This is a genomic window from Streptomyces sp. NPDC046349 (genome assembly GCF_055587885.1).
Genome location: NZ_JBVJFK010000014.1, coordinates 109,729 through 166,394, shown reverse-complemented (window position 1 = coordinate 166,394; position 56,666 = coordinate 109,729). Strand labels below are relative to the sequence as shown.

Below are 56,666 nucleotides of genomic sequence, written 5' to 3'. Positions count from 1 at the left end.
GGGTAGAGGGCCCCCGCGACGAACCCCTGGGCCAGGAAAGCGGAGAGGGCCTCCCGGTGGGCGAGCGGCACCAGCGCCTCCACGTAGCCGGCGCCCGCGCGGGCCAGGGCCCGGGTGACGGGTTCGAGGTGGGCGGCCGCGGCCGCCGGGTCGGGGTGGGCGGTCAGCAGGGAGCAGTACCCGCCGGTGCGGTTGAGGTAGGCGTACACCTCGAACCGGCCGTCCTCGGGCGTGAGCAGCACGTTCGGGGTGTGCAGCGGGTAGAACCAGCCCTCCCCGCCCGGGAACCGCTCGCGGAAGCGGCGGCGTACGAACGCCGGCGCCTCGATCACCTCCAGCCGTTCGACGGCCCCGCCCGGCGCGGGCGTCGGGAGCGCACCCGAGGCGGCGCGCACCTCCGGGTAGTCGATGCCGAGGGCCTCCCCGGTCGTGCGCAGCAACGGCAGCAGCACGGCGGGCACTTCGGTGACGGGCACCCGGCGGTCGAGCACTCCGGGGGAATGACGCGCGTAGAGCGCGAGGCTCTCGCGGCTGCGGAGATCCACCGCGTTGGGCAGGATGCCCAGCGGGCGGAAGCCGTTGCGGGCGACGACCCGCTGCGGACCGGAGCCGACGGTGCGAACGGTCGCGTACACCGAGTCCAGCCGGCCCGTGTCCAGCATCTCGCAGCAGAGCGCCTCGGTCAGGGTGGCGGCCAGACCGGCCGAGCGGTGCTCGGGGTGCACGGCGATGCCCTCCAGCCTGGCGATGCGGCTGCCGGCCTCGCCGTGGATGGCGGCGGACGCGGTCAGGGTTCCGGTGGCGGCGCAGCGGGCGACGAGCCACAGTGAGTGCGGGTCCGCCATGAGCCGGGCCATTTCGGCCGGGTCGGTGCCGAGCGCCACGGGGTAGTGCGGGCCGTAGACCGCGTAGTAGAGCTGGCGCAGCTCGGCGATGTCCGCGCCGGTGGCCGGGGCGATGACGGGGTTCACCGGGTGCCTCCGAGGGCTTCCTGCTCCACCGGGCGCGCGGGGTCGGGCGTACGAGACCCCAGCAGGGCCAGCGCGCCGGCAGCGGGCAGCAGGCCGACGCCCTGAACCAGGCACAGAGTCTGCGGGGAGAACAGATCGCCCGCGGAGCCGAACACCAGGGACGCCACCGGCAGGGAGGCACCCAGGACGGCCTGCATCACGGCGAAGAAGCCGGGCTTGTCGGCGGCGGGTACCAGGCGCTGGAAGAGGGCCACGAAGCGGACGCTGACGGCCCCGGCACACCAGCCGGCCACGGCCAGACAGCCCGCGATGACGAGATGGTGGGCGAACAGCCCGGGCAGCGCCAGGGCGAGGGCCATCAGGCCCAGGCACCAGGCGCCGGCGACCGTGGGCCGGCCCGGCACACGGGTGCCGGTGAAGGCTCCCACGAGGGCGCCCGCGCCGAGCGAGGCCTCCAGCAGGGCGACCGTGCCGCCACCGCCGTGCAGGACCGAACGGGTGTAGAGGGGGATGACCACGAACACGGCTGCGGTGAAGAGGTTCGCGGCGGTGAAGCAGACCAGGATCCGGCGCACATAGGGCAGTTCGCCGAGAATGCGGCGCAGCGGGCGTCGCGCCGGCGGCGCGTCCGAGCCGGCCGCGGACGACGACGGGCTGCGGAAGCGGGCGCTCGCGACGAGGAGGGCGGCGCCGGCGTAGGCGGCCGCGCAGCCCGCGGCGAGTCCGGCCACCCCGGCCGCGTCGACCGCCAGGGCGCCGAGCAGCGCCCCTGCGAGACCCGCGAGGGACTGGGTGGACAGCTCGAAGCCGGTCGCCGTCTCGATGTCTGCGTCGTCGACGAGTTCGGGCACCGAGGTGGTCAGACAGGGGTCGAAGAACGCCTGGCAGGTGGCCAGGGAGAGAGCGGCGGCGTAGACCCCGGCGAGCGGCGGCCCGCCGCCCTGTGCCCACACCGCGAGGCCGCCCGCGACGGCCGCGGCCAGGCCGGCGGCGGTCCGCAGCACCGAACGGTGGGCGAACCCGGCCACCGTCCGGGCCACCGCGGGCGCCAGCACCACGGCGGGCAGCGTGCACAGTGCCATGAACAGGCCGGAGGCCAGACCGCGGGCGCTCTGCACGGCGTAGGCGACGATCCACCAGGACACGCCGACCTGGAACATGCGCACGGCGGCCTGGGTGAGGACCTGGCCCAGCCACACGGCGGCGAAGGCGCGGTTGCGCAGGATCAGCGGCGTGCGGGGGCCCGGGGGAGCGGCCGCGGAGGTGCAGGGGGCGGCGGTCATGCCGTCGGCCTCTCGTCGAGGACCCGGACGAGCTTGCCCGAGCGCGGGTTGACGGCGAGGTCGCGGTGGCGCGCCCATTCCACGGACAGCGGGTGCACGAACCCGGCGCGCACGCTGTCCGGATACAGCGGCCGTACGGTCTCCAGCTCCGCGACGACGGCCCGCGCGAGAACCTCCCGGCGGCCGGTGTCCCGGTCGTCGCCGGGGGCGGTCGCCAGCCGCAGGACGAGCCCGTCGCGGCCCTCCCATCGGCGGACGACGAGCTGCATGCCCACGACCTGTCCTGCGGTGTCGGCCGCTGCCACGGCGTCCTGGGCGTCCTGCGTGTAGAGGGATACGGGCCCGACGCGTACGCCTTCCTCGGCGCGGCCGAGGATCCGGAAGTGCCCCGGTCCAGTGCCGGTCCATTCGGCCCGGTCGCCGGCGGGGTAGCGGATGATCGGCATCAGGCGGCGGAACAGACTCGTGACGACGACCCGGCCGGGCCGGCCCGGTTCGGTGACGGGCTCGTCCGTGGAGTCGTCGAGGATCTCCACGACGGAGTACGGGCTGAAGGCCCGGTGCACCCGCGCGTCAGGGCCGGGCACGGGGCGGCCGAGCAGGCCGGCGTCGACGCTGGCGTAGCCGACGGAGCGGGCTTCGGCGCGGGGGAACGCCGTGGCCAGCAGCCGCCGCTGGTCGTCGAAGAGCGCCTCGCCGCCGAAGAGGAGCAGCTCGACGGAGTCGAGCCGCACGCCTGACGCGACGACCTGTTCGGCGAGGCGGCACAGGGTGGTGGGCGTGCCGGCGAGCACCTGCGCGGCGAGATCGCGCAGCGTGGGGATCGTCGACTCCAGCGGAGCGCCGCCGCCGATGGGCAGGCGGACGTTGTCCACGGGGGCGTGGGCGAGCGAGTCGAGGACGAACAGGAAGCTGGCGTACAGCTCCCCGGCGTAGAAGAGGTCGGCGACGCGGTGTCCCGGGCGCAGCCCCGTGTCCACGAGGCCCTGTCCGAAGGAGGTGACGAAGGTGCGCCACTCGTCCCGGGTGTAGACGGAGAACTTGGGGGATCCGGTGGTACCGCCGGTCTTGTAGACCGTGGCCTCGCTGAGCGGGCCGGTCAGTACCCGGCTGTCGTGCAGGGTGTTGGCCGCCCAGAACGCCCCCTGGTCGACCACCGGAAGGTCGGTGAGCCGGTCTGCGTGCGGCGGGAGGGACCCGTAGAGGTCCCGGTAGAAGGGCGAGTTGTGACGGGCGAAACGTATGAGGTCCGAGAGTTGCTGGGCGGACATGGGCCTTTGCCTAGGTGACGGAAGTGGGACGGGAGCCACGGTGGGGCACGGCGAGAGCAAGACCCGCCTGCCGCATCTACCGGTACGAACGGGGGAGCCCCCCGGCGCCCCCGCCTCCTCGACGCACGCCGAAAGCTGACGTGCAGTCATGATGATGAAACATCAGTGCGCAAGTCACCAAATTGAGCGAAGATTCCAGGCCAATGCGGCAACATTCAACAATTCTTTTGGCGTGGCCTTTTCTCCGGCCACTCGTCCAGCAGCCGCCCGGCGGTGGGGGCGGGGTCGGCCCGTCGGCCACGGTCGGAGCCGACGACCGGCTTTACGAGGGCGGGACCGGTGATGGTGGTGCGGACCGGGCCGGGCCGTTCGACGACCCGCCGCCCGGCGATGGCCGGCCGGTCCGGCAACACCTCGCCGAGTGGGCGGCGCGCCGGAGCGCTCCAACCGGGCCCAGCTCCTCCTTGCCGAGGGTGACGGGTGCGGCGCTGGACGCCCTCGTCGGCGGGCCGGACGTGACGACACGGCGCGGGCGGCGAACGGGCGGCGAGTCCTGCACCGGGGGCCACCCGTCCGTGGCGCTGCCGAGCGGGACGCGGGGCGCGCGGGAAGAGGCGCGGCGCCTCCCGGGCTGTCGCCGCCGCACGCGGCCGGGCCCGTGGCAGACTCGGTCCCCTCCGGCCCGGCCGCCGCGCAGCGGGCCCGGGCCGTACCCCCCGATGAGCTTCTCTCCGACAGCCCCAGCCCCAGCCCCACAGCCCGACACCCCAGCCCCGAGGACCAGCCGCGCCCGCCTTCGGTCGCGCGCGATCCCGGGCCCCGTCCCGCGGGAGGCCCCGTGCTCCGCCGCCTCGCCCACCGCCACCGCCGCGCGAGGACTGTCGCCCTTGCTCTGGCCGGCCTTGCCCTCGTCCTCACGGCGGGCACCACCGGCGCCGCGGCTCCCGCCGCCCGACACGCGGGGACGGCACCCCGCACGGTGGCCGCGGAGACCGCCGTGCCCGCCGCGCCCGGCAGCGCCACCCCGCTCTCCGGCTACGCCGTCCAGTCCACCGCGAAGGTCGCCGACACACCGGAGGCCGTATCCAGCCCCGGTTATCCGACCACCGGCTGGTATCCCACAGGACCCCGTTCCACCGTGCTCGCCGCGCTGCTGGCGGCCGGCGTGTATCCGGACCCCTTCCATTCCACCCAGCAGGAACTGATCCCCGCCGCGGACTTCGCCGTTCCGTGGTGGTACCGGTCCGACTTCACCGTCGCCGACACCACGGCCCGTACCCATCTCGACTTCAGCGGCGTGATCTCCGCCGCCGACGTCTTCGTCAACGGCCGCCGCATCGCCACCACGAGCACCGTCGCCGGCGCGTACACCCGTCACGAGTTCGACATCACGGCCCTCGTCAGGCCGGGCACCAATACGGTCGCCTTCCGGATCCAGCCCAACAATCCGCGCAAGCACCTCACCATGGGCTGGCTGGACTGGCTGCAACCGCCACCGGACGAGAACATGGGCATCGTCCGCGACGTCACCGTCCGCCGCGCTGGCCCCGTCGCCCTGCGTGACGCGCACGTCGTGACCGCACTGGCCATGCCGTCCATGGCCACGGCCGACCTCACCGTCAAGGCCCGGGTGCGCAACGACTCCGACACCACCGTCACCACGACCCTGTCCGGCACCGCGGGCGGGGCGGCCGTCGGCACCAGCGTCACACTCGGCCCCCGCGAGACCAGGGCCGTCGTCCTCACCCCCGCAGAACACCCGGCGCTGCGCCTGCAAGCGCCCCGCGTATGGTGGCCGGCCCACATGGGCAAGCAGCCGATGTACGCCCTCCGCCTCACCGCGACCGTGAACGGATCGCCCTCCGACACCGCCCACCAGGCTTTCGGCATCCGCGACGTACGGGCACCCCTCAACGCGGACGGCGCCCGCCAGTACGAGGTCAACGGCCGCCCCCTCCTCGTCAAGGGCGGCGGCTGGTCCCCCGACGCGTTCCTGCGCTGGGATCCCACCTACGCCGAGGACCGCCTCGAGTACGCCCTCGACCTGGGCCTGAACACCCTCCGCCTGGAAGGCCACATCGAGCCCGACGAGTTCTTCGATCTCGCCGACCGCCACGGGATCCTCACGCTCCCCGGCTGGGAGTGCTGCACCAAATGGGAGGGCGAGTTCAACCGCGCCGGTTCCGGGGAGCGGTGGACCACCGCCGACCACTCCGTCGCCAGGGCCTCGATGGCCGCCGAAGCCGCCCGCCTGCGCCACCACCCCAGCGTGATCTCCTTCCTGATCGGCAGCGACGCCGCCCCGAACGAGCAGATCGAGCGCGGATATCTCGACGCGCTGAAGGCCGCCGACTGGACCGCTCCCGTGATCCCCGCGGCCGCCGACACCGCGTCCCCGATCACCGGCCACTCCGGCATGAAGATGACCGGACCGTACGACTGGGTCCCGCCGGGCTACTGGTACGACAAACGCGAGGGCGGAGCGAGCGGCTTCAACGCGGAGACCAGCGCCGGCCCGGACATTCCCACCCTCGACACGCTCCGCCGCATGATGACCCCGGCCGAACTCGAAACCCTGTGGAAGGAACCGGCCGCCCGCCAGTACCACCGCTCCCCGTCCGCCACCTTCGACACGCTGGAGCTCTACGACGCCGCCCTCAGCGCCCGCTACGGGCCCCCGGCGAGCCTGGAGGACTACGTACGCAAGGCGCAGCTCGCCCAGTACGAGAACGTCCGCGCGCAGTTCGAGGCGTACTCCCGCAATGCCAAGGACCCCGACGATCCGTCGACCGGCGTCATCTACTGGATGTTCAACAGCGGCTGGACCTCGCTCCACTGGCAGCTCGTGGACCGCTACCTCGACCAGGGCGGTGCCTACTTCGGCGCGAAGAAGGCGAACGAGCCCCTGCACGTCCAGTACGGATACGACGACCACGCGGTCACCGTCGTCAACAACCGGACCGCACCCGCCTCCGGGCTGACGGCCCGGGTGACGCTCTTCGCCCCCGACGGCACGCGGAAGTACGACCGCTCGGTGACCGGCCTGAACGTCGCCGGCGGCGGCGCGAGCAGCACCGCGCTGACGCTCCCCGAGTCGGTGCCCGGCCTGCCCGCCACCTACCTCGCCAGGCTGCTCCTCACCGACGCAGCCGGACGCGAGGTCAGCCGCAACGTCTACTGGCTCTCCACGCAGGCCGACGTCCTCGACTACGAGCGCAGCGACTGGTACTACACGCCCACCACCTCCTACGCCGATCTCCGCGGGCTGAACTCCATGGCGCCGACGGCGGTCGCCGCCACGGCCGCGACGACGGCAGACTCCTCGGGCACCTCCACGACGACCGTGACCCTGCGCCACGCGGGACCCGGCGGCACCCCGGCACTGCTCACGGACGTCCACCTCGTGGGGGCGCAGGGATCACCGGTGCTGCCCGTACGGTGGACCGACAACCAGGTCAGCCTCTGGCCGGGGGAGTCGGTCACGCTGACCGCCGTGTACCGGACCGCGGACCTGCGCGGCGCCGCGCCGCGGCTGCGGATCTCCGGCTGGAACACACCGACGGCCACGATCCCGGCGGCCTGACGGCGTTCACACCACCAGCGCCGCAGCCTCCTGCCGGGCTTGGCGCAACCAGGCCGGGCGCGCCTCGTCGGTGGAGCCGGTGACGTTAGGAAGACGGTCCGCCGCACGTCGACGACTCCGCGTACGGCAGGACCACCTCGCCCAGATCCTCTGGAGGGGGTCGCCGAACCGCTCTGCTCACGCTCGGCCGGGGTGTCGGAGGTGTTCAGCACGAGGGCCCGTCCCGTGGATGAGCGAGGTACACCCCGACACGCACGTTCCGTTCCCCCCGGCCCACTTGAGTCGTCGGACACTGTCCACGACCGCCGGCGACCGCCCCTCACATTCCGTCGGCGGCGACGAAGACCGGCGTGAGGCCGTCGCCGATCGATGCACGACCCGCCCTGGCCGGCGGCAGCGGGCAGATCCCCGTGCGTCGTAGGATCAACGCTCTCCCGGGGGGTGCGATGCGAACATCAGGGTGGTGTGGCGACGGGCAGAAGTACGCGCTGACCTCGGACGAGGACGACAGCGACTTCTGGGGCTTCGCTCACGAGGCGGAGGGGTTGTTCACTCCGCTGCCGGATAGGGAGGGCGCACGCCGAGTGCACCTTGCAGGTTGCCTCCCGCGGGGTCGTCTACCGAGGTGCGCCGATCATGTCGGCAGTCGTCGCGCCGTGGCAGGAAACGCCTGGTTCGAGCTCCTTGATCGTGACGGCGTCACGATGGGGTCCTACTTCGTCAACGAGGTCACCGTCCTCGACGTCAAGCCCTCCGCCCGCGGCGCCGGCCTCGTCGACCTCACGGTGACGCTCTGGTGCGAGAACGCCCTGCCCGGCGCGGAACGACTGTGGGAGCTGGTCCGCACCGGTCGCCTGAACCACACCGGAATGTGGCACGGACCTGCACCTGCGGACCGATACGCATGGCTGTCGGTGGCCCTGTTGTCCCAGGAGTACCAACGACAGGGGAAGCCCGATGCGCCTGCAGGTCAGGTGTTCACCTTGGACGGTCGGCACGTCGTGGACAGGGACGCCTTCTACTGTGCGATCGGTGAGGCCATCAACGGGCCCGGGGGATACTTCGGCTGGAACTTGGACGCTCTGGACGATTGCCTGCGAGGCGGCTGGGGCGCCACCACTCCGTTCACCTTGCACTGGCACTTCTCGGAGGAGGCTCGAACGCGGTTGGCAGAGCGGGTGCCCGCCGGCGATGGCGAGCCTGTGCTGTTCGACCTGCTCCTGGAGATCTTCGAGGCACGGGGTGTGAGCGTCATCCTTCGGTGACAGCTCGTATTTCGAGGCCTCGGTTCGGGGAATGTCCTTCGGACTCGTTCGGTCGGCGGCGGGCCGGGATGCCGAGGTGGACAGCTGGTCGTCGGTCCCGGCGTTGAGATTCCCGCAGTCGGTGGGGGCGGTGAGGGGAGGCCGATGCCTTCGATCTCGCCGATTCAGCCTTGGTCCGGGTACCCGGCCGCGCTCGTCGGGTGAGCAGGTCCTCTTCCACCTCGATCAGGCGGGGCAGCATCCTGGGGCAGAGGTGGCGCATCGGGCAGCGGACGCAGGCTTCTCTGAGCCGGCGATCGCCAGTCGGGCTCTGGGTGGACCGCCGGCATCCGGCGCCGGCGGGTGCCGAGGTCGTGAAGCTCTGGAGGCGGCACGGGCCGGAGGCGCCCACACCGTCTTCCTGAGCTCGTACGGGGGGCGACCGTCCTCCGTGAGCAGCTGCAGTCGTGCGGGGAAGACCACACCACCCACCCTCGCATGGACGCTCGCGTATGTGGGTGAGCGTTTCGGCTATGTCGCGTCTCGGTCCGCTCGATTTGACTGAGGTCATGACGAAGACGACGAAGAACGACGCACAGACCACCGAAGAGGCCCTCACCCTCGTCATCGGAGGGAACGGCAAGACCGGCCGCAAGGTCGCCGAGAAGCTCACCGTCCAGGGCCGGCCCGTTCGGGTCGGTTCCCGCAGCGGGCAGCCGGCCTTCGACTGGAACGAGCCCGGCACCTGGCTCCCGGCACTGGAGGGCGTCGACCGGGTGTACGTGACCTATTACCCCGACCTCGCCTTCCCGGGCGCAGTGGAGCAGGTGGGCGCCTTCGTCGAGGTGGCGGTCGGCGCGGGGGCGCGTCGTCTCGTGCTGCTGTCCGGACGGGGCGAAGAGGCCGCGCAGCGCAGCGAGGAGAAGCTGAAGGCCTCCGGGGCCGATTGGACAGTCGTACGGGCGAGTTGGTTCAACCAGAACTTCGACGAGGGCCTCTTCCTGGAGCCGGTGCTGGCCGGTGTGATCGCCCTGCCGACCTCGGACGCGGTCGAGGCGTTCGTCGACACCGAGGACATCGCCGACGTGGTGGTGGCCGCCCTGACCGACGACCGGCACATCGGCAGGACCTACGAGCTGTCGGGACCACGGCTCATGAGCTTCGCGGACGTGGCCGCCGAGCTGTCGAAGGTCACCGGCCGTGAAATCGCCTATGTGCCGGTCCCGGACGAGGCCTACCGTGCGCAGCTCCGGGAGCACGGCGCCCCGGAGGACGTCGCGGAGTTGTTCACGCTGATCCGGGACGGGCGCAACGCGCACCTGGTCCACGGAGTCGAAGAGGTCCTGGGCCGGGCGCCCAGGGACTTCGCGGACTTCGCCCGCGAGGCGGCGGCCACCGGTGCCTGGGACGCCCCGGCCAACTGACCGGCCCGACCGCACGTCACCCCGGGCCGGCACCGGCCCGGGGGCCGCGGGAGCGGAGAAGATGTACGCATGGACATGTTGACCGGTCTGCTGGAGGGCCCCCAGGCCCGGGGTGCCTTCCTCCTCAAGTCCGTCCTGAACCCGCCGTGGGCGATGCGGATCGAGGACCGAGCTCCGCTGTCGGTGGCGACGATGGTGCGCGGTTGCGCATGGATGCTGCCCGACGGGGGCGAGCCCGTGATGATCGCCCCGGGCGACGTGGCGGTGGTGCGCGGGCCGGATCCGTACACGGTGGCCGACGCCCCGGACACGCCGGTGACGGTGACGGTGGGGCCGGATCAGCGGTGCAGCACTCCGGAGGGGGAGGACGTCACTGAGTCCATGGCGCTGGGCGTGCGGACGTGGGGAACGGCCCACCAGCACGCGGGTTCGGCGGTGATGCTCAGCGGCACCTATCAGGCGCCGAGCGAGATCGGCCGCCGACTGCTGGGGGCACTGCCGACGATTCTGGTCAGACCGGCGAGAACGGCGGACGCGACCCTGATCGACCTGCTCGCCTCCGAGATCTCGAGCGAGGAGCCGGGCCAGGAGGTCGTACTTGACCGGCTGTTGGACCTGCTGCTGATCGGGGTTCTGCGGGCGTGGCCTTCAGCGGCGGATTCGAGCGCGCCGGCCTGGTTCCGCGCCCAGAGCGATCCGGTGGTCGGCCCGGCGCTGCGGCTGCTGCACGAGAGCCCGGCCCACGGGTGGACCGTGGAGGAGCTGGCCGTACGGGTAGGTGTGTCACGGGCGTCGTTGGCACGCCGGTTCAGGGAGGTGATGGGGGAGCCGCCGGTCGGGTATCTGACGGGCTGGCGTCTCGCGTTGGCGGCGGACATGCTGCGAGAGCCGGATGCCACGGTCGAAAGGGTGGCCCGCCGGGTCGGGTACGGCAGCGCCTTCGCCCTGTCCGCGGCCTTCAAACGGGTGCGGGGAATGAGCCCGCAGGCGTTCCGCACGGGCACGGCCGGGCCCGGCGCCGGGCTGGCGCCGGGCCCCGGGGGCACGGTGGTCCTCAGCCCGCCGGAGGCGCGGCGGCCGGGTCGAGAGTGAGCGCACCGACGCGTTCGTCACCGATGAGTTCGCCGGTGGGGATGAAACCGAGGCCGAGGTAGAAGGGTTCGGGGCTGCCCGAGCCGGCGTGCCAGCTGACGTGTGCCGTCCGGTGGGTGCCGCGCCGGCGGATCTCCTCGATGACGGCGTGAACGGCGAAACGGCCGTAGCCCTTGCCCTGGTGGCCCGCGTCGATGTTCAGGCGCCATATGCCGCTGCGCCGGTCGGTCGGATCGCCCGCCGGGTCCCAGAGGATGTCGTGGAAGGCCATCACGAAGCCGACGACGTCGTCGCCGTCGACGACGGCACGCGGCCAGGCGCTGGCAGGGTGGATGTACGCCTCGGCGAGGGACTTGACCACGGGGGAGACCAGGTGCGCCTGGTCGGGGCGTACTTGTACGGCGCACACCGCGTCGAAGTTGTCGGCGGTGACGGGTTCCAGTCGCAGGGTCCGCTGCGGCGGGACGATCATGGCGGGCATGACCTCACCCTAACGTCATGTCGAATCCCCCGTCCGGGGGAGACGGTCCCCCCTGTCGGGGGAGGCCGTGGACCTGGACGAGCTGAGACCTTGAAGGCAGTGGGCGAGTATCCGACTCGCCACTCACCATGGAGGTCTGACCATGCGTAAGTTCCCCACCCCGGTCGCACTCGGCACGGCGACGGGCGCCCTCGCGGCCGGAGCAGGCACCGCAAGCGCAGCATCGGCAGCCCCGCCGGGATCCGTGCCGGCATCCGTGCCGGGATTCGTGCTGGGGTCGGCACTGGCATTGGGGCCGGGATCGGTGCCGGGATCCGGGTGGGTGGAGCGCCTCACGCTGCGCAGCCGGAGCCTGCTCCACGCGCACGGGCCGGGCCCCAGCCCAGGCGAGCGGCTCACCGCCCGGGTCGGGCCCCGGACCGTCGCCGGTCGCACCCGTGGCCGAGCCGTCGTCCAGCACGTGTTCCTCGGGCAGGGCGCCGAGTGGGACGACCTCGACGCGGCCTGCATGACCGACGGCGCCGACGGCGCCGTCACCGGGCGGGTCGCCGCGGCCACCGCCACCCCGGCCGGCGGCCTGCCCCCGACCACCGGGCCTGCCGGCCGACACCCCGGACGGGGCTCACCTTCCACCCGGCCGACGAGCACGGCGAGCGCGGGGTCGGTCGGGCCGGCGCCGACCTGCTGGACCCGGACAAGCCCGCCCGGACCGCGCGATGCACTACGGTCCCGGCCGGCCTCTGGGCCATCGGGGGTCGGACCGTCGTCCACGCATGACGTCGGCAGCCCCTCCCGAGCGCTGCCTCCGCTGCTGCTGTCAAGCCACGAACTTCCGAGACATGACCTTTGGCCCTCCGGTGATGTCTGGTGGAACCCGGTGCCGCCACACGGCGACACGGGAGAGGTGAGAGGCGATGACTCCTCAGGACAAGGGGTGTGCGTCCCCCCTGCGGGCGGTAGGGCGCTGGGTGGCCGCGGACCGGATCCCGGTGGAATCCGACGGCCTGGCCCTCGCCCGGTCCGTCAACGACCACGTGCGGCGCACGGGGAAGCACTTCCTGCCGAGGCGCATGCTGCTCCGCCTGAGCGAAATCCGCCACAGGGATGCGGCAGGCCTCCCTTTTCTCCACGCCTTTCTCGACTGTCTGCTGGACAAACACGAAGGACGTTTCTGGAATCGCACCTATCTTTCACTTCCGGTCCTGGAGCTCCTCCTGGACGAGCGGAATTCCGCGGTGAGCGCGGACCGGATGTCCACCCTGCTCATGGCCGATGTCGTCCGGTTCGAGGCGGGGGCGGCGGGCGGTTCGCGGGAGGGGCCCGGCCGGGGCCGGCCGGATGCCGAGACGGTAAGCACGCGGCTGCGGCACGCCCTGAGGTTCGTCGCCCAGGATGTCGGCGGATCCGCGGCCGGCGGCCTGCCGTCACGCCTGGACGACACCTCCGGGGCGCGCCTCGAGGCACTCGCCGAGCGTCTGCCCCGGCCGCCTGCGACGGACGCCTGGGCGTGGTTCGACGTGACCGTCCAGCCGGTCTACGTATTGCACGACGAATACTTCTTCATCCGCATTCTCCAGGCCCATGAAATGCTCTTCACCGCGATGGTCGAACATGTGACATCGGCCGTTATGGCATTGCGTGAAGGGAATCCAGAGAAATGCGCCGAGCGAATAGAAGACGCGGTCGCGATGTTCGAACGAGCCGCTGGGCTGTTCCGTACGGTCGCCACCATGCGGGCGGAACACTTCTCCACGTTCCGCCACTACACCCAGGGCGCCAGCGCCATCCAGTCCGAACAGTACAAACGCTTCGAGAGCCTCTGCGGCGTGCCGCCCGCTCCGCGCCTGCACTCACCCGCCTTCACGAGTGTCCCCGCCGTACGGGCCGAGGCGCAGGACCCCGACCGCGACACCGTCGCCCGCGCCTACCTCGACCTCCGCCGCGAGGGAGGCCCCGGCGGGGCGGCGTGGAGCCGCCTCGACGCCGCCCTCGGCCGGCTGGAGAGGAGGCACCAGCGGTGGAAGTCGGCCCATCGCGGCCTCGCCGCCCGCATGCTCGGCGACGCCCACGGGTCGGGGCACACCGACGGCGTGCCCTACCTGACCGGGGCCCTGGACAACCGGCTGTTCTGGCAACTGCCCTTGACCCGATGAACGGTGCGGGCTCACGCAAGGGATGCGGAGGGCCGTCGAGGACCCGATCGTGCAGCGTTTGCGGGGCCTTCTCCTTCGCTTCGGGGAGGCGGTCCTCACCCACTCCCCGGCGGGAACCGACCGATCGGTGCGTGCCGGGGTGACGTCGTCGGGGCGTCGGGCGTTGGTATGGGCATGGATGACGTACTCGACTTGTTGGACGCACTGCTCGACGGGGTCACGGAGCCCAGGCTGAAGCTGATCGGCGAGGACGAGGCGCGTGCGCTGATCGTGCTGCTCGGCCTGCTCGAGGACGAGGGGCAGCCCGAGGAGATCCGCCGAGCCGCCGGCGACATGCGATACCGCATCAGCAGCCGCCTGGCCTGAGGTCACCGGCGTGTCTGCCGTGTCCCGGTGCCGCAGGGCGGTAGGGGTGGACGGACGGACCTCGCGGGGGCGGCGGGGCCGATCCGGGGAGACGGGCGAGAGCGGGAGCGTGGCTTGTGGCGATGGTCGGACTGTTCTGGGTGACCGCGGACGCCGTGTACCTGGGGTCGCCGCCGACCGCCGTCGGCGGCTGCGTCCGGCTGACCTCCGACGGGCTGGAGGCCGTCGACCCCGATGGCTCCCGGGTGTGGACGTGGGCGGAACTGCGTTCCGCCGTGGTGGAGGACGTGCCCACCGCAGGTACGCCCGGACGCGTCTCGAGGCTTCTCGGCTCGATGGTATCGGCCGCGGCCGGGGCGTTCCTGGGGGAGGGCCCGCCCGAGATGAGGCTGCGGCTGGAGACGGAGGCCGGGTCGCAGGAGGTGACCGTGTACGCGGCGGCGGCCGGCGGATACCAGGCCCATGAGGCCGCACTCTCCCAGGATCTCCTCGCCCGCTTCGTCGCCGGGACAGCGGACCCGTGCGCCCCCGGGGCGTGGGGCCGCGAGCACGCCTCGGACGGCACACCCAAGCCCGCCGTCCGGGAAGCCCTGCTGGAGGCGTGGGCGCGGCCGCGGACCTGACCACGACATCCGCCGTGGCCGGCGAGGACGCGCGTCGGGCAGACTGCCAAGGTGATCGTTCTGCAGCCGGTCCTGGAGATCCAGGCGACGCGTGAAGGCTTCGACCTCTGGCCGCTGGCCGAGGCGGAGCCGTACTCGTTCCTGCCGCTCAGCGGTGCGCTGTCCCCGGCGGAGGTCGGTACGGCGGTCATGTCGATCGCCGTGTGCAACGACTGCGAGCCCGCCGCCGGCCGCCCGCCGCGCCCCGCTGACCCGCCAGGGGCCTTCCTGCACGGCCTGTTCACCATGGACGACCTGTTCGCGTCCGGCGGGCTCCGGATCACCGACACGGTTCGCGGCGTGACGCTGGTGCCGGGCTGCTGCAACGGGATCGAGGAACGGTCCGGCTGGGCCGAGGTCCTCGACGGCTCCGGCTGGGCCTCCTTCGGCCACAACCCGTCACCGTGCGCCGAACGCCTCGGCGAAGGCGTCCGGTTGACCGTGGACGCCGAGAACGACGACAGCCCGGTGATCGAGCTGCGGGTGTCCGAACTGCGCGGCCTGCTCTCCCGCGCGGAACGCGACCTGGCGGCCTTCATGCACCTGGTCGGGCCGTGGGCGGCCCGTTACGTACCCGGTCACGCCGAGGCCACCACCGCGGCCGTGGCACAGGCGCTGGCCGTACCGGCGTCCGGACCATGAGAGCGAGTATCCGAACTCCGACCACGGCGACCGCGGATCCGCTGCCGACCCTGCTTGCGGAGGCGGCGCACGCGGAGGCGGCGCACGCGGAGGCATGTTTGCGGCGGCGGGCCCTTCTCCGGTCAGCGGACGCTCGGCCTCAACGCCCGTACGGTTTCCCCTGCCCGTCGGCCTGGGGGCCGCAGTGGCCGCGGAGTGAGTCGGCCCGGGTGGCCGTACGCCGACGAGTACGGCCAGCGCGGTGAGCCGGGGCGTTGATCGTGCCACGTCGCCCGCCAGGGGCGTGCAGGACCGACCGCCCCTCGACGTCGAGTCACCGCACCGCGGCCACGGGCGTGCCGACACGCCCGGGCCGGACAGACGTCATTGCGCTCGGATGCCCGCCGTGAATGACTTGATCGACACACCGGACCCCGACGGGGAGGCGAGCGCCATGGGTCTCAAGAGGGCGGCATACGAGCAGGAGCTGCTGCGGCTGCAGACTGAGCTGGTCAAGCTCCAGGAATGGGTGCGCACGGAGGGCGCCCGTCTCGTCGTGGTCTTCGAGGGACGCGACGCGGCGGGCAAAGGAGGAACGATCAAGCGGGTCGCCGAGCACCTCAACCCGCGCGTGGCCCGCATCGCGGCCCTCCCGAAGCCGACGGAGCGCGAACGCGGCCAGTGGTACTTCCAGCGCTATGTGGAGCACCTGCCGGCTGCCGGCGAGATCGTGCTCTTCGACCGCAGCTGGTACAACCGCGCCGGCGTGGAGCACGTGATGGGCTTCTGCACCCCCGCGGAGCACCAGCGCTTCCTGCGCCAGTGCCCGGTGTTCGAGCGCATGCTGGTGGAGGACGGGATCCTGCTCCGCAAGTACTGGTTCTCCGTCAGCGACGACGTCCAGGAAGAACGCTTCCGCCGCCGCACGCAGGACCCGCTGCGGCGCTGGAAGCTCTCCCCGATGGACCTGGAGTCCCTCACCCGCTGGGAGGCGTACTCCCGGGCCAAGGACGAGATGCTCGTCCACACGGACACGGAGGACTGCCCCTGGTTCGTGGTCGAGAGCGACGACAAGCGCAGTGCGAGACTCAACATGATCGCCCACCTGCTGTCCTCGGTCCCGTACGAGGACGTGGCCCTGCCGTCGCTCACCCTCCCGCCGCGGCCCCGCCCGACCGGCTACGTGCGCCCGCCCAAGGAACTCCAGAACGCCGTTCCCGACCACGCGGCCACCCTCGCCGGCTAGTGCGGGCGTCCCACCACCACTGGTGGCCCGGGATACGCAGCGGGCGGGCGGCCCGCCGGCACGGGCGGTCGGCGAAGCACCGCATCACGTGGTCGTCACCGGCCGACGGCCGCGGCCACCGCATCGAATCAGGCCCCATCGCGGCGCAGGAGGGTGACGACGTCCGGCGGCGGTCCGCGCGTGCTCTCCTTGCGGTACGACAGCGGGGCGTTGGCCCAGCCGAGGAGGAACGCGACCGTCCCCTCCAGGACCGCCAGCCGGGGGTCGTGCCGTTCGGCCGGGGCGAGGGCGGTGCCATGGGGATGTTCGAGGAACGGCAGGAAGGTGCCCGCATCCCGGCCCCACCGGCCCGCATGCCCCCGCCCACCCCCCTGCACTGCCACCCCGAGTCGGCTTCGACGTACGGCAGATGTACCCTTCCCGGTCGGCCCTTTCGACCATGACACCCGTCGGCGGTTTCCCCAAGACCTCGACGGCGCCGCTCCGGCAGAGTGCCTGCCCCTGATCCGCGGTGCGCTCCTGCGGTGCGCCGACGCTGCCGACCACTCGGCGCGCCGGACACCGATCGCGCCGTGTCCGCGGCGGCCCTGGTCGCCGGCCGGCATCCGGTCGACGCGCCGGCTGTTCGGTGTACGGCCCTTCCGGAGCGGTACCGGGGCTTCCGGCATGGGAACCCCGGCTGCTCGCCGCCGAGGCGCTCGACCGGGTGGTCACCCATGCTTCCGAGCCGGTCGAGCTGAGGGGGACGCCCCGAGCGGACCGCGGTGGCGGCAGGGCGCCGCCCGACTCCGTGGCGCCCTCGACCCGGCGGTCCCGCCGCAGAGGATGTCCTCTTCGCCGTCCGAAACCGTGGCTTGACGCGGGAGCGGTGGGGCGACAGCCTTGCCCGGGTTACCCGTAGGTAGGGGCGAAGGGGCGGGCATGGACAGGGACGACGCGGATCTGATGTTCCAGGGAGTCGAGCGGCAGGCCGAGCTGGTGCGCACCGGAAAGGTCACCTCTCGGGCCCTCGTCGAAGCCGCGCTGCGACGCATCGACCGGTTCGACCCCGCCCTCGGAGCCTTCCGCGTCGTCCTCGCCGAGCAGGCCCTCGCCGAGGCCGACGCCCGGGACGCGGACGCGGAGCAGGCGCGGGGCCCGCTCCACGGCGTGCCCATCGCCGTCAAGGACGAGCTCGACGTCGCCGGGCAGGTCACCACCTTCGGCGGCGCCGCCAACCACACCCCCGCCGCCGCCGATTCGGAGGCCGTACGCCGCCTGCGCGCCGCGGGAGCCGTCGTCATCGGCAAGACGGCGATGCCCGAATTCGGCCAGTGGCCCTTCACCGAGTCCGACACCCACGGAACCACCCACAACCCCTGGGACACCACCCGGACGCCCGGCGGCTCCAGCGGCGGCAGCGCCGCGGCCGTCGCGGCCGGACTCGTCGGGGCGGCGCTCGGCGGCGACGGCGGCGGATCCATCCGCATTCCGGCCGCGTGCTGCGGGCTGTTCGGCCTCAAACCGCAGCGCGGCCGGGTCTCCACCGCCCCGAACGCCCACCTGTGGTACGCCCTCGGCACTGTGGGACCGCTGACCCGCACCGTCCGAGACGCGGCCCTCCTCTACGACGTCCTCGCCGGCACCACGCCCGCCGACCGCTGGAGCGCCCGCCCCGTCGGCACCGGCTGGCTGCGGGCCCTGGAGACCCCGCCCGGCCGACTGCGCATCGGCTACTCCGCCAAGTCCGCCGTGGCCGGGGTGCGCCCGCATCCCGAGCACGTCGGAGCACTCCTGCAGACCGTACGGGCGCTGCGCGAACTGGGTCACGACGTACGGGAGGTCAACCCCCGCTATCCGGACGCGACGGTCCCGTTCGCGGCGCAGTTCTGCGGTGGGGTGCGTGCGGAAGCCGCCGCCGTCGAACGGCCCGAACTGCTCGAGCCGCGTACCCGGAGCACACTCGCGCTCGCCCGTCTGATCCCCGAATCCGCCGTGGAACGTGGGATCCGGGCGGGGGAGCGGCTGGCGCAGCGCGCCGAGCGGATGTTCTCCTCCATGGACCTGCTGCTGACCCCGGTCCTCGCCGCCCGGCCGCGTCCGGTGGGCGCGCTGGACGGCGCCGGGCTGCTGACCGCGCTGGCGCGTTCGCGCCCGATGGTCGCCTACACCGCGCTGTGGAACGTCACCGGACACCCGGCGGCCTCCGTACCCGCGGGCCACGGCGCGGACGGCCTGCCGCTCGCCGTGCAACTGGTGGGCCGCCGCGACGACGAGGTGTCCGTGCTGCGGGTGGCGGCGCAGCTCGAGGAGGCCCGGCCGTGGGCCGGGCGCCGCCCGACTCCTGAGGCCGGGCTCAGCCAGGGCGTGGACGGCGAGCAGACACGCTCCACTCCGCGCCGGTGATCGGCGGGCTTCCACTCGGGCCGGTTCATGGAGCCGGCCTGGGGGCACGCGGACGCCTCCGCATGAGCGTGGACACCCATGCGGAGGCTTGCGTACGGACTCGTCCGGTCGGCTACTTCACCGAGCCGGCCATCACGCCCTGGACGAAGTGCCGCTGGAAGGCGAAGAAGACGACCAGCGGGACCACCAGCGACAGGAACGCCCCCGGCGCGAGGACGCCGATGTTGCTGCCGAACTGCCGCATCTGGGACTGCAGCGCGACCGTGAGCGGCTGCGACCCGGTGTCCGCGAAGAGCAGTGCCACGAGCATGTCGTTCCAGACCCAGAGGAACTGGAAGATGGCCAGGCTCGCGATGGCAGGGCGGCCGAGCGGCAGCACGAGCCGGGAGAAGATCCGCCACTCGCTGCCGCCGTCCATCCGGGCGGCCTCCAGCATCTCGCGCGGGATCTCGGCGAAGTAGTTGCGCAGGAGGAAGATCGCGAACGGCAGTCCGTAGGCGACGTGGAACAGGACGACGCCCGCGATCGTCCCGAACAGGCCCACCGCGCCGAAGAGTTTCGCCACGGGCAGCAGCCCGATCTGCACCGGGACCACGAGGAGTCCGACGACCACGAGGAAGACGCCGTCCCGGCCGGGGAATTCCAGCCAGGCGAAGGCGTATCCGGCGAGTGCCGCGATGACGACGACCAGGACGGTGGTCGGCACCGAGATCAGGACGGTGTTCCAGAAGGCCGCCCCGATGCCGGAATCCCCCAGCAGGGCGGTGTAGTTGTCGAGGGACAGCTGGGAGGGATCGGCGAGCGCGGTCCACCAGCCGTCCGTGGCGTTGTCCTGTTCGGAGCGCAGCGAGGACAGGAGCAGGCCCGCCAGCGGTGTGATCCAGACGAGGGCGACCAGGATCAGGACGCCCTGGACGGCGGAGCTGCCCAGGAGGCGTGAGACCCGGCCTCCGCGGCGCCGTCCGGGTGCGGAGGCGGGCGCGGAGGCCGAAGCGGACGGGGGCGGGGGTGAGGACGTGGCGACGGGCCGGACCGTCGGCGTCCGCCGGGACGGGCCGTGCCGTTCGGCGGTGCTGTGGCCGCTCATGCTCCACTCCTTCGGAAGCGCCGGACGTTGAAGATCATCGCCGGGACGACGAGCAGCAGGAGCACCATGCTGAGCGCGCTGCCGAGGCCCTGGTCGTTGCCGCCCCCGAAGGAGACCATCCACATGCGGGTGGCCAGCACGTTCGCCTCTTCCTGGACGGGTCCGGGCGCGATGATCCACACGAGGTCGAAGACCTTCATCACGTTGATCACGAGGGTCACGAAGACCACGGTGAGCACCGGCGCGAGCAGCGGAACGGTGATCTTGCGGAAGATCTGGCCCTCGGTGGCGCCGTCCATGCGTGCGGCCTCCAGTGCGTCGCGCGGGATGGCGGCGAGGCCGGCGCCGATCAGGACCATCGAGAAGCCGGTCCAGACCCACAGGTAGGCACCGATGATGGCGGGCGTCACCAGCGCCGGACCGAGCCAGTTCACGCCCTGGTACGGGGCTTCGAAGTTGGCCGCGGGCAGGCGGACGGTGTAGTCGCCGTCGGCCAGCCCGGCGAACCGGAAGGAGCCGTCCTCGGCAGTGGTCGCGGTCGCGGCCACCCGGCCGTCCCGTACGGCCTCGACCGTCATGCCGGGCAGACCCCTCTCGCCCGGGTCGACCCTGCCCGGTGTCCCCGCCCCGCCGGGGGCGAAGTCGAGGTAGACGACACCCCCGATCGTGTCCGCGCCGGGTGCGGCGCCCGCCGGGGAGGCAGGATCGGACGCGGTCCGCGCGCCGGCCGGCATCGCTTCGGGTGCGACCCCGATGAATCCGAGGCCGATCGAGCCCCCGGGCCGTACGGTCGCCGCGGAGCTGTACGGGCCGCCTGCCCCGCCCGTCAGGCCTTGGCCCTCCCGGGGCCGGGCCGTGGGATAGGCGGCGGCGTCGTCGAAGCCGTCGTGGACGGCGACGGCGGCGGCGTTGAGCACGCCCCGGTCCGGGTCCTGTTCGTAGGCGAGCCGGAAGATGATGCCCGCGGCGAGGAACGACACGGCCATCGGCAGGAAGAGCACCAGCTTGAACGCGGTCGCCCAGCGCACCTTCTCGGTGAGCACGGCGAGCAGCAGCCCGAGTCCGGTGAGCAGGGTGGGGGCGACCACGACCCAGACGGCGCTGTTGCGGATGGCCTTGAGGGTGGCCGGGTCCTGCACGATCGCCGCGTAGTTGGCGGCCCCGACGAACCGGTCGCCGTCGGCGTCGAAGAGGCTGCGCCCGAAGGAGAAGAGGACGGGGTAGACGACGAGCGCGCCGAGCAGCAGCAGGGCCGGCAGGACGAAGACGACCGCGAGGCGGCGCTTCCTGCGCCGGGCCTGGCGCCGTCCGTCGACCGCGGGGCGACCGGTCGAGGGCCCGCCGGTGGCGGGGTGGTCGGCGGCGGGGCGGTCGGTCATGGTGTCAGCCATGGCTGTGGCCTCAGTTCCCGTAGGCCTTGGCGGCCTCGGCCTCGAGCTTCGCGGCCGTGCCCTGGGGGTCCGAGGGGTCGCGCAGGAAGTCCTGGAGGAGCTTCCACTCACCCGCGCCCTTCGTACCGCCGAACGCGGCCGGGGCCTGGTCCGACATGTCGAAGCGGATCGAGTTGCCCGCCGCGATGAGCGAGTTGGCGGTGCTGCGCGTGGTGTCGTCGCTGTACTTGGCGAAGTCGACCTCGTTGTTCGGGGACAGGAAGCCGCCCGCGCCGGCCCAGACCTCGGCGGCCTCGGAGCTCGCCAGGAACTCGACCAGCTTCATGCCCGCCTCGCCGTTCCTGCCGTCCTTCAGGACGACCGCCGCGTCACCGCCGCTGACCACCGGCGCGCGGCCGCCGTCGACCGAGGGGAAGGGGAAGAACTTCGCGTCCTGCCCGAGCTTCTTGCCGAACTGCCCCTTGGCGACACCGCCGACGAAGTCGCCCTCGTAGACCATGCCCGCCTTGGGCTCCGGGCCGAAGACCTGCGCGACCGACGAGGGGAAGTCGGTCCCCAGCGCCGCCTGGGCGCCGCCGGCGACGAGCTGCTTGTCCTTGAACAGCTCCCCGAGGGTGGTCAGGGCCCGCACGACGCTCTCGTCGGTCCACTTCAGCTTGTGCTGGGCGAGCTGGTCGTACTTCTCCGGTCCGGCCTGGGAGAGATAGATGTTCTCGAACCAGTCGGTGAGGGTCCAGCCGTCCTCGCCGGCTATGGCGAAGGCCGGGCGGCCGGAGTCCGCGAGGGTGCGGCCGGCCTTCAGCATGTCGCTGTAGCTCTTGGGCTCGGTGACGCCGGCCTGGGCGAAGGCCTCGGGCGCGTACCAGACGGTCGACTTGTGGGCGGCCTTGAAGTAGAGCCCGTAATACGTGCCGTCGACCGTGCCGTAGTTCTTCCACACCGGCGCGAGGGTGGACCCGGCCGTCCGGGAGGTCTGCTCGGACAGCGGCCGGAGCCAGCCCTCCTTCGCGAACTGCTGGAGCACGCCCACCTGGGGGACCATGACCACGTCGGGCGCGTTGCCGCCTTCGATCTTGCTACCGACGAAGGTGGACACGTTGTCGCCGGAGGGCACGAAGACCGTCTTGGCGCCGGTCTTCTGGGTGAAGGCGTCGAGGACCTTCTTGAAGCTTTCCTGTTCAGCGCCGGTCCAGACGCCCGCCACGGTGACGGTCTGGCCGCTGAGCCCGCCGCCGCTCGCGGGTCCGGTGGCGCCGCCGCAGGCGGTGGCGCCGAGGGCGAGGGCGAGGGCCGCGGTGGTGGCGGCGGCACTGCGTCGGGTGGTCTTGCCGGGTCGTCGCATGACGGGTCCTTTCGGGAAGGTCCTGGGCTGGGGAGGGGCTGCTGGGGGACTGCGGGGTGACAGCGCCGAGGGGGCGTGGCTGCCGGGTAGGGCTGGGGGGCTTGCAGCGGGCGCTTACGGCTGCGCGGCCGCCGGGCCGGGAGCCGGGAGTTCGCCCGCCCACCAGGCCGCGGTCGCGGCGGGGAGCACCCCGTCGGGACAGGGCCCGCTGGCGAGCAGCGGCGTACCGGCGACCGGTGCGGGCACCGGCTCCGTGCCGAAGTTGACCGCGCAGATCAGGCCCTCGCCGCGGGCCATGGCCAGCACCTGCGCGGGCGCATCGAGCCAGCGCAGGGGTCCCTCGCCGAGCTGCGGCAGGGTGCGCCGCAGCTGGAGGCCGTCGCGGTACAGGTGCCAGAAGGAGCGGGTGTCGGCCAGGGCGCGGTCGGTGGCGTGTTCGGCGAACCACTCGGGCTGCGGCAGCCACGGCTTGACACCGGCGGCCTCCTGGCTGAAGCCGAAGGGAGAGGCGTGCCCGGACCAGGGCAGGGGTACGCGGCAGCCGTCCCGTACGTGCTTGCGGCTGCCCGTACGGCGGAAGATCGGGTCGGTGAGGACCTCGTCGGGCAGGTCGAGGACCTCCGGGAGGCCCAGTTCCTCGCCCTGGTACACGTAGGCGGCGCCGGGCAGGGCGAGCATCAGGAGGGCGGCGGCGCGGGCGCGGGCCGCTCCCAGTCCGCTGCCCTCGACCCCGGGCTCGCCCGCGTAGCGGGTGACCGTGCGGACCTGGTCGTGGTTGTTGAGGACCCAGGTCACGGTGGAGCCGGTGCCGGCGATGTCGCGTATCGCCTCGGTGATCGTCGTACGGAAGGCGTCGGCGTCCCAGGGCGCGCTGAGCAGGTCGAAGAAGAACGCCTGGTGCAGTTCGTCGGGGCGGACGTACTCGGCGTGCTCGCGTGCGGTGGGTACGGAGACCTCGCCGACCAGCAGCCGCTCGTGACCGTCCCGGGCGGTGTACTCCTCGCAGACCGAGCGCCAGCGTCGCCACACGCCGTGCACCTCGGGCTGGTTCCAGGCCAGCTGGTTGACGGCGTCGCGGGCCCGCTCGTCCGCCCCGGGGTCGTCGGAGTCAGGCAGCTCGGGGTGCTTGAAGAGTCCGGCGGCGACGTCGATACGGAATCCGTCGACGCCCCGGTCCAGCCAGAAGCGGAGCACGCGCTCGAAGTCGTCGCCCACGACCGGGTCGCGCCAGTTCAGGTCCGGCTGCTCGGGCGTGAACAGGTGCAGGTACCACTCCCCGGGAGTGCCGTCGGCCGCGGTGGTCCGGCTCCAGGCCGGGCCGCCGAACATGGCACGCCAGTTGTTGGGCGGCTCCTCGCCCTCCGGGCCGCGGCCCGGAGCGAAGTGGAAGCGGGAGCGGGCCGCGCTGCCCGGCGCCGCGTCGAGCGCTTCGCGGAACCACGGGTGCTCGCTGGAGCAGTGGTTGGGGACGATGTCCAGCAGCAGCCTGAGCCCGAGCCGGTGGGCGTCGGCCACCAGCCGGTCGAACTCGGCGAGGTCGCCGTAGACCGGGTCGACGCCGCAGTAGTCGGCCACGTCGTAGCCGTGGTCGTGCTGCGGCGACGGGTAGAAGGGGCTGAGCCAGATGCCGTCGACACCGAGCTTCCTGAGGTAGGGAAGCCCGGCGCGTACGCCGGCGAGGTCGCCCACGCCGTCCCCGGTGCTGTCGAGGAAGCTGCGGACGTAGACCTGGTAGATCACCGCGTCGCGCCACCACGGGGCGGAAGGGGCGGCGCTGCGGGAGGGGTGACCGGTACCGGCCGGAAGGGTGCTGAGCATCTCGCGTCGACCTGTCTCTGAATGCGAGAGCGCCCTGGATCAGGTGCGCTGTTATGCATGCATGTTAAGTAGCGGCGACTGGAAGGTGTCAACGATGTGTCCAGAAACAGGCAAAAGCTGGGGTGGTTTGTCCGTGAATGAACTGATGCACGCAAGAGGGCTCCTACTTAACATGTAAGTAGGAGCCCTCGGGGAGGTGCGGAAGTGCAGTCAGCCCGTACGGGAAAGGGCGCCGAGCTCGCGCGCCAGCCGCGCCACCGCCTCGTCGGGTGTGTGGCGCAACGCCATGACGTCCTGCCCCACGGCCTGAACGGCGAGGCTCACCTGGTCGTAGCGCGGGCTCTTGGGGCGCGGCACCGCCGACAGCACGCTCTCGCGCAGGGTCGGCAGGTACGGATAGGCGCGCACCAGCTCGGGATCCTGGTACAGCGCGGCGCGCACCGGCGGCAGCGAGCCCTCGGTGAGGACCCGCCGCTGCACCCGTTCACTGGTGAGGTAGGAGATCAGGTCGGCCGCAGATGCAGGATGCCGCGCGTGGCTGCTGACGGCGAGGTTGGAGCCGCCCAGCACGCTGCTGCCGGGCCCGTCGGCGCCCGGCAGCGGCACGGCACCGAACCGGCCCGCCACCTTCGACCCCGCCGCGCTCGCGTCCGCATACACGTAGGGCCAGTTCCGCAGGAAGAGCAGCCGGCCGTCCTGGAACGCCTTCCGGGACTCCTCCTCCTTGTAGCCGAGCGCCTCGCGGGAGATCCAGCCCTCCCGCACCCCGTCCGCGAGGAAACGCAGCCCGGCCCGCGCCCCGTCGGAGTCCACGGTGACACGGGCGCCGTCGTCGCGCAGGATCGAACCGCCCGCCGAGTGCACGGCCTCGGTGACGTTGACGGTGAGCCCCTCGTAGGGGAGGAACTGCCCGGCGTAGCCGTCCAGCCCGTGCTGCGGGGCGATGGTGCGCGCCTGACGGGCCAGTTCGGACCAGGTCCGCGGCGGCTGCTCGCCCGCCAGGTCCAGGATGTCCTTGCGGTAGTACAGCAGGCCCGCGTTCGTGACGTACGGCACCGCGTACAACCGTCCGTCGAAGGTCGCGGTGTCCACGACCGGCCGCAGGAAGGCGTCCAGCGGGAACCGGCCCCGGTCGAGTGGCGAGATCCATCCGGCCGCCGCGAACTCGGACGTCCAGGCGACGTCGATGTTCAAGACGTCGAACCGGTCGCGGCCCGATCGCAGTTCGCTGATCATCTGGGCCCGGGTCTCGTCGGCCGAGTCGGGCAGCTCGACGAGGGTCACCCGCTCGTCGGGACGGCTCGCGTTCCAGTCGTCGAGGAGGGGCCCGAGGTAGTCGGTCAGGTCGCCCGCGGTGACGAGCGTCAGGGGGCCGCGGGCGTCCGAAGCCGCGCCCGCGTCGGGACGCACGCCGAGACCTGCGTACCCCGCCAGCACGACCGCCACCACCAGGAGAGCTCTACCCGCGGCACGCATCCACCGCATAGATTCCTCCCAGAACACGATCCGGCTGCACTGCCGACCATCGTGGCCTATATATACCCGTTAGGCATGAGCGATACTAGACGTCCAGGCAGACAGGACGGACGTCGGCGGCATCCGGCCGGGCGCCAGTGAACGGTTGACTACGCAGGGGGAAGGAGGGGGCAAGTGCGGCTGGCGCTCCTTGCGCTCCTCACCCGTAGCCCTGCGCACGGTTACGAGCTCAAGCAGGACCTTGAGAAGCTCCTGGGCGCCGCGTACCCTCAGCCGAACGTCGGCCAGATCTACGTCACCCTCGGCCGGCTCGAGAAGAGCGGCCTGATCGAGGGCGAGGACGTCGAACAGTCGGGCCGCCCCAACAAACGCACGTACAAGCTGACGGACGCCGGGCGCGAAGCCGTACTGGCGTGGTTCGAGGAAACCGCCGAGGAACCCCGGGTACGGGACGAGTTCTTCATGAAACTGGCGCTCGCACCGCAATCGGGTCTGGCCGACCCGATCGCCCTGATCAACAAACAGCGGCGCCAGTACCTCAACACCATGCGGGACCTGTCGAAGCTGGCCGCCGCCGAGGACCGCGACAACAAGATCTCCCAACTGCTGATCGAGGGCGCCATGCTGCACCTGCAGGCGGACCTCGACTGGCTGGAACGCTGTCAGGAGGAGCTGGAATGAGCGACGACACCACCGCCGCTCCAGCCGTGCTGCCCGCCGTCCGACCGGCCGTGCCCATCGTCCGCGCCGAGGGGCTGACCAAGACGCATCACGGCGAAGGCGCGCCGGTGCCCGCCGTCCGGGGTGTGGACCTGTCCGTCCAGCCCGGCGAGTTCGTCGCCGTCACCGGCCCGTCCGGAGCCGGCAAGTCCACGCTGCTGCACCTGATCGGCGGCCTCCAGCGGCCCGACGGCGGCAAGCTGTGGCTCGACGGGGAGCGGGTCGACGCATACCGCGAGGCCCGCTGGGCCGTGCTGCGGCGCCGCAGCATCGGCGTCGTCTTCCAGTTCTTCAACCTCGTCTCCAACCTCACCGTCGCCGACAACGTCGAACTGCCCGCCCTCCTCGCCGGCGTCTCCCCGAAGGCGGCCCGCGACTCCCGCGCCGAACTGCTCGCCGAACTCGGACTCGAAGGCCGCGAGCGGTCCATGCCCGGAGAACTGTCCGGCGGCGAACAGCAGAGGGTCGCGCTCGCCCGCGCCCTGGTCAACCACCCCCGGCTGCTGCTCGCCGACGAACCGGCCGGCAGCCTCGACAGCAAGGGCACCCGCGAGGTGCTGCGGCTGCTCACCCGGTTCCACCAGCGCGGCCAGACGATCATGATGGTCACGCACGACGCCCGGATGGCCAGCGCCGCCGACCGCGTCATCAGCTTCTTCGACGGCCGAATAGCCGACGACGCACAGCTCGGCGGCGGGCGTCCCGGGCCCGCCGGCGGCGTCTCCGGCGTGCTCGAACTGAAGGAGTGACCGTGCGGGCCACCCTGCGCTGGGCGCAGGCAGACTTCCGAGCACACCGCGGCGAAGCCCTTTTCGTGGTCCTGGCCAGCGCCGGGGTCATCGCCTCGCTCCTGCTGGCCGGTGCACTGTTCGGCTACGCGGCGAACCCCTGGCAGCGGGTCTTCAACCAGTCCCACGGCGCCCACATCTGGCTGCACACCCGCGCCGGTGCGGACACGGACGCCCTGTCCCGGGTGGACGGGGTGGCAGCACTGTCGGGTCCCCACCGCACGGCGGCGACCACGGTCGAGTCCCGCGGCGCCCGAGCCGCGGTGACGCTCCGCGCGGCCCCGGTGGAGCCCCCGCAGACCGGACGGCCGCTCGTCGGCGCGGGCAGCTGGCTCGAGGCGCCGGACGAAGGCCACGCCCCGGGCACGGACTCGGGCACGGAATCGGGTACTGGTTCGGGCTCGGGCACGGGCTCGAGCAGTGCTTCGGGCTCGGGTGAGGGCGTCGGCTCCGTCGTACTGGAGACGTCGGTCGCGCGGGCCCTCTGGGCGGAGCCCGGCGACACCGTACGCGTCACCGGCCCGGACGGCACCCCGCACCTGCTGCGGGTGAGCGGGACCGCCGACGTCGCCGAACCCCGCTACCAGCCGGGCGGCGCCGCGGGCATCGGCTGGGTACTCCCCGCCACGCTCGAGGAGATCGCCCGCGCGGACACCGGGCAGAGCGTGGGGCTGCGCCTGGAGGACCCGGACGACACGGACTTCATCGTCCAGCGCGCGGTCACCGTACTGGGCGCCGACCGGGTTGCCGAGGTCACCAAGTGGCAGCAGGCCCGCGCCGACGCGGGCGGCGACGACCGCCTCCTCGGCGCGATGTTCGCCGTCTTCGGCCTCGGCGCCCTGCTCGCGGCCGCCCTGGCCGCGTCCGGGGCGATCGGCGCCCGCGTCCGCGGCCAGCTCCGGGACATCGCCGTCCTCAAGGCGATCGGCTTCACCCCGGGCCAGGTCGCGCGCGGCTTCCTGGTCCAGCATCTGGCCTTCGCGCTCCTCGGTGTGGCCCTCGGTACCACGGCGATCGCCCTGCTCGGCGCCCGGATACCCGGGCGGATCGGGGAGGCAGCCGCCGTGTGGCAGGACCTGCCCGGCCACACCGCCCTGATGATCGGCATCCCCGTCGGCGCGGTGCTGCTGATCGCGGCCTCCACCGGACTCTCGGCCTGGCGGGCCGGACGCGTCCCCCCGGTGCCGGTGGCCCGGGCCGCGCTGCCGTCCGCCGCGCCGATGACCGCGCTCGGGAAGCGGGCACTCGGCGTACGGGTACCGCCCGCCCTCGTCCTCGGATGGCGCGCGGCGTTCCCCCGCCGCGGCCGGACCCTGGTACCGGTGGCCCGACTCGCGCTGCCCCTGGTGCTCATCACGGTCGCCCTCGTCGCCTGGTCGACCCTGGACCAGTTCCGCAGCCGCCCCGCGCGGATGGGGCTGGCCGCGGCACTGACCGTACGGGCCGAGCAGCCCGCCGGGCCGTCGGACGCGGAGCTGGAGAAGACCCTCGCGGCCGCCCCGGACATCGAGGCCGTCCACCCGGGCGCGGAGATGGCGGCGCTCGTCCCCGGCCAGACCGGCACCATCACGCTGCGCGGACTCGGCACGGCCCGGCAGCCCTACCCCTCCGCGGTGGTGGAAGGGCGCGCGGTCGCCGGACCCGACGAGGCGGTGGCAGGCCAGGGGCTGCTGGACCTCCTCGGCGTACGGGTCGGCGACTGGGTACGGATGACGGTCGGCGGACGGCCGCAGATCCTGCACCTCGTCGGCCGCACCATCGAGCCCGAATCCGGCGGCCGGGTGATCACCACGACCCTCGACGCGCTGCGCGAGCGCGACCCGCAGCTGCGTCCCGCCTACCACGCCCTGGAACTGCGCGACGGAGCCGACCCCCGGGCCGTGAGCGGCGCACTCGCCGCGGCCGCCGGCGGAACCCTCGAGATACGCGAGACACCCAACCCCGCCGACCGGCTGGAACCGGCACGCGGCGTGATCGGCGCCCTGATCGCCGTACTGACCCTCATCGGACTGATCGAACTGCTGACCCTGATCGGCACGGGCGTACGCGACCGGGGCCGCGATCTGCTCGCACTGAAGGCGATCGGGCTCACGCCCCGGCAGATCGGCGCGATGATCGTCACGGCCGCAGGCCTGACCGCGCTCGTGGCCGCGGTGGCGGGCACGGCCCTGGGCGTCCTGTTCGGCACCTGGCTGGTGGACACCCAGGGCGCATCGAGTGGCATCGGCGCCGGGATCGCGCAACTGCCTCCGGTCCCGGTGCTGTTGACGGTGATCGCCGCAGCGGTGCTGGGCGCGGTGGCGGCGGCGGCACTGCCGGCGACCCGGACGGCCCGGCGCCGCCTGGCGGACTCGCTCAGCGAAACCCTCTGACGGGCGAGCTTCGGGGCACGGCGCCCGTGTGTCCGGTGCCTAGAGCCGTCCTCCAGTCGTCCAAAGGCGTGACATCGCATCGGCCAGGGCCGGGTACCGGGCGGCCTCGCAGAGCATTTCCGAAAGCACGAGCATTCCGTAAGCAGTGCTCCGCGGATCGTCGTTGCGGTGCAGCCGGATGACGGCGAGGCTCAGGTGCCGGCGCCCCAGCATGATCCCGGCGCGCCGGACCGCGGCGGCCGTCTCGAGGTCGGCGCGGTTCCCACCGAACGGCAGGGTTTCCGTCCGGTCGACGCCGTGCGGCGCCACCGCGTCCCGCACGCGGTGCAAGGAAGCCTCCGGAGGAGTCCGGCCGTTCTCGACGAGGCTCCGGAACCCTGCGATACGCAGGCTCGTGTTGCGCGGACGGAGCTCGATGAAGAGCTCGATGAACAGACCCCGGAGTTTGATGTGGAGGGGAAGGTGTGGCATCTCCCCCTCTCTGCGCCCGGCTCCGCCGAAGAATCCCTGGGCGTCTTCCGCTTTCGCGCGAATGGTTGACGTCAGGGAGCGGTACTCGTGGGCAGAGGCCTGCGCCGGGGAGAACAGGATGGGCATCAGCATGGCCGGCCTGCCAGGGGAGAGGTCCAGGAACCGGACTTGTCGCAAGTGGTCCGACCGCAATCGCTTGGGCTGGACTCACGCATACGCTCACCACCTTCGCCATCATTCCGACCACCGACGGGCTCCTTACCCTCATCGGAGGTCGGATTCGGTCCGATGCGATCCTTTGTAGTCCGCCGGACAGGAGCCGGGAGAATTGTTGGCTGCTAGTGCTAAGAAATTACGAATACCGGTGATAGGCCTTGTTGGCGATGCGCCATCCGTCGTCGACGAGTACCAGCAAGAAGATGTCGGTGAACGTGTCCACGCCGTGAGAAAGCGTCATCGTCGCGGTCGCGACGGTGCCGTGGACATCGACGGCGTCGATCCGGCGGGACCGCGTCGGCTCGTCGAGAGCCGGCCGGCCCCGGAAGAGAGCGCAGTACTCGTCCAGGGACCACGAGGAGAATGCGCCGTCCCGGACTCCCTCGATGTGGGCAGTGGGCAGGAACGCGTCCCGGAAACGAGCGGGGTCGCCCGTGGCGTGACCGAGGACATAGGAGCGCAGCGGTTCGAGCACGGAATCGGGCACGGAATCGGGTACGGCGGAGGTGTCGGCCATACCGGCTGAGCCGTGCACGAGGGTCCGGCCCGTGTCCTGAGGGTGCGTTGAGGTCATGCCCGACACATTGGTGCCCGGCGGGGGCTGCGACAAGCGCAGATGTCGCAGGTCAGCTCTGCGTGATGCGCATACCGGCTGGTCGCGACCGCATTCGCGGCGCAACCCGTCGAGGATTCGGCAGGACGTGCCCGAGGGGACGGTCGGGTCAGTCTCGACTGCTCTTCAGGCGGCGGAGAAACTCGTCGCCCAAACGGCGCTGGAGATCAGACAGCTGCTCATCCGTCAGGTCCTTGAGATCGCCCGGCGCACCCCCGGATCCTCCCGCCCCCTTCGCGGCTTCGTCCTGCTGCTTCTGCTCCTCCCTGCGTTTGAGCTCCTGGTCCTCGGGCGAGCCGGGCGCCGCGTACTCGCACCGGATGAGGGCTCCGTCGGCGGCCTTGAGGCAGGTGGCTTCACGTCCTTCGATCGGTCCCCTGCCCTCCACGCGGTAGCGGATGTTCTGCTCGCTGCCTATGGTGGCCGTCCACGTGCTGCCCCCCGTGGGGACGACCTCGAACACCCGGTCGTCGTTGTAGCAGCAGACGTCCCGGTACTCGGCCTTGATGAGCGCTACGAGCGCCTTCGGCGACGACCAGGCCGGATCGAGGCGGTGGACGGTCATCGGCGCGAGCGTGCCGCCCTGGTGGCGGGTGGGCACCCGGGAGACGGCCACCACCGAGCCGGCCTCGCCCTGGGGGGTGAGGGGGGTGACGTACGCACTGCCCGCGGCGCCCGCGGCAGCGCCGCCGTACCGCAGCGTGAACTCGGACTCGTTGCCCTCGTTGGCTCCGTCTTCGGACGCGTCCCAGCCGCTGCGCTCGAACCACCAATCGCTGAAGCTGCCCACCGCCGCTGTGCCTTCCCGCTGGCGGGCGGCAAGACTCAACGGGTAGGAAGGGCCGGGGACCGCGGACGTGTCGGTGGTGACCGTCAGCTTCCCGCTCCTGCCGTCGTAGAGGGCCACGCCGGCGGGGCGTTCGGTCACGACGAGCAGGCCGGTCTGGCGCTTGAGGGGGACCACCACGACGGGCGTGCCGCTCGAGCAGGTCACGTAGGCGTCGTCGGCCTCGAAGCGGACCCACCGCTGCACAGCAGAGATCTTCCGGCCGAGGTTGTGGCTGAACCAGCCGCTGATGCGGGCGTCGGCCTTCTCCACGTCGAAGGGACAGCGCTCCTGGCTCCGGCCGCTGCCGCCCAGCGGAACCTCCTGCATCAGGCCCACCTCGTACCCGGCGAGCCAGCCGCGCCGCTCGACGAGAGTGCCGAAGCGGTCGGAGTCGGGCAGGTAGGTGATATCGGCGATCTCGCCGGTGACATCGCCGAGGTGGGGGGCGGCCTGTGCCTTGCCGACCAGGTACGGGGAGCGGGCGGAGAGGGTGGGGACCGGGTCGGCCACGATCTGCGCGGTGGCCATGTACGCGCGGTCCTGGAGGTAGGCCCCGTAGACCAGCCAGCCGACGGCGAGCGCCAGTCCGAGGACGCCGCCGAGCCACGCCAGCACAGCGGTCGTGTTCGCCCCGCCGAGGGACCGCCCCGTGCGCCGCCGGATCTGCCGCACCATCAGCCCGGTCGCGACGCACCCCGCCACGGCCAGCAGGGGCAGGGCGAACCACGCGAGGAGCTTGCGCAGCTCCCAGACCACGACCGTCGTGTAGTAGGAGGCGTACCACAGCAGGAATCCTGCCACCAGCAGGGTCACTCCCCAACGCCATGCCCGGCCCACCGCTGCACCCCCGCCCCCGGACCGGGCCCCGCCCGGTGCCGCATGCTCGATTCTGCACCCGCGGGCGCTGCGTGTCACCGGTCGGCGTGACCGGCGTGCAGAAGTCGACGAGGTCGCCGTAGGCGAGCAGAGGCGGCCACGACCGACGGTTCCCGACGGCCGGGCCGACGGTGACGTGAGGGACCCAGGCGGTCAGTGGCTGTCCGGGCTCAGCAGCGAGGCGGCCGCGGCGATGAGGAAGACGGATGCCTGGTGATCGCCGCCCGGGTGTCGTGGGACCGCGTCTCGACCTCCGGCCGGTGCTCGTGCTCGGTGCCTGGTCCCGGTCATGGCCAGGCGCTCCCGGTGGAACATCGCCGAGCGGTGCGCGTCCAGGGCGGCCGAACTCGGTGACGGCGCCGAGCCGGTCAGGCCCGAGCAATGCCCGCCGTCCCGCGCGGCAGCTTCACGTCCATGACAGGAGGCCCCCTCTCGCGGGCCTCCTGTGCTCCGGTGGCGCCGTCGCGGCGCGACGGGTTGGGGGCGGGTTCAGCGCGCCAGGGTGTACTTGGCCGGTTCGGACTTGTAGGGCGCGAAGCCGGCGTTCTCCTTGCAGCCGAGCTGTTCCCAGGTCTTTTCGTTGGTGACGGGGTCGGTGCCGGTCAGCCGGTACTTGCACGCGCCCTTGATGAAGTTGCCCTCGATGCCGCCGGGGAAGTCGATTTCCTTGTTCCACAGGTACGGCGACTGGTAGTTGTTCACCCGCGCCGTCGCGTTCACGTCGATGCCGCCGGGCGCGTGGATCTCGTACACCCAGCCGGTCTGCTCCGCCCCGTACGTGGCGAACCTCTTCGCCACCGATACGTCGCAGCTGGTGCTGAGGTGGGCGCTGAGCTGACCCCCTCCCTTGACGATGTACTCCGCCAACGGGGTGAGCTGGTCGCCGCGGGGGGTGAAGCCGGTCCGGAAGATGTCCTCGACGGTCTCCCGGGTGTCGCCGCGCCACAGGGTGTTGACGTCGTTGCGCCACTGCCAGCGCTCGCTGGATGCCGTGGCCGCGACCCCGCGGGCGATCTGCGGAATCGTGGTGGTGCGCCACCAGTCGATGGCACGGTATTCGACGACCGGTCCACAGGGGGCGGTGGTCTCGTCCTCCGCCGCGGGTGCGGCTGCGGCGGACGGGGTGAGGGCGGCGGAGAGCAGGAACGAGGCGGCGAGGACTCGCAGAGCGACCTTCAGCATGGTATGACGACCCATCAGTCAAACGGTGGAGCAAGCGACATTCCCTGTATATAGAGGGGGCGCGGGCTGCCTGGCACGGGCGGGCGGATGATCCACTCGCATGGGTGGATCAGTCATATCGGGAGGCGCCAACGTCACGGGCAGGCCGAACGTGACGTTCGAGGGCTCCACCACCCGCTGCGCGGCGGACGGCCGGGCGCGAATCGGCATCGGTCGCCGCATCGGTCGCCGTCGGCCGGTACGGAGCCCGTCCACTCTCTCGGCCGACACCGACGTGGGGCGGAGGCCCAAAGCCGGGTAGGCGCCTTCCATGAACACGAAAACCCTCGACCCCGCGAAGGTCGCCCCCGCCCTGCACGCCGCTTCCGGATGGTGGCTGACCGCCCTGCGCCGTATCGAACGGACCACAGCGGCCGACCCTGCGATCCGAGTCCTTCAGCAGGGGATCCGCTCGCTCCCGTTGGGGGGCGTGCGGGACCTGCTGAAGGGGAGGCCGCTGGGCCATCCCCTCCACCCCGTCCTCGTCCAGGTGCCCATCGGATGCTGGCTCTCCGCCGCCGTGCTGGACGCCGTGCCGGGCGAGCGCCGTGCGGCCACGACCCTGACGGCGGTCGGCCTGGCGGGTGTGGCCCCCGCCGCAATCGCCGGCTGGGCGGACTGGGCCGATCAGCCGCCCGCGCAGGCCCGGGTCGGCCTCGCCCACGCCGCCTCCAACGCTGTGGCCGTCAGCTGCTACGCCGTCTCCCTCGCGGCACGCCTGGGCGGACGCCCGATGAAGGGCAGGATGTGGGCATGGGCGGGGCTGGCAGCGGTGGCCGTCACCGGCGCACTGGGCGGCCACATCGCCTACCGTCAGGACACTGACTAGAGGCCGCTCAGCAGCCCCAGCGCAGGGCCGGGGTCTGCACCGGAGCGTCCCACAGACGCAGGAGTTCCTTGTCGGCCCGGCACAGGGTCACCGAGCACCCCGCCATGTCCAGTGACGTGACGTAGTTCCCGACAAGGGCCCGCGCCACCGGCACGCCGCGGTCCGCGAGCACCCGCGCCACCTCCGCGTGGAACCCGTACAGCTCCAGCAGCGGCGTCGCGCCCATCCCGTTCACCAGGGCCAGGACCGGACCGTCCGCCGGGGCCGCGTCCGCCAGGTCGCCCAGTACGGCGCCGACCGCGAACTCCGCGATCTCGCGGGCGGACATCATCGGGCGCCGCTCGCGGCCGGGCTCGCCGTGGATCCCGATGCCGAGCTCGAGTTCGCCGTCCGGCAGGTCGAAGGTGGGGCTGCCCTTTGCGGGCGTGGTGCAGGCGCTGAGGGCCACACCGAAGCTGCGGGAGGCATCGTTGACCCGCTTGGCCACCGCCGCGACGTGCTCCAGCGGGGCGCCCTCCTCGGCGGCGGCCCCGGCGATCTTCTCGACGAAGAGGGTGGCTCCGGTGCCGCGCCGGCCGGCGGTGTAGAGGCTGTCGGTGACGGCCACGTCGTCGTCGACGAGCACCCGTTCCACCCGGATGCCGTCCTCCTCGGCGAGTTCGGCGGCCATGTCGAAGTTCAGTACGTCGCCGGTGTAGTTCTTGACGATGAACAGCACCCCCCGGCCGGAGTCCACGGCCTTGGCCGCCCGCACGACCTGGTCGGGCACGGGCGAGGTGAACACCTCGCCGGGACAGGCGGCGGACAGCATCCCGGGACCGACGAAGCCGGCGTGCAGGGGCTCGTGACCGGATCCGCCGCCGGACACCAGGCCGACCCGCCCGCCCTCGCGCGCGCCCTTCCGCACGACGACCCGGGCCTCCGGATCCACGTCCAGGTCCGGGTGGGCGGCCGCCAGCCCGCGCAGGGCATCGGCGACCACGGTCTGGGGACTGTTGATCAGCATTCTCACGCGTATCTCCCGGTGGGTTGACAGGTGGTTCCCTGCGCAGCGTTTCTTCAGGTCAGAAGAGCCCGGCTTGGCTGTCGATCCTTGCTGTTCCCGTTTCCCCCATGCGGCCGCCGGCGGTACCGATGCCCCCGTCCTGCCCGCTCCTTGCCATGCCGACTGCCTGTCGGAGGCGGTGACGACTCGTCAGCCGAGGCGCGCCGAACGTGTGCCGCGCACTCCGACGTTAGGGGAGTCCACCCTGCAGTTGCAGGCGGACGAGGGTCCGGGCGTGGCACGGAGGTGTCTGCAACCATCCGCGCCGTCCAGGTGACGCCGCCGGCGGCCTTCATGTCGTGGCTCGCGGCGACGGGCACCGGAAGCCGCGAACACCGGCGGCCGACGGCCGTCCTTTCGGCGCGCAAGGAGTGGCCCCGCCGGCGGACTCCCCGGCCATGGACTCCGGCGGTGCACCCGAGGCCGCGTCACCCCCTCGCCGTGATACTTCCGCCGAGGCCGGACCGAACGACGTCCGCAGCAGCAGACGGATCCCCGGGCGTTCGGGATCATCGAGCAGACGATCACTCGAGGCCATGGCATGGACGACACCGAGCGCGGCCGACGGGCCGGGCAGGGCGGCGGTTCAGCTCCGCTCGGCGCCGCCGCGGACGGCGGTGACCAGCCAGGAACTGCTGCGCAGCCACACCCCGCCATCCGCCTCGTGGCGCTGCAGGGCGGCCTTCAGCGCCTGACGCGCCGCGTCCTGCTCGGGCAGGGGCACCTGGTCGAGCAGATGACGTCCGGGGCCCGAGTCCAGCAGGAAAGCCGCGGCGTCCGCCGCGTCGGCGCCCCACTTTCCCGACGCCTCGACTCGCTGCACGTCCACTTCGTGGAACCCGCCCGCGGTGAGCAGGTCGCGGATGCGGCCGGGATCGGTCAGGGAGAACATTCCGGGGCCGCCGGCCTTTCCGAAGCCGCCGAGCGGCAGGATGTCCTCGAGCGAGGCCAGCGCGGCGAGCCACTCGTTGGCCTCTGCCTCGGCCGCGCAGATGAAGGCCAGTCGGCCGCCGGGGCGCAGCGCACGGTGGAGGTTGGCGAACGCGGCGACCGGGTCGGTGAAGAAGGTCATGCCGTACCGACTGATGACCGCATCGAACGCCTCGGCATCCAGGGGGTGGACCTGGGCGTCGCCCTGCACGAAGGCCACGTTCGGGACCCCTTCGCGTACGGCGCTCTCCCGGGCCCTGCCCAGCATCGGCCCGGACAGGTCCAGGCCGAGCGCCCGGCCGCGTGGGGCGCGCCGCGCCGCGAGGCGGGTGGTGCGGCCGGCTCCGCAGCCGACGTCCAGGACGGTACCGGACTCGAGGATGGCCGCGGCGTCCAGCAGGGGCCGGTTGAAGCCGTCGTTGACGGCGTCCCAGCGCTCCTGGCTGCGGGCCCACTGCGCGCCCTCGTATCCGTTCCATACCTCGGCCTGCGCGGTGTTGGCGAAGTGCCCCATGGGTGAACTCCCTCCGCCGGGGCGCGGAGAGGCGCCCCGGCCCCTAGAATGGGCAAGTGCCCAAACAGTATGGGCGAACGCCCATACTTGCAATCGGCCGAGGGGAAGGGGCTGTTGTGTCACCTCGTGGAGTGGCGATTCCGGACTTGCGCGAGCGATTGTTCGCGGCCGCGGAACGGGTGGTGGCCCGCGACGGCGCCGCGGCCCTGACCAGCCGCGCGGTCACCGCGGAGGCGGACTGCGCGAAGGGCGTCCTGCACACGCACTTCGCCGGTCTGGACGAGTTCGTCGCCGAGCTGGTGCTGGACCGCTTCGCGCGCAGCGCCCGCCGGGCCGAGGCCCTGCAGGCCGAAGTGGGGCAGGCCGCGGTCGCGGGGAACCTCCAGGAGGTCGTCCTGGCCCTGTTGGACTCGCTGCCGCCTGCGGTGGTGGGGCTGGCGATGACCCGCCCCGCGGCCGCGTCGCGCACCCGCGAGGGCTTCCGGTCCGGGGCGCCGGCGTTCGATGCGATCCAGCAGGCCGTCACCGCCTACCTCCAGGCGGAACAGCAGGCCGGCCGGATTCCGGCGGGCAGCGATGCAGAAGCCATCGCGCTCGCGCTCGTCGGCACGACCCACCACCTGCTGATGACGCGCAGCCCCGGCCAGGGCCGCGCCGAGGCCGAGGCGACAACGCGGCGGCTGCTGGCCGTCCTCCTCGGCGGCTGAGCCCGGGACCGGCTCGCGGCTGCGGGTGCGGCGGTACTCGGTCCAGTCCCGGCGGCCCCGGCCGGTCCATCCGCTGCAGGGGTCATCGGGACGTGCGGGCTGCGGGCTGCGGGTCTGGGTCCGGTGTTCGTGCGGCCCGGCCGGCGTGTGGGGGTCCGGGTGCGGAGCCGGTCGGGGCCGACCGGCTCCGGCGCGGCGCTCTCGCCCCCGGGGGGCGCTGTTCGCTCCAGGAGCCGCCCCAACACGGGCAAAGACCTTGCCGTCCACGGCCGGGGCGAACAGCCGGCCGCCCGCTGCCGTCGGCGCCGCTCGGTGTCTGGCGCACCCCGGGCCTCGGCTCTCCATCCGGCGACGGCCCCTGTCGGGGGCGGCCCGGATCTGCGGTACCTCCTCGCCCCCTGCCTCCGGCAGCCCGACTGCAGATCCTCCGCCGCCGGTGCGGCCCTCCCGCAGAAAAGGGCCCCTTGCAGATACCCCTGGGGGGTATACAGTGGAGGTGTGAGCCCGCGGGGGCGGGGTCACACTGACGGTATTGGAGATGACGGTCATGGATCACAGCGCACACCACACAGCCACCGCACACGACCACGCCGCGCACCAGGCGCACGCGGGTCACGCAGGGCGCCGGACGGGCGGCGTGACCTGGGGGGCCGCGGCGAAGGCGACGCTGCACTGCCTGACCGGATGCGCCATCGGCGAGATCCTCGGCATGGTCATCGGCACCGCCCTGCTGTGGGGCAACGTCCAGACGATGGTCCTTGCGATCACGCTGGCGTTCGTCTTCGGCTACTCCTTCACCCTGTTCGCGGTCCGCAGGGCCGGCCTGGACTGGAAGAGTGCGATCAAGGTGGCCCTGGCCGCCGACACCGTCTCGATCGCCGTCATGGAGCTCGTCGACAACGGCATCATCGCCCTCACCCCGGGCGCCATGGACGCCCACCTCTCGGACGGCCTGTTCTGGGGAGCGCTGCTCGGCGGCTTCGCCGTCGCCTTCCTGGTCACGACTCCGGTGAACAAGTGGATGATCGGCCGCGGCAAGGGCCACGCCGTCGTCCACGCCTACCACTGAGCCCCCGTACCGCACCGCGCCCGGCCGCACGGTCGGGCGCGGCCGGTGCGCTGGACCCGGGTGCAGGAACCGCCTCCCCCGCCGCGGCTCCTCCGAATGGCCGAGGCACCGGCATCTCGGGGCCGGGGCAGCCCCGCTTCCACCGCATCGCTCCACGGCAATCGGTGACCTTCGGGTGGGACGCGCGGGGGGCCCACTTCTCGGGGCGCCGCCGGTTCGGCACCGCAGGCGAGCCGCCCCGTCAGCTGTCGGCGGCGGTGGCCGTGAAGAGGGGCGCTTCCTCGGGGCTCATGTCCAGGCGCAGCCGTTTGAACCGCACCGGGTGGCGGTGGACGCCGCCTCGGTCGATCGCGGTGTCGGCGCTGATCTCGGCGACGAGGTCGGGGTGGACCAGGGTCACCTCCAGCGTTTCGCGGCTGCCCCACGCCGAGGCGAAGCGCATCCCCGTCCAGGGGTGCGTCTGGTCCGCGGCGGTGAGGTTCTCCGCGACCAGGCGGGCGGCTTCGGGGCGAAGCGGGGCGGTGCGGCCGGTGGGGAGGAGGATGCCGTGGGGGTCGCGGCGGCCCAGCAGGAGCAGCTGGGGCCGGACCAGGGTGCCGGTGATCGCGCCGATGATCGCTTCGGTGGTGTCCCGGCGGCGCAGTTTGTACCAGCCCCTGTGCCCGGGACGGTAGGGCTGGTTCACGGGTTTGACCACGAGGCCTTCCAAACCGGGGATCTGCGTCCGGGATTCCAGCCACTGCTCGGCCTTGAGCAGGTCCGTGGTCATGGGGACCAGCGTCCAGGGAGCGGTGAGCCGGAGCGTCGTGAAGAGGGCTTCCAGCCGAAGGCGGCGCTGCCGGTAGGGGTGGTGCAGCAGTTCGATCTCGTCCTGCTGCAGGACGTCGAAGACGACGAAGTAGGCGGGCAGGGCCGCTGCGAGGCGGCGCGCGGCGGCGCCGCGGGCGGCGGTTCGGCGCTGCAGGCCCTCGAAGGACAGCCGGCCCGTGGCCGCGTCCAACGTGAGGAGTTCGCCGTCGAGGACCAGGCCGTCCGGCAGCTGCTCGGCGGCGGAGACGAGGTCGGGGAACCGGTCCTGGACCTGGCGCCCGCGCCGGGTCTGCAGCACCAGGCCCTCTCCCGCCGCAGTGGGTGTGAAGAGCAGCGCACGGTAGCCGTCGAACTTCTGCTCGAAGGCCAGCTCGCCCAGCACGCCGGGTCCGGGCACTGCCTCCACGGCCTGGGCGAGCATCGGCGCCACCGGCGCCCGCAGGGTCATCCCGGGGACCTGCCCTTCGCGTTCATGCCGAAGACAACGCCTCCACCAGGTCGTCGCGGGTCATGTGCGAACGCCCCGAGACGTTGGCGGCGGCGGCCTTCTTGTAGAGGTCGGCCTTCGACAGACTGCTGAGGTCTTCCTTGGGCTTCGAGCGGACACGCTTCTTCGCCGGGGCCTTCTTCGCGGTGGCCTTGCCGGAGGCGGTGGCCTTGCCGCCGGTGGACTTCGGGCTGCGGGCGCGCTCCACGCTGGCGCGCAGGGCCTCCATGAGGTCGACGGCGCCGGTGGGCTCGGAGGCCGGCTCGGCCTTCTCGACCGTCTCGCCCGCCTTCTTTGCCTCGATGAGGGCGGCAACCTTCTCCTGGAAGGTGTCATGGAACTGCTCGGGGTCCCACTTCATGGACAGGGCCTCGATCAGCTGCTCGGCCATCTGCACTTCCTTGGCGGTGCCCCGGGTCTTCCCCGGCAGGCCGTCGACCTCGTCCTTGGGGTTTCGGATCTCGTCGGCCCAATGGAGGGTGTGCAGGGTCAGCAGGCCGTCTTCGGCCTTCACCGCGACCAGGTACTCGTGCTGGCGCATCACGAACGTCGCGATGCCCGCCTTGCCGGTCCTGGCGAGAGCCTGTTCCAGGAGGCTGTAGACCTTCTCGTACTCCTTGCCGCGCGGGCCGAGGTAGTAGGTCTTGTCGAAGAAGATCGGCTCGACCTCGTCCAGGTCGACGAAGCCGGCCATCTCCAGGGTCTGCGAACGGCCCGGGGCGATCTCGTCGAGTTCCTTCGGCTCCACCAGGACGTACTCGCCTCCGACGTCGTAGCCCTTGACGATGTCGGAGAGCCCGACCTCCTCACCGGTGCGCTCGTTCACCCTCCGGTTGCGGATCCGGTCGGAGGTCCCGCGCTGCAGCTGGTGGAAGCGGATCGTGTGGCTGTCGGTGGCCGTGTAGAGGCCCACCGGCAGGCTGACCAACCCGAACGACAGATTCCCGGCCCATACAGGACGAGCCACGGCGGCTCACCTCCTCCAGTCCGCCCCTCCCTTCCAGTCGACTGCTTCTACCCTCCACTTCACGCTGTAGTCGGGGTACGCGCGCCGACCACGGCGCCCATCCCGCCGCGCGCCCTGCGGCCGTCTGACGTCACACGGGTGTGAGCCGTGCCGGCTTGGGCAGACGACACGATCCGAGACGGACGCAGCGGCAGCCCCCCGCCGTCCGTCCGACCCTGCGCATCCGAGTCCTTCGACCACGGGAGGGCGATTTGCCATGGCATCCCATGACCGACACCGGCACTACCGCAGCGGACGCGCCGCCGATCGGCAGGCGCGCGCGGCCGCCGTGCGCTGGCGGCACGACGGCAGCGAACCGCTATGGGCCCGCAGCGATCTCAAGCTCCGCCGCCTGCTCTCTCTGCTCTTCGCGCCGATCTTCGTGCTGACCGGCGTCCTCATGCTGCTCCTCGGAGGCGAAGCGACCGCCGCCACCGGCCCGCCGCCGACCATCTACACGGCCCTCGCCGTCTGCTGCTTCCTGCTTGCCCTCGTGGCCCTGGTCGACTTGTACGTGATCAGGCGGAGGAGGCGTGAACAACAACGCTGGCACCGCCCCTCCTCCTGACGGGACTGATTTCAACCGCCGTGTCGAACGAGCTGCACGTCGCCGGCAGTGGTCGGTCCTGTGCCGGCGCAGGTGACCGGCACACCCCCCGTCGCACCCCTCGGGTTCGTACCACCCGAAAGGGGGCCGGCCGGGGACTTGCGGTGTGGCTGAGGGGTCAGTCGTCCGTGATCGAGAACAGTGCGTCGGCGCCGGTGATCTTCAGCAGGCGCAGGAACTGCTGCCGGGGGGCGCGCAGGGCGAGGCGCTTGCAGTGCTCCGCCGCGGTGCGGCGAGCCTGGATGAGGGCGTTGAGGCCGGCGGAGTCGCAGAAGGACAGGTCGGCGAGATCGACGACCACGTCGCGAGGGCCGTCGGGCCGGGTGATCGCCGCATGCAGCGCGTCCGCCAGCATCGGGGCCCGGTCGATGTCCATCTCACCGCCGATGTGCAGGACGAGCCGCTCATCGCCGCTGCTCACCCAGGGGCTCGGCTTGTCGCCTTCGTGATCTCCCATGGCACTCACCACGGGGCCGGCCCGATCGGCCGGACGTCAACGACGCTGCCGGCGCTCTCCAGGGCGGGCCGAGTGGGGTCGCCCTGGTCGTCTGGCTCGGTCAAGGCGGTACCTCCTGCGGTGCGGACTGTACGGTCGGTCGGCGGGGCTCAGGGGTTGCGTTGGTCGTTGCTGTCCCGCCGGAGCTGGTCGGTGTGGCGGGTCATGACGTCGATGCGGTCGGCGAGTTCGCTGTCGTCCGGCCCCAGATGGGGCCGGGTGCCGGCCAGCGGGCCGACCAGGCGGGCGGCGTCGTTGTCGGCGAGAGCCAGGTTGAGCTCTCCGACGGCTGCGGCGGCGTCGGCGGGCAGGCCGGTGAGTGAGGTGACCTGTCCTGCGAGGCGCCGCAGGTCGGCCGCGTTGTCGCGGGCCCAGGCGGTGACGGTGCGGTCGGCGGCCCGTGCGTCGCGGGTGGCCTGCACGCGCTGTTCGCCGGTGCTTCCCGCAGCGCCGGGGCGCAGCCTGAGGTAGCGGCGTTCGGCGGCCTGGCGGCTGGCGACACCGAGCGGCCCGGCGAGCTCGGCCCAGCTGGCGCCGTGGCGGCGGGCCGTCTCGATCAGGACGCTTTCCCAGCCGGTGAGCTGCTCGCGGACCTCCCGCAGCATCAGCAGTGCGGCCAGGGCCTGCTGCGGGCCGGCAGGCCCGGTCGAGGGTACGTCGGCGGGGGGCCGGTGCGCCTCCTGGACGGCCCGGCGGATGGCCTCCAGTGCGGCGGCGGCCTCGGCGGCGCGGACCGGTGGCGTGGGGGGAGAGATATCGTTCACGCGGCGCCTCCGGGCACTGTCATCCATTGGGCGACATTTCGCTTGTCGTCGTTTTGACGACATAGTACAACGAGGGTGCGTTGCCGCGTGGGCAGTACCCGCCCGAACCGACAGGAGGTGTTTTCCCGTGATGTTGATGCGCGCCGACCCGTACCGCGCGAGATGAACCGGATTTTCCGGCAGCTCCCGGCCGTCTCCCGGGACCGGCCCGAGGCCGTCCGTCAGGCCCATGGCCGCCGACCCGCGACGGCGGCACCTACGTGATCGCCTTCGAGCTGACCGGGTTGGCGCCGTGGCGATCGACATCGGCGTCGGGCGGAAGGCGCTGACCGTCAAGGCCGAGGGGCGGCCCGCGGGCAAGTCCGACGCCGTAGAGGGAATCCTCCGAGCGGCCCTTCGGTGTCTTCCACCCGCCGGGTCATGGCGGCCGACACTCTGGACAGCGAGCGCATCGGGGCAGACCACGACGCCGGTGTCCTGACCCTGCGGATCCGATCGCCGAGCGCGCCGAGCCGCGGAAGGCCGCTGTCGGCGGCGAGTCCGGCCGCAAGCAGATCTCCGGCTGATCGGACCGGCCGAAATCATTGCCCGCGTCGTCGTGGCCCGCCGGGCGCACCTGGTCGCCACCGTGCGGGCCGGCTCGCCGCCGCCTGCCCGAGACGACACCCTGATCCTCCTCAACCCTCCAGCCCGCCGAACCGCTCCCCCCGGCCGGGTTCGTGCGTGCGGCCGCAGCCTGCACCGGCCATGACGGCCCGCCGAAGGGCCTTGTGGCGCGGAATGCCCGGTGCGGCGGGGAAGCGATCCCGTCCGCCCTTCGGCCCGGCTGTCAGAGGTCCGTGAGGTCCCGGCGTTCCAGCGGACTCAGCGCCGGCCCCTGGAGGACTTCGCCGTCGATGCCGAAGCGAGAGCCGTGGCAGGGGCACTCCCAGGTCCGTTCGGCGTTGTTGAAGGCGACCAGGCACCCCAGATGCGTGCAGACGGCGGATACGGCGTGCAGTTCGCCCTGCTCGTCACGGTGCACGGCGCAGGGCTTGCCGTCGGCGCGGACCACCGTGCCCCCACCGGGCCGCAGGCTCTCGGCGGGGCCGTTGGTCCCGTCGCCGAGGGTGTCCAGGCGGTCCTTGACGAAGTGCTTCCCGACGTCCCACTGGGCTTTCAGGTACGTCGGGGCCGACCGTACGGGTGAGCCCACGCGGCCGGGGTCGTAGAGCCCGTCCCACGGATCCTCGTCGCCGCCGACGAGGGAGGCGATGATCGTGCCGGCCAGGACCCCGCCCGTCATGCCCCAGCCGGCGAAGCCGGTGGCCACGTAGACGTTGTCGCCCTTCGCGGGCAGGCGGCCGATGAGGGGCAGCGTGTCCGTGGAGCTGTTGTCCTGTGCCGCCCACCGGTGGGCGACGGAGAATTCGGGGAAGTGCTGCTCGGCCCAGGCCTGGAGTCGGCCGTACCGGGCCTCGGTGTCCTCGCCGGTGCCGGGCGTGAACGCTTCCCCGGTCACGATGAGGAGCCGGTCGCCGTCCGCCAGGGGCGAGGTGCGGACGGACCGTTTGCCGTTCTCCTCGGTGATGTACATGCCGCCGGGGTCTTGGCCGGCGGGCACCGGACCCGCGATCACCAGGTCACGGTGCTGCGTGAGCCTGGTGGAGAGCAGAGCGTCGTCGAACACGGGGTGGTGCGTGGCGACGACCACGTGCCCGGCGGTCACGGTGGCGCCGGATTCGGTGGTGAGCCGGCAGGGGTCGCCGTCGTCGAGCTGCGTGACGCGGGTGCCCTCGTGGAGCCGGCCGCCGCGCGCGACGATGTCCTCGACCAGCCCGGTCAAGTACTTGAGCGGGTGGAACTGGGCCTGGTCCTCGACCCTCACGGCGCCGGCCACCCGGAAGGGCAGACCGGTCCCGGTGACGAGTGAGGCGTTCAGGCCCGCCGCCCGCGCCGCCTCCGCCTCCGCGCGCAGGGCGTCGAGGCCCTCGGCCTCCTCGCAATAGGTGAAGGCCGGGCGCGTCTCCAGCTCACAGTCGAGGCCGAGTTCTGCGGAGGCCTCCCTGACGTGCCGCAGGGCCGCGCTCTGGGACGCGGCGTACGCCCGCGCGGCCTCGTCCCCGTGCTTGCTCCGCAGCGTGTCGTACACGGCGGTGTGCAGGGCGGTGAGTTTCCCCGTCGTGTGGCCGGTGACTCCGCCCGCCAGGCGGTCCGCCTCCAGCACGACGACCCTCAGCCCCGCGCGGGCGAGTTCCCACGCCGTGCTGAGGCCGACGATGCCGCTGCCGATGACCGCCACGTCCGCTTCGGCGGTTCCCGACAGCGGGGCGAAGGACGGCAGGGCCGCCGTTCGCATCCAGTAGGACTCTCCGGTGTCCGCAAGTCGGTTCATATCGGGCGGCTGCCCAGGAAACCCCTCCTGATGCACCGCACCACGCCCTCCCGCGCCGCATACCGCCTCGCCCGCCTCGCCCTCGTCCGCCGTGGTGGGACCGCCGACAGGACCCCCGCCTCGAGGGTTTCGCGATGCACCGCCGCCTGCTGTTCGGAAGGCGCCCCAGGCGACCCGGGGAACAGCTGATCAGGCGGACACGGCCTCCGGGAAGTCGCCCACCTGCGGATGGGGAAGGGCTCGGGCCGCGTCCGCCGGATCGTCCGCCCGAGGGCTCAGGCGGGGGCGCTGCGGGTGCCTGTGCGAACCGTTCCTGCCTGATGGCCCGGAGCTCGGTGGTGCTCGTTGCGGATGTGGCGGACCGCGTGCGGGCCGGGATCGCGTACTTCCCCGACCCGCCCCCGGCGGAAGAGGCGTCTCCCCGCGATTCGCCCCCCACCGGTCATGAGCGGCCGTGGGACCAGGCCGCCTCCCCCCAGGTCTCGCACTCGTGTGGCTGGGCCCGGATGACACAGACTGGAAGAGACCGCGCGGAGAACGAGGACGAGAGGCGGCGGCTCTCATGCCCCCCACGGCGCTCATCGTGATCGACATGCTCAACACCTACGAGCACAAGGACGCCGAAGCCCTGGTCGCATCCGTCCGTGAGGTGCTGCCCGGGATCACGACCTTGCTGGAGCACGCCCGCGCCAGCGATTCGCCCGTCGTCTACGTGAACGACAATTTCGGCGAATGGCGCTCGCACCACGGTGAAATCGTCGGCGCCGCCCTCGCCGGCCGCCACAGGAGCCTTGTGGAGCCGATCGCCCCCGACAAGAACTCGCTCTTCGTGGTCAAGGCGCGGCACTCGATCTTCTTCGAAACCCCGCTGGCCTACCTGCTCGGCCAGCTCGAGGCGGAGCGCCTGGTCCTGTGCGGGCAGGTGACCGAGCAGTGCGTGCTGTACTCGGCGCTGGACGCGCACATCCGGCATTTCGACGTCGTCGTGCCCGAGGACGCCGTAGCCCACATCGACGCCGATCTGGCCGACGCGGCCCTTCGGATGATGAGCCGCAACATGTCCGCCGACATCTGCGCCGTGAAGGACATCGAATTCGACGGTTGAACGGCCGCGACGATCACGGGGCGCGGTGACATGAGTGGCGCCGTCCTGGACAGCCGCAGGGCATGAAGCACATGGCGAAGACACATCGAGGCGGCGAGCCCGACCGGGCTGACGAAGACCGGCAGGCCGTTGCCGGCCCTGACGAGAAGGTCGAGGAGCGGGAGCCGGACGAGCTGTCCGCCCTGCCCCGGCAGTCCTGGAAGAAGGTGGTGCGCGGCACCCTGAGGGAGTTCAAGGACGACGAGCTGGCCGATCGTGCGGCGGCGCTGACCTACTACGGCGTACTGGCGCTCTTCCCGGCCCTGCTGGTGCTGGTGTCCATGCTGGGCATCGCGGGTGAGGCGACGACGCAGCGGGTCCTGGACAATCTGCGCAGTCTCGCACCGGGGTCCGCACGCGAGGTGATCACAAGCGCGGTGCAGCAGCTGCAGGGCAACGCGGGTGTCGGCTCCCTCATGGCGATCGTGGGCCTGGTCGTCGCGGTGTGGTCGGCCTCCGGCTACATCGCCGCGTTCATCCGTACCTCCAACGCCGTCTACGACATGCCCGAAGGCCGACCCGTCTGGAAGGTGCTCCCGCTGCGCCTGGCGCTCACCGTCACGTTGATGGTCCTTGCCTGCGCCAGCGCCCTCATCGTCGTCTTCACCGGCGGCCTGGCACAGCGGACCGGGGCAGCTCTGGGAATGGGCGACAGTGCTCTGACGGTGTGGTCCATCGCGAAGTGGCCGGTCCTCGTCCTTCTCGTCACGGTCATGATCGCGCTGCTGTACTGGGCGGCGCCGAACACCAAGGGCCGTGGAATCAAGTGGGTGACGCCCGGCAGCTTCCTGGCTCTGCTGATCTGGATGATCGCCTCGGCCGGCTTCGCGTTCTACGTGGCGAACTTCGGCTCCTACAACAAGACCTACGGCACACTCGCCGGGGTTGTCGTCTTCCTGATCTGGCTCTGGATCACCAACCTGGCGATCCTCCTGGGCCTGGAGTTCGACGCTGAACTGGGTCGCCAGCGGGCGATCGCCGGGGGCCTGCCCGAGGACCGGGAACCCTACGTCCGGCCCCGGGACACCCGGGCATGGGACGACGCCGACCGGCGCCGCATGGAGCGATAGGGGCGCGTGGCACGGCGTCACCGGGAGACCACACCGGCGCCGGCCGCACGGCAGGGGCATGCCGGCCGCCCTGCACCGACAGGACGGCCGACTCGCTCAGCCTTCGACCCCGGTCGAGGTATGGGCCGCGCCGACCGGTTTGGATTCCGGTGAGCCGCGCTGGCGCAGGTACACGGAGAGGATGACCATGGCCGCCACGGCCAGGAGTTCCGACTGCCAGTTCTGCAGGGTCCTGTTCCAGAAGTCGGGCGAGGCCAGGTAGCCGCCCCATCCGACCGGGTTCTGGAGCTGCCGGAGTTGCTGTTCGTCGTAGGCGGCCATGCCCGTGATCGACTGGGCGGTCCAGGACAGCACGAACAGACCGCCCATGACCAGTCCCAGGGAGCGTGAGTACAGACGCTGGCGCCAGTCCTTGGTGGCGGCCCAGCGCGGCGAGTCCGCCGTGGCGTGGTCGCCCATGCGCTGCTCGCGGTCGGATTCCGTGCCGACCTTGTGCAGTTCCTTGGATTCGGGTGACCCGCGTTGGACGAGCCAGACGGTCCCGAAAATGTAGAGGGAGAACTGCAGGAACTCCGATTGCCAGTTCTCGGTGACGTCCACGGCGAAGTCCGACGACGTCACGTACTGGCCCATGGTGATCTGCTGGAGGCCGTCGACGGTGAGCTGCTCGTTGAACTCGGCGTGCCCGGCCAGTGCCTGTCCGAGCAGGACGACGAGGAACGCGGTTCCGAAGGCCAGGGTGAGGCTGTTGTCCCTCCAGAAGCTCCTGTGCGACGGCCCGCTCCGTCCCTGTCGGTTCATCGGTGCATCGCCCCGATCGCGATGAAGTAGCCGAGCCCGCCCAGGATCACGATCAGGCAGGCGGCGAACAGGCCCCGCATCTCAGCCGCCCTTCAACGCACACCGGTAGGGCTTGTCCCCCTGGGGGGTGCAGCCGGCCGCGACCACCCGCCATCCGCCCGTGAACTGCGACAGGAACAGCGCGTCGTCCCGCTCGGCGCGGACCAGGGCCATCCGCCCGTAGACCTCCGTCGTCCCGACCGCCGTGGACACCGGCAGCTCCTGACTCTCCAGCGCCCGCGCGCACGTCTGCTTCTCGTCGTGCTCCAACTGGGTACGGGTCTCGGGGGCCAGCAGCCGACACGCCGCAGCGAACTCGCGCGAGGCCAGTGCCCGCTCGAAGACGCGGGCCGCGTCGCGTGCGCCGTCCACCCGCACGGCCGACGCCCCGCACCCCGTGAGGAGCGAGGCGGCCACCACGGCCGGCACGCCGGCCCCGAGCACCCTACGAGCGGCCCGGAGAACGCCTGATCGGGGCCCGATGCCCGTCGATGTCACCGACCGGCGGCGCTGGGGACGGCCAGCGGATCCCGCGGAGCCTTCGGCTTCTCCGCTTCGAGCCGCTGGCCGAGCTCGGTGAGCCGGTTGCGGCCCATGGCCTTGCGGACGTCGGGGAACCAGTCCTTCTCCTCTTCCTCCACGTGGTGGCGGACGTTCTCCATCAGAACGCTCATCTTCGCCTTGAAACGCTCGTCGGAGGCGTCCATGGTCTTGAGCTCCGACAGCATCCACACGACCGCGTGGTGCTCCTCGATGCTCTCCAGGATGTGCTCCGTGGTGTCCGGCGCGGCCTCCCGGGCGGCGGGGTAGAAGAACTGCTCCTCGATCCAGGCGTGGACGGTGAGTTCCTCGATCACCCGGTCCGCGATCCGGCGTCGTTCGTCCGTGTCGTCGTCCTCGGTCTTCTCGAACTGCTTGAACAGCTTCTCGACCGTCTTGTGGTCGTCGCGCAGCAGCACGATCGCGTCCATGTACGTCCTCCGGGCCCAGTGGGTGCCTGCCGCCAGGTCGGGGTGCGGCCGGCCTGCCGCCCATCTTTCCGGGGCCGCGCCGCGGCGCGGGGGTACGGCGCCGTGGCCCCGGCCGAAGCCACCCGAGTGGCCGGGCCACTGAAGAGCGCCGACGCCGTTCGCCGACGCCCGGTTCGCCGCCGGAGATCCCGGCGCGGCCTCGAGGCAACCGTCGGATCACCCCGGGAACCGGCCTGTGGAGCGCAGATGCCAGCGGCGCTCGGCGTAGGCCAGGTCGTCCCGCCACAGCCGGCCCGCCGCAGTGCGCATCATCGGACGCAGGATCGGGGCGGCCCAGCGGGCGAACGCGAAGCCCGGCCGATCAGAAGCGGCCACCACGGCCTCGGTCACCGCCGTGCGCGGACGACCTCGCCCGTCCGGGCCGAGGGGCGTCGCGTGCGTCTCCACCACCGAGCCCGCGCCTTCCCCCTCCGTGATGCGCATGATGACGGTACGTGGTTCAGGAGCGGTGAAGACCGCCTGCACCGGGACGACGAGGCGTCCGGCGACCTTGAAGGAGACGTTGACGGTAAAGCGGTCCTCGGTGTCGTGTTCGCCGGGCCGGCCGACGACCGTGAGGTCGACGAAGGAATACGGGTGGAACCAGGCCCCGTGCCACGGGTCCAGGCGATTGGCCACGACGTCCTCGGGCTCGCAGAATCCGGTGCCCTCGTACACCGCGCTCACCCCGCGCGTCAGAGCCGGCCGGGCCGGTACGACGGGGGAGTCCAAGGGCTCCTCCCCTCCGGCCTCGTCGAGCCGCACCCACAGCAGTATCCCGTCGTCGAAGGCCGGCAGCGGCTCCCAACCCGCGAACGATGAGCCGTCGAGGGCGAGCCCGTGCCAATGGCACACCAGGGTTCCGCATCGAACCGGGCTGTCCGCGAGAGGCGCTCCGAGGTGGGGGCACACACCGGGTCCGGCCCGAAGGCGCCCGTCTGCGCCGCGCCAGAGCACGACCTCGTGGCCGGCTACGGTGCGGGCCACGGGACGGTCACCGCCCAGCGCGGAGGACGCCCCCACGACGTACCAGTTCCCCGACGGCCGGGCCTGCGCCCGCTTCAGCGCTTCGGCGATCAGGCCGGGCCTGGCGTCGCGCCAGGTCGGCTGCTGCCGGTCCCACGAAACGGGCCGACGGCGCAGTGAAAGGGGCAGACGGCCACGCCGTGCCGACCGTTCGGGATTCACACGACCTCCTCGGGGACCGGCCGGGTCGGGTCGGCGGGCGGCCTCGAAACCGACGGGGTGGGCGCGGGGCGGCGCCGACAGTGGCGCAGCCTGATCGCCGCCACCCGGACCAGTGCATCCGCCGCGACCGTGGCACGCCTGCGGCGCGACACCACCGCGCGCCGGTGCAACACGGCGTAGCCGTCGCGCGCAACGGCGTCCAGGATGTTCCCGTAGAGGACGTACGCCGTGCGGATACAGGGCCGGGACACCGGATCGAGCATGGCGAGACCGGGCCGCGCCTCACGGTAGACGCCGCGGGTGAGCGCCTCGAATTCCCGCAGGGCGGCCAGCACGCGGCGGTCCTGGCGGCCCGTGCTCCGGCACCAGTGCAGCAGCTCCCGCTCGACGCCGTACCCGGCCAGCAGGTCTTCCGGCAGATACACGCGGCCGCGGTCGAGGTCCTCGCCGACGTCCCGCAGGAAGTTCGTGAGCTGGAAGGCGACCCCGAGGGCTGCCGCGTGCGGTTCGGCCTCCTCCTGCGGCACCACAGTGCCCAGCACCGGCAGCATCTGCAGGCCGATCACGGCAGCCGAGCCGTGCATGTAGCCGCGCAGGTCGGCATAGGTGGGGTAGGCCGTCACCACCAGGTCCGACCGCATGGCAGTCATGAAGTCCTGGAAGAGGCGGTGATCGATGGCATAGCGGCGCGCCGTATCGGCCAGGGCCGCCACCACCGGTTCGCCGCCCTCCCCCTGGTGCAGCCCTTCGTCCAGCCGCCGCTGCAGCGCTGCCAGCCGTGCACCGCGCAGGCCTTCGTCCGTGCCGGGAGCGGTCGAGTCGACGATGTCGTCGGCCCACCTCGCGAACCCGTACAACGCGTGCACGGCGGGCCTGCGGTCGACGGGGAGCAGCCGAGTGGCCAGGAAGTACGTCTTTCCGTGCGCCGCATTCAGTTCGCGGCAGCGGCGGTACGCCGCCCGCAGTACCGGGTCGGTGACGCCTGCCGCGTCGAGCTCGCGCCGCGTCATCGGACTGCCCCTGCGGAGCGCGCGGAGGCGCGCCGGGTGCCGCCCGTGATCCGGGCCGCCGCCAGCTTCCCCGACACCAAGGCGGTGGGCACGCCCACGCCCGGGGTGGTGCCGCAGCCGGCCAGGACGGCGTTCGCCGTACCGCGGATCAGGTTGCGCGGCCGGAACGGGCCGGTCTGCAGGAAGGTGTGGGCGGCCGAGAAGGGGGTGCCGGCCGCATGACCCTGGCCGGCCCAGTCGGCCGGGGTGACGAGGCATTCGTCCTCGATGGCGTCCTCGATGCCGTCGAGGCCGCGCCGTTCCAGCTCGCGCAACAGCTCGTCCCGGTAGCGGAGGCCGAGCTCACCCCAGGCACTCCCGGCGGGGCCGATCTCGGTGTTGGGGCAGGGGGCGAGGATGTAGTGCAGATGCCGTCCCGGCGGGGCGAGAGACGGGTCGGTGGCCGTCGGCCTGGTGATGAGGAGGGACGGATCGCTCATCAGCCTTCCCTGCCGGGTGAGTTCGTCGAACGTGCTCCGCCAGGCGGTACCGAAGGAGATTGTGTGGTGGGCCAACTGCGGCCACGTGCGGTCCGTGCCCGCGTGCAGCACGACGGCGGAGGGGGAGTGCCGCAGCCTCACCGGCCTGCGCGGCCGACGGCCGAGGAGTCCGTAGGCGACGGGCAGGTCCGGTGTGAGGACGACCGCGTCGCAGGGGATGCGGTCCTTCGCGGTGACGACGGCGGTGATCCGCCCGCCGGAGCGTTCCAGCCCGGTCACCGGCTCACCGAACCGCAGCGCGGCGCCCGCGTCGGCCGCGGCGTCCGCCATGGCCTGCGGCAGAGCGTGCATGCCGCCGCGCGGGAAGTACACGCCGGCCACCGTGTCCATGTAGGCGATGACCGCGTAGGCGGCGAGGGCCCGGGCCGGCGGCACGCCCGCGTACAGGGCCTGGAAGGAGAAGACCCGCTGGAGCCGCTCGTCCTTCAGGAAACCGGCGATGCGCCGGTCCAGCCGGCCGAAACCGCCGAGCGCCGCCAGCCGGGCCAGGTCACCGGTCAGCAGGTCCAGCGGCGAGTCGAAGTTCGCGTCGATGAAGCGACGCATCTGTACCCGGTAGAGCTGCTCCAGCCATGCGCGCAGCCGCCGGTAGCCCGCCGCCTCACCCGCTCCGGCGAACCGTTCCACCGCCGCGGCCATCGCATCGCCTTCGGTGTGCACGTCCAGGGTGCTGCCGTCCGCGAACGAGGCCCGGTAGGCCGGGTGCAGCGGGATCAGCTCCACCCGCCGGTCCAGGCTGTCGCCGACCGCCGCGAAGGCTTCGTCGGCCAGATCGGGCATGGTCAGCACGGTCGGGCCGGTGTCGATCCGGTAGCCCCCGCGCAGCAACCGACCCGCCCGCCCGCCGGGCAGCAAGTCCCGTTCGACCACGGTGACCCGGCGCCCCGCGCCCAGCAGGTGCAGAGCCGCCGACAGCCCGGCCAGCCCCGCCCCCACGATCACCACATGGTCCGTGCGGCCACTCACGGTACGGGTCATCGGCCGCCCTCCGGTGCGTCGCAGGCCGGGGCGGCGGCGGACGCGGGACGCGCGCCGACGGGCGGGTCGTCCGCGGTGCGGGAAGCGGCCTGCGCTGTCAGCAGCCCGCGTAGGGGGGCCGCGGCGTCCGCATCGAGGAGGGCGCCGTCGAAGTGACGCATCCCCTGGGCCGACAGACGCTCGATCTTCGCCTCGACCGCCGCCCGGGCACCCGTACGTACCAGCGCCTCCCGCACCTCGTCGAGACCGTCGGGCGAAAGGTCCTCGTTCCCGAGGGCCCTTTCCAGCACCTCCAGGGCCGACCGGTCGGCCGAGGCCTCGGCGCGCGCGACCGCCAGCGCGGCCAGATACGTCGGCTTGCCTTCGCGGATGTCTCCTCCGCAGCTCTTGCCGGTGTGCCGCGGGTCGCCGAAGACGTCATCGAGGTCGTCGCGCAACTGGAAGGCCATGCCCACGCAGCGTCCGGCCGAGCACAGCGCCCGCATGGTCCTGCCGTCAGCCCCCGCCACCGCCGCCCCCAGCGCCAAGGGCCGCTCGACCGAGTACAGGGCGCTCTTGAGGCGGGCGGCCCGCAGCGCCTGCGACGGGGAGCGCGACCCTGTCAGCTGGCCCTGGAGGTCGAGGAACTGCCCCGCCACCATCTCGGTGCGCATGTCGCTCCAGACCTCGCGCACGGCGGTCGCCGTCCACGGGTCGAGGGCTGTGTCCGCCACGATGTCGTCAGCCCAGACCAGGGCCAAGTCCCCGGCCAGAACCGCGACCGCCTCGCCGAAACGGGCGGCGCGGGCCGGCGAAGCGGCACTGCTGCAGCTGTCCCGCACGTCGGCGTGGAGCGCCGGACGGCCGCGCCGGAGAGCCGATCCGTCCATCACGTCGTCGTGGACCAGGGCACAGGTCTGGAGCAGTTCGAGCGCCGCGCCGATCCGCAGGGCGGCCGCGGTCGTGGGCTCATCACCCCCGCCGCAGGCGCGCATCGACCACCAGACGAACTGCGAGCGGGTGCGCTTGCCGCCCTCCCGGGTGAAGCGCGCGACGCGCTGGGCCAGTTCCCCGGCGAAGTCGGCGTCCAGCACACCCGCCCGGGTGAGCCGGTCGGCGAGCACCCCCTCCAGCGCGTCCCCGATCGCGGACGGCACGTCCGCGTCCACGGCCGCCGGTTCCACCATCCATGTGTCACCGTCCCGGGTACGCGCGGCGTCGGCGGCCGCCCGACCGGCCCGACGGCGCCCCGGAGCGGACCCCGAGAGGGCCACCAGGCGGGGGACGGGCGGAGGCGCGGCCGCGGGCTGGTCCTTGGCCTGGGTGCGGCGCATCCCGGTTCCTCTCGTCGTGGTCTTTCGACCGTCTGGTCTTCCACCGTCGTGGTGTCGATCGCTCGGCGCGTGTGTCTTCCGTCCCTTCCCGTGATACGGATGCGGTTCCGAGCAGATACCCGAACGCGCGGGAATGCCATCGTGTGGACGCACCTGACCAGGTGACCGCTGCACGAGACCGCATCCGATTCGACGCCGCGGCGGGAAGCCCTGCGTGAACGCCGACCCGGAGATGGAGGCAACAGCCGTGCTGAAGGCGGACGTGGCGGTCATCGGGGCGGGCGCCGCCGGCCTGTCCCTGGCCCACCGGCTGAACGGACACGGCGGCCCGGCCCCGTCCGTCGTCCTCGTCGACGCCCCACCCGGTCCGCTGCGCCCCGCCCCGCGCACCTGGTGCTTCTGGGAGCCCGGCCGCGGCCGCTTCGACCACGCGGTGCGTTCACAATGGCGCCACCTGCGGGTCCGGCCACCCGTCGGCGCACCCATCGAGGGGAACATCACCCCGCTCCGGTACAAGATGATCCGCTCCGACGACTTCGAGTCGCTGGTCGCGCACGACCTCGCCCACAGCCCCAACGTCCGGCGGGTGGAGGCGACCGTGGACACGGTCGAGGACGCCCCGTCCGGCCCCCGGGTCTCGATGACCCGGCCCGACGGCACAGGCGATGTCCTCGAGGCCCGCTGGGTGTTCGACTCGCGCCCTCTGGGAAGCCTCCCGGCCGCCCGCACCACCTTGCTGCAGCACTTCCACGGCTGGTTCGTCCGAACGGCCCGGCCCGTCTTCGACCGCGGGACCGCCGAACTGATGGACTTCCGGACACCACAGCCCGCCGCCGGGCTCTCCTTCGGCTACGTCCTGCCCACCGGCCCGCGCGAAGCGCTCGTCGAGTACACCGAGTTCTCCCCGCACGTACTGACGGAAAGCGGCTACGAGGCCGCCCTGCGGCACTACGCCGCAGACGTCCTGGCCCTCGGCGACCTGGAGGTCCTCGCCACCGAGACCGGTCTCATCCCCATGACGGACGCCCCCGTACCGCAACGCATCGGCGCATCGGTGTTCCGGATCGGCGCAGCCGGCGGCGCGACCCGGCCGTCCACCGGATACACCTTCTCCGGACTCCAGCGCCAGACCCGGGCGGTCGCCGCCGCGCTGCGGCAGGGCCGCGCTCCGGTGCCCCCGGCCGCCCATTCCGTGCGGGCCCGCACCATGGACGCGGTCCTGCTGCGGGCCCTCGACAGCGGCCGGGTCGACGGTCCGGCCCTGTTCTGCCGCCTCTTCACCCGCGTCCCCGCGGCCCGGCTCCTGCGCTTCCTCGACGGGCGCACGAACCTGCTCGAGGACCTCTCCGTCGGCAGACACGCCCCGGTGGGCCCCATGCTGCGCAGCGCCGCCGAGCTGCCCCGCCTGCCGCGCCGCCCCTTCCCCTGACCCCTCGCCCGCGTCACCACCAGCCCCTGGAGACCGTATGACCCTGCTGCACGACGAGGACCTCGCCGCCGCGTTCGACCACGCCTCCCGCACCTACGACACCCTCGTCGCCGCGAACCCCGGCTACCACGCGCATCTTCGGCGCTCGGTTCGGCGCCTCGGCCTCCCCGCACCGGGGGAGGGTCTGCGAATCCTGGACCTCGGGTGCGGCACGGGGGCCTCGACGGCCGCGATCCGCTCCGTCCTCCCCGCCGCAGACATCACGGCCGTCGACGCGTCCGCCGGCATGCTGGCGAAAGCCGCGGCCAAACCGTCCGCGGACGGCGTGCACTTCATCCACTCACCGGCCGAGCACCTGACGGACGCCGGCGTCCACGGACCCTTCGACGCGGTGTTTGCCGCCTACCTCTTCCGCAACCTCACCGACCCGGATGCCGTCCTCACCACCGTCCGCAGCGTACTGCGACCGGGCGGGCGGCTCGCCGCGCACGAATACAGCCTCAGC

The 56,666-nt window shown here is 72.3% G+C and carries 48 protein-coding genes and 2 pseudogenes (2 of these 50 only partly in view); 22 read left to right on the top strand and 28 right to left on the bottom strand.

Annotated features, from left to right (window positions below):
• The 3 genes in view from ACZ6JS_RS29820 to ACZ6JS_RS29810 are tightly spaced (each overlapping or abutting the next) and all read right to left on the bottom strand, a layout consistent with a single transcriptional unit that may run on beyond the window.
• Nucleotides 1-971, bottom strand: partial view of a GNAT family N-acetyltransferase gene (locus ACZ6JS_RS29820; RefSeq protein WP_469302487.1) — the 5' portion only. 175 nt of this gene lie to the left of the window's left edge; 971 of the gene's 1,146 nt are visible here — the first part of the coding sequence; its start codon is at nucleotides 969-971; its stop codon lies beyond the left edge, outside the window.
• Nucleotides 968-2,254: an MFS transporter gene (locus ACZ6JS_RS29815; RefSeq protein WP_469302485.1), complete on the bottom strand. Its 1,287-nt coding sequence runs from the start codon at nucleotides 2,252-2,254 to the stop codon at nucleotides 968-970. Before ACZ6JS_RS29815 ends, ACZ6JS_RS29820 begins: the two co-directional genes overlap by 4 nt.
• A complete protein-coding gene (locus tag ACZ6JS_RS29810) occupies nucleotides 2,251-3,525 on the bottom strand; it encodes a phenylacetate--CoA ligase family protein (RefSeq protein ID WP_469302484.1) in 1,275 nt (424 codons plus the stop codon). Before ACZ6JS_RS29810 ends, ACZ6JS_RS29815 begins: the two co-directional genes overlap by 4 nt.
• Before the next feature lie 838 nt (nucleotides 3,526-4,363).
• Here ACZ6JS_RS29810 and ACZ6JS_RS29805 point away from each other — a divergent pair.
• From ACZ6JS_RS29805 to ACZ6JS_RS29790, 4 genes are all read left to right on the top strand, one after another.
• Nucleotides 4,364-7,108 carry a glycoside hydrolase family 2 protein gene (locus ACZ6JS_RS29805; RefSeq protein WP_469302482.1) on the top strand — a complete coding sequence of 915 codons (2,745 nt, stop codon included), beginning with the start codon at nucleotides 4,364-4,366 and terminating at the stop codon, nucleotides 7,106-7,108.
• A 656-nt stretch (nucleotides 7,109-7,764) separates the two neighbouring features.
• Entirely contained in the window at nucleotides 7,765-8,373 is a 609-nt protein-coding gene (locus ACZ6JS_RS29800; RefSeq protein ID WP_469302480.1) for a barstar family protein, read from the top strand.
• 548 nt (nucleotides 8,374-8,921) lie between these two features.
• Nucleotides 8,922-9,776, top strand: a complete 855-nt coding sequence (locus tag ACZ6JS_RS29795; protein ID WP_469302478.1) for an NmrA family NAD(P)-binding protein — start codon at nucleotides 8,922-8,924, stop codon at nucleotides 9,774-9,776.
• Nucleotides 9,777-9,845: 69 nt separating this feature from the next.
• Nucleotides 9,846-10,868, top strand: coding sequence for an AraC family transcriptional regulator (locus ACZ6JS_RS29790; RefSeq protein WP_469302476.1), 1,023 nt, complete (start codon nucleotides 9,846-9,848; stop codon nucleotides 10,866-10,868).
• Here ACZ6JS_RS29790 and ACZ6JS_RS29785 read toward each other — a convergent pair.
• Nucleotides 10,831-11,340, bottom strand: coding sequence for a GNAT family N-acetyltransferase (locus tag ACZ6JS_RS29785; RefSeq protein ID WP_469302652.1), 510 nt, complete (start codon nucleotides 11,338-11,340; stop codon nucleotides 10,831-10,833). The genes ACZ6JS_RS29790 and ACZ6JS_RS29785 overlap by 38 nt on opposite strands.
• Before the next feature lie 1,079 nt (nucleotides 11,341-12,419).
• Here ACZ6JS_RS29785 and ACZ6JS_RS29780 point away from each other — a divergent pair.
• The 5 genes from ACZ6JS_RS29780 (at nucleotide 12,420) to ppk2 (ending at nucleotide 16,397) form a co-directional block, all read left to right on the top strand.
• Nucleotides 12,420-13,502, top strand: coding sequence for a tryptophan 2,3-dioxygenase family protein (locus ACZ6JS_RS29780; RefSeq protein WP_469302474.1), 1,083 nt, complete (start codon nucleotides 12,420-12,422; stop codon nucleotides 13,500-13,502).
• Between the two features lie 174 nt (nucleotides 13,503-13,676).
• Nucleotides 13,677-13,868, top strand: a complete 192-nt coding sequence (locus tag ACZ6JS_RS29775) for a hypothetical protein (RefSeq protein ID WP_469302472.1) — start codon at nucleotides 13,677-13,679, stop codon at nucleotides 13,866-13,868.
• A 116-nt stretch (nucleotides 13,869-13,984) separates the two neighbouring features.
• The gene (locus tag ACZ6JS_RS29770; protein WP_469302470.1) at nucleotides 13,985-14,491 is read left to right on the top strand and encodes a hypothetical protein; all 507 of its coding nucleotides are present in this window, start codon (nucleotides 13,985-13,987) and stop codon (nucleotides 14,489-14,491) included.
• A gap of 51 nt (nucleotides 14,492-14,542) precedes the next feature.
• Nucleotides 14,543-15,172, top strand: a complete 630-nt coding sequence (locus ACZ6JS_RS29765; RefSeq protein WP_469302469.1) for a hypothetical protein — start codon at nucleotides 14,543-14,545, stop codon at nucleotides 15,170-15,172.
• 433 nt (nucleotides 15,173-15,605) lie between these two features.
• Nucleotides 15,606-16,397 (top strand): polyphosphate kinase 2, encoded by a 792-nt coding sequence (ppk2, locus tag ACZ6JS_RS29760; protein ID WP_469302650.1) that lies wholly within the window; start codon nucleotides 15,606-15,608, stop codon nucleotides 16,395-16,397.
• A gap of 128 nt (nucleotides 16,398-16,525) precedes the next feature.
• Here ppk2 and ACZ6JS_RS29755 read toward each other — a convergent pair whose 3' ends face one another.
• On the bottom strand, nucleotides 16,526-16,780 hold the full coding sequence (locus ACZ6JS_RS29755) for a hypothetical protein (RefSeq protein ID WP_469302467.1): 255 nt from the start codon (nucleotides 16,778-16,780) through the stop codon (nucleotides 16,526-16,528).
• A gap of 538 nt (nucleotides 16,781-17,318) precedes the next feature.
• On the opposite strand from ACZ6JS_RS29755, the gene ACZ6JS_RS29750 reads away from it, so the two are divergent.
• Complete coding sequence (locus ACZ6JS_RS29750; RefSeq protein ID WP_469302466.1) at nucleotides 17,319-18,782, top strand: amidase; 1,464 nt, start codon at nucleotides 17,319-17,321, stop codon at nucleotides 18,780-18,782.
• A gap of 112 nt (nucleotides 18,783-18,894) precedes the next feature.
• Here ACZ6JS_RS29750 and ACZ6JS_RS29745 read toward each other — a convergent pair whose 3' ends face one another.
• From ACZ6JS_RS29745 to ACZ6JS_RS29725, 5 genes are all read right to left on the bottom strand, one after another.
• A complete protein-coding gene (locus ACZ6JS_RS29745) occupies nucleotides 18,895-19,869 on the bottom strand; it encodes a carbohydrate ABC transporter permease (RefSeq protein ID WP_469302465.1) in 975 nt (324 codons plus the stop codon).
• Nucleotides 19,866-21,260: an ABC transporter permease subunit gene (locus ACZ6JS_RS29740; protein WP_469302463.1), complete on the bottom strand. Its 1,395-nt coding sequence runs from the start codon at nucleotides 21,258-21,260 to the stop codon at nucleotides 19,866-19,868. The genes ACZ6JS_RS29745 and ACZ6JS_RS29740 overlap by 4 nt, the downstream gene beginning before the upstream one ends.
• A gap of 10 nt (nucleotides 21,261-21,270) precedes the next feature.
• On the bottom strand, nucleotides 21,271-22,602 hold the full coding sequence (locus ACZ6JS_RS29735) for an ABC transporter substrate-binding protein (protein WP_469302461.1): 1,332 nt from the start codon (nucleotides 22,600-22,602) through the stop codon (nucleotides 21,271-21,273).
• Nucleotides 22,603-22,716: 114 nt separating this feature from the next.
• The gene (locus ACZ6JS_RS29730) at nucleotides 22,717-24,420 is read right to left on the bottom strand and encodes a glycoside hydrolase family 13 protein (protein WP_469302459.1); all 1,704 of its coding nucleotides are present in this window, start codon (nucleotides 24,418-24,420) and stop codon (nucleotides 22,717-22,719) included.
• 210 nt (nucleotides 24,421-24,630) lie between these two features.
• Nucleotides 24,631-25,905: an ABC transporter substrate-binding protein gene (locus ACZ6JS_RS29725; protein ID WP_469302457.1), complete on the bottom strand. Its 1,275-nt coding sequence runs from the start codon at nucleotides 25,903-25,905 to the stop codon at nucleotides 24,631-24,633.
• Nucleotides 25,906-26,070: 165 nt separating this feature from the next.
• Here ACZ6JS_RS29725 and ACZ6JS_RS29720 point away from each other — a divergent pair, with 165 nt between their 5' ends.
• From ACZ6JS_RS29720 to ACZ6JS_RS29710, 3 genes are read left to right on the top strand one after another with little or no spacing between them, the layout of a single operon-like run.
• On the top strand, nucleotides 26,071-26,577 hold the full coding sequence (locus ACZ6JS_RS29720; protein WP_031151728.1) for a PadR family transcriptional regulator: 507 nt from the start codon (nucleotides 26,071-26,073) through the stop codon (nucleotides 26,575-26,577).
• On the top strand, nucleotides 26,574-27,365 hold the full coding sequence (locus ACZ6JS_RS29715; RefSeq protein WP_469302455.1) for an ABC transporter ATP-binding protein: 792 nt from the start codon (nucleotides 26,574-26,576) through the stop codon (nucleotides 27,363-27,365). Before ACZ6JS_RS29720 ends, ACZ6JS_RS29715 begins: the two co-directional genes overlap by 4 nt.
• A 2-nt stretch (nucleotides 27,366-27,367) precedes the next feature.
• A complete protein-coding gene (locus tag ACZ6JS_RS29710; RefSeq protein WP_469302452.1) occupies nucleotides 27,368-29,776 on the top strand; it encodes an ABC transporter permease in 2,409 nt (802 codons plus the stop codon).
• Between the two features lie 39 nt (nucleotides 29,777-29,815).
• Here the strand turns inward: ACZ6JS_RS29710 and ACZ6JS_RS29705 are convergent, their stop codons facing one another.
• The 4 genes and pseudogenes from ACZ6JS_RS29705 to ACZ6JS_RS29690 form a co-directional block, all read right to left on the bottom strand.
• Entirely contained in the window at nucleotides 29,816-30,379 is a 564-nt protein-coding gene (locus ACZ6JS_RS29705; protein ID WP_469302450.1) for a ribosome-inactivating family protein, read from the bottom strand.
• A 220-nt stretch (nucleotides 30,380-30,599) separates the two neighbouring features.
• A pseudogene (locus ACZ6JS_RS29700) lies at nucleotides 30,600-30,944 on the bottom strand (nuclear transport factor 2 family protein); the annotation flags it as partial.
• Nucleotides 30,945-31,185: 241 nt separating this feature from the next.
• Entirely contained in the window at nucleotides 31,186-32,706 is a 1,521-nt protein-coding gene (locus ACZ6JS_RS29695; protein WP_469302448.1) for a hypothetical protein, read from the bottom strand.
• 564 nt (nucleotides 32,707-33,270) lie between these two features.
• Nucleotides 33,271-33,978 (bottom strand): scabin-related ADP-ribosyltransferase, encoded by a 708-nt coding sequence (locus tag ACZ6JS_RS29690; RefSeq protein WP_469302447.1) that lies wholly within the window; start codon nucleotides 33,976-33,978, stop codon nucleotides 33,271-33,273.
• 295 nt (nucleotides 33,979-34,273) lie between these two features.
• Between ACZ6JS_RS29690 and ACZ6JS_RS29685 the strand changes: the two genes are divergently transcribed.
• Entirely contained in the window at nucleotides 34,274-34,831 is a 558-nt protein-coding gene (locus ACZ6JS_RS29685; protein WP_469302445.1) for a DUF2231 domain-containing protein, read from the top strand.
• A 7-nt stretch (nucleotides 34,832-34,838) separates the two neighbouring features.
• Here the strand turns inward: ACZ6JS_RS29685 and dhaK are convergent, their stop codons facing one another.
• Both dhaK and ACZ6JS_RS29675 read right to left on the bottom strand, forming a co-directional pair.
• Complete coding sequence (gene dhaK / locus ACZ6JS_RS29680; protein ID WP_469302444.1) at nucleotides 34,839-35,843, bottom strand: dihydroxyacetone kinase subunit DhaK; 1,005 nt, start codon at nucleotides 35,841-35,843, stop codon at nucleotides 34,839-34,841.
• Between the two features lie 619 nt (nucleotides 35,844-36,462).
• Complete coding sequence (locus tag ACZ6JS_RS29675; protein WP_469302442.1) at nucleotides 36,463-37,320, bottom strand: class I SAM-dependent methyltransferase; 858 nt, start codon at nucleotides 37,318-37,320, stop codon at nucleotides 36,463-36,465.
• A 116-nt stretch (nucleotides 37,321-37,436) separates the two neighbouring features.
• Between ACZ6JS_RS29675 and ACZ6JS_RS29670 the strand changes: the two genes are divergently transcribed.
• Both ACZ6JS_RS29670 and ACZ6JS_RS29665 read left to right on the top strand, forming a co-directional pair.
• Entirely contained in the window at nucleotides 37,437-38,027 is a 591-nt protein-coding gene (locus ACZ6JS_RS29670; protein ID WP_469302440.1) for a TetR family transcriptional regulator, read from the top strand.
• Nucleotides 38,028-38,574: 547 nt separating this feature from the next.
• Nucleotides 38,575-39,096, top strand: a complete 522-nt coding sequence (locus ACZ6JS_RS29665) for a DUF4396 domain-containing protein (RefSeq protein ID WP_469302438.1) — start codon at nucleotides 38,575-38,577, stop codon at nucleotides 39,094-39,096.
• Between the two features lie 241 nt (nucleotides 39,097-39,337).
• Here ACZ6JS_RS29665 and ACZ6JS_RS29660 read toward each other — a convergent pair whose 3' ends face one another.
• A complete protein-coding gene (locus ACZ6JS_RS29660; RefSeq protein WP_469302436.1) occupies nucleotides 39,338-40,354 on the bottom strand; it encodes an ATP-dependent DNA ligase in 1,017 nt (338 codons plus the stop codon).
• 22 nt (nucleotides 40,355-40,376) lie between these two features.
• A complete protein-coding gene (gene ku / locus ACZ6JS_RS29655) occupies nucleotides 40,377-41,360 on the bottom strand; it encodes a non-homologous end joining protein Ku (protein ID WP_469302434.1) in 984 nt (327 codons plus the stop codon).
• Between the two features lie 256 nt (nucleotides 41,361-41,616).
• On the opposite strand from ku, the gene ACZ6JS_RS29650 reads away from it, so the two are divergent.
• Nucleotides 41,617-41,967, top strand: coding sequence for a DUF6343 family protein (locus ACZ6JS_RS29650; RefSeq protein WP_469302433.1), 351 nt, complete (start codon nucleotides 41,617-41,619; stop codon nucleotides 41,965-41,967).
• 157 nt (nucleotides 41,968-42,124) lie between these two features.
• Here ACZ6JS_RS29650 and ACZ6JS_RS29645 read toward each other — a convergent pair whose 3' ends face one another.
• Nucleotides 42,125-42,463 carry an STAS domain-containing protein gene (locus tag ACZ6JS_RS29645; protein WP_469302431.1) on the bottom strand — a complete coding sequence of 113 codons (339 nt, stop codon included), beginning with the start codon at nucleotides 42,461-42,463 and terminating at the stop codon, nucleotides 42,125-42,127.
• A gap of 149 nt (nucleotides 42,464-42,612) precedes the next feature.
• The gene (locus tag ACZ6JS_RS29640; protein WP_469302430.1) at nucleotides 42,613-43,266 is read right to left on the bottom strand and encodes an HSP18 transcriptional regulator; all 654 of its coding nucleotides are present in this window, start codon (nucleotides 43,264-43,266) and stop codon (nucleotides 42,613-42,615) included.
• 130 nt (nucleotides 43,267-43,396) lie between these two features.
• Here ACZ6JS_RS29640 and ACZ6JS_RS29635 point away from each other — a divergent pair.
• A pseudogene (locus ACZ6JS_RS29635) lies at nucleotides 43,397-43,832 on the top strand (Hsp20/alpha crystallin family protein).
• A gap of 263 nt (nucleotides 43,833-44,095) precedes the next feature.
• Here the strand turns inward: ACZ6JS_RS29635 and ACZ6JS_RS29630 are convergent.
• Nucleotides 44,096-45,640, bottom strand: coding sequence for an FAD-dependent oxidoreductase (locus ACZ6JS_RS29630; protein WP_469302428.1), 1,545 nt, complete (start codon nucleotides 45,638-45,640; stop codon nucleotides 44,096-44,098).
• Between the two features lie 562 nt (nucleotides 45,641-46,202).
• Here ACZ6JS_RS29630 and ACZ6JS_RS29625 point away from each other — a divergent pair.
• A complete protein-coding gene (locus tag ACZ6JS_RS29625; protein ID WP_469302427.1) occupies nucleotides 46,203-46,745 on the top strand; it encodes a cysteine hydrolase family protein in 543 nt (180 codons plus the stop codon).
• 71 nt (nucleotides 46,746-46,816) lie between these two features.
• Nucleotides 46,817-47,854, top strand: a complete 1,038-nt coding sequence (locus ACZ6JS_RS29620; RefSeq protein WP_469302425.1) for a YihY/virulence factor BrkB family protein — start codon at nucleotides 46,817-46,819, stop codon at nucleotides 47,852-47,854.
• Between the two features lie 96 nt (nucleotides 47,855-47,950).
• Here the strand turns inward: ACZ6JS_RS29620 and ACZ6JS_RS29615 are convergent, their stop codons facing one another.
• The 7 genes from ACZ6JS_RS29615 to ACZ6JS_RS29585 form a co-directional block, all read right to left on the bottom strand.
• Nucleotides 47,951-48,655 carry a DUF6766 family protein gene (locus ACZ6JS_RS29615; RefSeq protein ID WP_469302423.1) on the bottom strand — a complete coding sequence of 235 codons (705 nt, stop codon included), beginning with the start codon at nucleotides 48,653-48,655 and terminating at the stop codon, nucleotides 47,951-47,953.
• A gap of 81 nt (nucleotides 48,656-48,736) precedes the next feature.
• Nucleotides 48,737-49,123: a hypothetical protein gene (locus ACZ6JS_RS29610; RefSeq protein WP_469302422.1), complete on the bottom strand. Its 387-nt coding sequence runs from the start codon at nucleotides 49,121-49,123 to the stop codon at nucleotides 48,737-48,739.
• A 65-nt stretch (nucleotides 49,124-49,188) separates the two neighbouring features.
• Complete coding sequence (locus ACZ6JS_RS29605; RefSeq protein ID WP_469302420.1) at nucleotides 49,189-49,665, bottom strand: hemerythrin domain-containing protein; 477 nt, start codon at nucleotides 49,663-49,665, stop codon at nucleotides 49,189-49,191.
• Nucleotides 49,666-49,881: 216 nt separating this feature from the next.
• Nucleotides 49,882-50,892, bottom strand: a complete 1,011-nt coding sequence (locus ACZ6JS_RS29600) for a DUF5914 domain-containing protein (RefSeq protein WP_469302418.1) — start codon at nucleotides 50,890-50,892, stop codon at nucleotides 49,882-49,884.
• Complete coding sequence (locus ACZ6JS_RS29595; RefSeq protein ID WP_469302417.1) at nucleotides 50,889-51,902, bottom strand: phytoene/squalene synthase family protein; 1,014 nt, start codon at nucleotides 51,900-51,902, stop codon at nucleotides 50,889-50,891. Before ACZ6JS_RS29595 ends, ACZ6JS_RS29600 begins: the two co-directional genes overlap by 4 nt.
• Nucleotides 51,899-53,419 carry a phytoene desaturase family protein gene (gene crtI, locus ACZ6JS_RS29590; protein WP_469302415.1) on the bottom strand — a complete coding sequence of 507 codons (1,521 nt, stop codon included), beginning with the start codon at nucleotides 53,417-53,419 and terminating at the stop codon, nucleotides 51,899-51,901. Before crtI ends, ACZ6JS_RS29595 begins: the two co-directional genes overlap by 4 nt.
• On the bottom strand, nucleotides 53,416-54,732 hold the full coding sequence (locus tag ACZ6JS_RS29585; protein WP_469302413.1) for a polyprenyl synthetase family protein: 1,317 nt from the start codon (nucleotides 54,730-54,732) through the stop codon (nucleotides 53,416-53,418). Before ACZ6JS_RS29585 ends, crtI begins: the two co-directional genes overlap by 4 nt.
• 247 nt (nucleotides 54,733-54,979) lie before the next feature.
• On the opposite strand from ACZ6JS_RS29585, the gene ACZ6JS_RS29580 reads away from it, so the two are divergent.
• A complete protein-coding gene (locus ACZ6JS_RS29580; RefSeq protein WP_469302648.1) occupies nucleotides 54,980-56,161 on the top strand; it encodes a lycopene cyclase family protein in 1,182 nt (393 codons plus the stop codon).
• A 37-nt stretch (nucleotides 56,162-56,198) separates the two neighbouring features.
• Nucleotides 56,199-56,666, top strand: the 5' portion of a protein-coding gene (locus ACZ6JS_RS29575; protein WP_469302412.1) for a class I SAM-dependent methyltransferase. 252 nt of this gene lie beyond the right edge of the window; 468 of the gene's 720 nt are visible here — the first part of the coding sequence; the start codon lies at nucleotides 56,199-56,201; the stop codon falls past the right edge of the window.

Excerpts from the sequence above, each read along its gene's own strand:
- ACZ6JS_RS29815 (WP_469302485.1), bottom strand. The coding sequence starts at position 2,254 with ATGACCGCCGCCCCCTGCACCTCCGCGGCCGCTCCCCCGGGCCCCCGC.
- ACZ6JS_RS29810 (WP_469302484.1), bottom strand. The coding sequence starts at position 3,525 with ATGTCCGCCCAGCAACTCTCGGACCTCATACGTTTCGCCCGTCACAAC.
- ACZ6JS_RS29795 (WP_469302478.1), top strand. The coding sequence starts at position 8,922 with ATGACGAAGACGACGAAGAACGACGCACAGACCACCGAAGAGGCCCTC.
- ACZ6JS_RS29790 (WP_469302476.1), top strand. The coding sequence starts at position 9,846 with ATGGACATGTTGACCGGTCTGCTGGAGGGCCCCCAGGCCCGGGGTGCC.
- ACZ6JS_RS29785 (WP_469302652.1), bottom strand. The coding sequence starts at position 11,340 with ATGATCGTCCCGCCGCAGCGGACCCTGCGACTGGAACCCGTCACCGCC.
- ACZ6JS_RS29780 (WP_469302474.1), top strand. The coding sequence starts at position 12,420 with ATGCTGCTCCGCCTGAGCGAAATCCGCCACAGGGATGCGGCAGGCCTC.
- ACZ6JS_RS29775 (WP_469302472.1), top strand. The coding sequence starts at position 13,677 with ATGGATGACGTACTCGACTTGTTGGACGCACTGCTCGACGGGGTCACG.
- ppk2 (WP_469302650.1), top strand. The coding sequence starts at position 15,606 with ATGGGTCTCAAGAGGGCGGCATACGAGCAGGAGCTGCTGCGGCTGCAG.
- ACZ6JS_RS29750 (WP_469302466.1), top strand. The coding sequence starts at position 17,319 with ATGGACAGGGACGACGCGGATCTGATGTTCCAGGGAGTCGAGCGGCAG.
- ACZ6JS_RS29745 (WP_469302465.1), bottom strand. The coding sequence starts at position 19,869 with ATGAGCGGCCACAGCACCGCCGAACGGCACGGCCCGTCCCGGCGGACG.
- ACZ6JS_RS29740 (WP_469302463.1), bottom strand. The coding sequence starts at position 21,260 with ATGGCTGACACCATGACCGACCGCCCCGCCGCCGACCACCCCGCCACC.
- ACZ6JS_RS29735 (WP_469302461.1), bottom strand. The coding sequence starts at position 22,602 with ATGCGACGACCCGGCAAGACCACCCGACGCAGTGCCGCCGCCACCACC.
- ACZ6JS_RS29730 (WP_469302459.1), bottom strand. The coding sequence starts at position 24,420 with ATGCTCAGCACCCTTCCGGCCGGTACCGGTCACCCCTCCCGCAGCGCC.
- ACZ6JS_RS29725 (WP_469302457.1), bottom strand. The coding sequence starts at position 25,905 with ATGCGGTGGATGCGTGCCGCGGGTAGAGCTCTCCTGGTGGTGGCGGTC.
- ACZ6JS_RS29715 (WP_469302455.1), top strand. The coding sequence starts at position 26,574 with ATGAGCGACGACACCACCGCCGCTCCAGCCGTGCTGCCCGCCGTCCGA.
- ACZ6JS_RS29705 (WP_469302450.1), bottom strand. The coding sequence starts at position 30,379 with ATGCTGATGCCCATCCTGTTCTCCCCGGCGCAGGCCTCTGCCCACGAG.
- ACZ6JS_RS29690 (WP_469302447.1), bottom strand. The coding sequence starts at position 33,978 with ATGGGTCGTCATACCATGCTGAAGGTCGCTCTGCGAGTCCTCGCCGCC.
- ACZ6JS_RS29685 (WP_469302445.1), top strand. The coding sequence starts at position 34,274 with ATGAACACGAAAACCCTCGACCCCGCGAAGGTCGCCCCCGCCCTGCAC.
- ACZ6JS_RS29675 (WP_469302442.1), bottom strand. The coding sequence starts at position 37,320 with ATGGGGCACTTCGCCAACACCGCGCAGGCCGAGGTATGGAACGGATAC.
- ACZ6JS_RS29665 (WP_469302438.1), top strand. The coding sequence starts at position 38,575 with ATGGATCACAGCGCACACCACACAGCCACCGCACACGACCACGCCGCG.
- ACZ6JS_RS29660 (WP_469302436.1), bottom strand. The coding sequence starts at position 40,354 with ATGACCCTGCGGGCGCCGGTGGCGCCGATGCTCGCCCAGGCCGTGGAG.
- ACZ6JS_RS29650 (WP_469302433.1), top strand. The coding sequence starts at position 41,617 with ATGGCATCCCATGACCGACACCGGCACTACCGCAGCGGACGCGCCGCC.
- ACZ6JS_RS29645 (WP_469302431.1), bottom strand. The coding sequence starts at position 42,463 with ATGGGAGATCACGAAGGCGACAAGCCGAGCCCCTGGGTGAGCAGCGGC.
- ACZ6JS_RS29630 (WP_469302428.1), bottom strand. The coding sequence starts at position 45,640 with ATGAACCGACTTGCGGACACCGGAGAGTCCTACTGGATGCGAACGGCG.
- ACZ6JS_RS29625 (WP_469302427.1), top strand. The coding sequence starts at position 46,203 with ATGCCCCCCACGGCGCTCATCGTGATCGACATGCTCAACACCTACGAG.
- ACZ6JS_RS29620 (WP_469302425.1), top strand. The coding sequence starts at position 46,817 with ATGGCGAAGACACATCGAGGCGGCGAGCCCGACCGGGCTGACGAAGAC.
- ACZ6JS_RS29615 (WP_469302423.1), bottom strand. The coding sequence starts at position 48,655 with ATGAACCGACAGGGACGGAGCGGGCCGTCGCACAGGAGCTTCTGGAGG.
- ACZ6JS_RS29605 (WP_469302420.1), bottom strand. The coding sequence starts at position 49,665 with ATGGACGCGATCGTGCTGCTGCGCGACGACCACAAGACGGTCGAGAAG.
- ACZ6JS_RS29595 (WP_469302417.1), bottom strand. The coding sequence starts at position 51,902 with ATGACGCGGCGCGAGCTCGACGCGGCAGGCGTCACCGACCCGGTACTG.
- crtI (WP_469302415.1), bottom strand. The coding sequence starts at position 53,419 with ATGACCCGTACCGTGAGTGGCCGCACGGACCATGTGGTGATCGTGGGG.
- ACZ6JS_RS29585 (WP_469302413.1), bottom strand. The coding sequence starts at position 54,732 with ATGCGCCGCACCCAGGCCAAGGACCAGCCCGCGGCCGCGCCTCCGCCC.